The organism is uncultured Maribacter sp. (genome assembly GCF_947496775.1).
GTDB lineage: Bacteria > Bacteroidota > Bacteroidia > Flavobacteriales > Flavobacteriaceae > Maribacter_B.
This window is the reverse complement of sequence record NZ_CANMDU010000008.1, coordinates 1-57,671: the sequence shown is the minus strand read 5'-3', so window position 1 is coordinate 57,671 and position 57,671 is coordinate 1. Positions and strand designations below refer to the sequence as shown.

44 protein-coding genes and 1 pseudogene (1 of these 45 running past the window's edge) are annotated in these 57,671 nt (G+C 33.1%); 23 read left to right on the top strand and 22 right to left on the bottom strand.

The window, feature by feature from the left end; genetic code table 11:
• The 4 genes in view from Q0856_RS13085 to Q0856_RS13070 are tightly spaced (at most 54 nt apart) and all read left to right on the top strand, a layout consistent with a single transcriptional unit that may run on beyond the window.
• A protein-coding gene (locus Q0856_RS13085) for an aminotransferase class I/II-fold pyridoxal phosphate-dependent enzyme (RefSeq protein ID WP_298505712.1) crosses the window boundary here: on the top strand, positions 1–164 show its end. Its footprint begins 967 nt before the window's first position; the window shows 164 of its 1,131 coding nt (coding positions 968–1,131); its start codon lies off the left edge, out of view; the stop codon is at positions 162–164.
• A complete protein-coding gene (locus Q0856_RS13080) occupies positions 161–2,098 on the top strand; it encodes a nucleoside-diphosphate sugar epimerase/dehydratase (RefSeq protein WP_298505709.1) in 1,938 nt (645 codons plus the stop codon). Before Q0856_RS13085 ends, Q0856_RS13080 begins: the two co-directional genes overlap by 4 nt.
• Positions 2,099–2,141: 43 nt before the next feature.
• A complete protein-coding gene (locus Q0856_RS13075) occupies positions 2,142–2,918 on the top strand; it encodes a polysaccharide biosynthesis/export family protein (protein ID WP_298505706.1) in 777 nt (258 codons plus the stop codon).
• A gap of 54 nt (positions 2,919–2,972) precedes the next feature.
• A complete protein-coding gene (locus Q0856_RS13070) occupies positions 2,973–5,348 on the top strand; it encodes a tyrosine-protein kinase (RefSeq protein WP_298505703.1) in 2,376 nt (791 codons plus the stop codon).
• Positions 5,349–5,427: 79 nt separating this feature from the next.
• Here Q0856_RS13070 and Q0856_RS13065 read toward each other — a convergent pair whose 3' ends face one another.
• A complete protein-coding gene (locus Q0856_RS13065; RefSeq protein ID WP_298505700.1) occupies positions 5,428–6,168 on the bottom strand; it encodes a CpsB/CapC family capsule biosynthesis tyrosine phosphatase in 741 nt (246 codons plus the stop codon).
• Between the two features lie 59 nt (positions 6,169–6,227).
• Positions 6,228–6,806 carry an alkylphosphonate utilization protein gene (locus Q0856_RS13060; protein ID WP_298505697.1) on the bottom strand — a complete coding sequence of 193 codons (579 nt, stop codon included), beginning with the start codon at positions 6,804–6,806 and terminating at the stop codon, positions 6,228–6,230.
• A gap of 191 nt (positions 6,807–6,997) precedes the next feature.
• Between Q0856_RS13060 and Q0856_RS13055 the strand changes: the two genes are divergently transcribed.
• Both Q0856_RS13055 and Q0856_RS13050 read left to right on the top strand, forming a co-directional pair.
• Positions 6,998–7,390, top strand: coding sequence for a pyruvate kinase (locus Q0856_RS13055; RefSeq protein WP_298479701.1), 393 nt, complete (start codon positions 6,998–7,000; stop codon positions 7,388–7,390).
• Between the two features lie 34 nt (positions 7,391–7,424).
• The gene (locus Q0856_RS13050) at positions 7,425–8,489 is read left to right on the top strand and encodes a lactonase family protein (RefSeq protein ID WP_298505695.1); all 1,065 of its coding nucleotides are present in this window, start codon (positions 7,425–7,427) and stop codon (positions 8,487–8,489) included.
• 2 nt (positions 8,490–8,491) lie between these two features.
• Here the strand turns inward: Q0856_RS13050 and Q0856_RS13045 are convergent, their stop codons facing one another.
• From Q0856_RS13045 to Q0856_RS13010, 8 genes are all read right to left on the bottom strand, one after another.
• Positions 8,492–10,978, bottom strand: a complete 2,487-nt coding sequence (locus Q0856_RS13045; RefSeq protein WP_298505694.1) for a glycoside hydrolase family 2 TIM barrel-domain containing protein — start codon at positions 10,976–10,978, stop codon at positions 8,492–8,494.
• Between the two features lie 204 nt (positions 10,979–11,182).
• Positions 11,183–12,742, bottom strand: coding sequence for an alpha-L-fucosidase (locus tag Q0856_RS13040; protein ID WP_298505692.1), 1,560 nt, complete (start codon positions 12,740–12,742; stop codon positions 11,183–11,185).
• Positions 12,743–12,754: 12 nt separating this feature from the next.
• Positions 12,755–13,210, bottom strand: coding sequence for a MaoC/PaaZ C-terminal domain-containing protein (locus Q0856_RS13035; RefSeq protein ID WP_298505690.1), 456 nt, complete (start codon positions 13,208–13,210; stop codon positions 12,755–12,757).
• Between the two features lie 9 nt (positions 13,211–13,219).
• The gene (locus Q0856_RS13030) at positions 13,220–14,290 is read right to left on the bottom strand and encodes a Gfo/Idh/MocA family oxidoreductase (RefSeq protein WP_298505689.1); all 1,071 of its coding nucleotides are present in this window, start codon (positions 14,288–14,290) and stop codon (positions 13,220–13,222) included.
• A gap of 117 nt (positions 14,291–14,407) precedes the next feature.
• A complete protein-coding gene (locus tag Q0856_RS13025; RefSeq protein ID WP_298479721.1) occupies positions 14,408–15,550 on the bottom strand; it encodes a CaiB/BaiF CoA-transferase family protein in 1,143 nt (380 codons plus the stop codon).
• Positions 15,551–15,569: 19 nt separating this feature from the next.
• Complete coding sequence (locus Q0856_RS13020; RefSeq protein WP_298505687.1) at positions 15,570–16,712, bottom strand: CoA transferase; 1,143 nt, start codon at positions 16,710–16,712, stop codon at positions 15,570–15,572.
• Between the two features lie 2 nt (positions 16,713–16,714).
• Positions 16,715–17,872, bottom strand: a complete 1,158-nt coding sequence (locus tag Q0856_RS13015) for an extracellular solute-binding protein (RefSeq protein ID WP_298505685.1) — start codon at positions 17,870–17,872, stop codon at positions 16,715–16,717.
• A gap of 16 nt (positions 17,873–17,888) precedes the next feature.
• The gene (locus Q0856_RS13010) at positions 17,889–18,965 is read right to left on the bottom strand and encodes an L-rhamnose/proton symporter RhaT (protein ID WP_298505684.1); all 1,077 of its coding nucleotides are present in this window, start codon (positions 18,963–18,965) and stop codon (positions 17,889–17,891) included.
• A gap of 95 nt (positions 18,966–19,060) precedes the next feature.
• On the opposite strand from Q0856_RS13010, the gene Q0856_RS13005 reads away from it, so the two are divergent.
• Entirely contained in the window at positions 19,061–19,831 is a 771-nt protein-coding gene (locus tag Q0856_RS13005) for an IclR family transcriptional regulator (RefSeq protein WP_298479734.1), read from the top strand.
• Here Q0856_RS13005 and Q0856_RS13000 read toward each other — a convergent pair.
• The 4 genes from Q0856_RS13000 to Q0856_RS12985 form a co-directional block, all read right to left on the bottom strand.
• The gene (locus Q0856_RS13000; RefSeq protein ID WP_298505680.1) at positions 19,828–20,511 is read right to left on the bottom strand and encodes an SCO family protein; all 684 of its coding nucleotides are present in this window, start codon (positions 20,509–20,511) and stop codon (positions 19,828–19,830) included. The two genes, Q0856_RS13005 and Q0856_RS13000, sit on opposite strands and share 4 nt — an antisense overlap.
• 6 nt (positions 20,512–20,517) lie before the next feature.
• Positions 20,518–22,248, bottom strand: coding sequence for a hypothetical protein (locus tag Q0856_RS12995; protein WP_298505678.1), 1,731 nt, complete (start codon positions 22,246–22,248; stop codon positions 20,518–20,520).
• 9 nt (positions 22,249–22,257) lie between these two features.
• On the bottom strand, positions 22,258–23,934 hold the full coding sequence (locus Q0856_RS12990) for a hypothetical protein (RefSeq protein ID WP_298505675.1): 1,677 nt from the start codon (positions 23,932–23,934) through the stop codon (positions 22,258–22,260).
• A 284-nt stretch (positions 23,935–24,218) separates the two neighbouring features.
• On the bottom strand, positions 24,219–24,578 hold the full coding sequence (locus Q0856_RS12985) for a hypothetical protein (RefSeq protein WP_298479748.1): 360 nt from the start codon (positions 24,576–24,578) through the stop codon (positions 24,219–24,221).
• A gap of 179 nt (positions 24,579–24,757) precedes the next feature.
• Here Q0856_RS12985 and Q0856_RS12980 point away from each other — a divergent pair, with 179 nt between their 5' ends.
• The gene (locus Q0856_RS12980) at positions 24,758–25,663 is read left to right on the top strand and encodes a family 16 glycosylhydrolase (protein ID WP_298505673.1); all 906 of its coding nucleotides are present in this window, start codon (positions 24,758–24,760) and stop codon (positions 25,661–25,663) included.
• Positions 25,664–25,822: 159 nt separating this feature from the next.
• Here the strand turns inward: Q0856_RS12980 and Q0856_RS12975 are convergent, their stop codons facing one another.
• On the bottom strand, positions 25,823–27,739 hold the full coding sequence (locus tag Q0856_RS12975; protein WP_298505671.1) for a histidine kinase dimerization/phosphoacceptor domain -containing protein: 1,917 nt from the start codon (positions 27,737–27,739) through the stop codon (positions 25,823–25,825).
• Positions 27,740–27,834: 95 nt separating this feature from the next.
• Positions 27,835–28,566: a response regulator gene (locus tag Q0856_RS12970; RefSeq protein ID WP_298479754.1), complete on the bottom strand. Its 732-nt coding sequence runs from the start codon at positions 28,564–28,566 to the stop codon at positions 27,835–27,837.
• Positions 28,567–29,354: 788 nt separating this feature from the next.
• Between Q0856_RS12970 and Q0856_RS12965 the strand changes: the two genes are divergently transcribed.
• The 4 genes from Q0856_RS12965 (at position 29,355) to Q0856_RS12950 (ending at position 43,235) form a co-directional block, all read left to right on the top strand.
• A complete protein-coding gene (locus Q0856_RS12965) occupies positions 29,355–38,972 on the top strand; it encodes a gliding motility-associated C-terminal domain-containing protein (protein ID WP_298505669.1) in 9,618 nt (3,205 codons plus the stop codon).
• Between the two features lie 28 nt (positions 38,973–39,000).
• Complete coding sequence (locus tag Q0856_RS12960) at positions 39,001–39,921, top strand: type IX secretion system membrane protein PorP/SprF (RefSeq protein WP_298505667.1); 921 nt, start codon at positions 39,001–39,003, stop codon at positions 39,919–39,921.
• An 11-nt stretch (positions 39,922–39,932) separates the two neighbouring features.
• Entirely contained in the window at positions 39,933–41,867 is a 1,935-nt protein-coding gene (locus Q0856_RS12955; RefSeq protein ID WP_298505664.1) for an OmpA family protein, read from the top strand.
• Between the two features lie 285 nt (positions 41,868–42,152).
• Positions 42,153–43,235, top strand: a complete 1,083-nt coding sequence (locus tag Q0856_RS12950) for a DUF6340 family protein (protein ID WP_298505661.1) — start codon at positions 42,153–42,155, stop codon at positions 43,233–43,235.
• A gap of 155 nt (positions 43,236–43,390) precedes the next feature.
• Here Q0856_RS12950 and Q0856_RS12945 read toward each other — a convergent pair whose 3' ends face one another.
• Genes Q0856_RS12945 through Q0856_RS12935 form a run of 3 tightly spaced genes read right to left on the bottom strand, consistent with a single transcriptional unit; the run spans position 43,391 to position 45,252 of the window.
• Complete coding sequence (locus Q0856_RS12945; protein ID WP_298505658.1) at positions 43,391–44,287, bottom strand: DUF5777 family beta-barrel protein; 897 nt, start codon at positions 44,285–44,287, stop codon at positions 43,391–43,393.
• Positions 44,277–44,825, bottom strand: a complete 549-nt coding sequence (locus Q0856_RS12940) for a YceI family protein (RefSeq protein ID WP_298479777.1) — start codon at positions 44,823–44,825, stop codon at positions 44,277–44,279. The genes Q0856_RS12945 and Q0856_RS12940 overlap by 11 nt, the downstream gene beginning before the upstream one ends.
• Complete coding sequence (locus Q0856_RS12935) at positions 44,818–45,252, bottom strand: hypothetical protein (protein ID WP_298505654.1); 435 nt, start codon at positions 45,250–45,252, stop codon at positions 44,818–44,820. The genes Q0856_RS12940 and Q0856_RS12935 overlap by 8 nt, the downstream gene beginning before the upstream one ends.
• A 120-nt stretch (positions 45,253–45,372) precedes the next feature.
• Between Q0856_RS12935 and Q0856_RS12930 the strand changes: the two genes are divergently transcribed.
• From Q0856_RS12930 to Q0856_RS12900, 7 genes are all read left to right on the top strand, one after another.
• Positions 45,373–46,470, top strand: a complete 1,098-nt coding sequence (locus tag Q0856_RS12930) for a LytTR family DNA-binding domain-containing protein (protein ID WP_298505651.1) — start codon at positions 45,373–45,375, stop codon at positions 46,468–46,470.
• Between the two features lie 281 nt (positions 46,471–46,751).
• Positions 46,752–48,236, top strand: a complete 1,485-nt coding sequence (locus Q0856_RS12925) for a hypothetical protein (RefSeq protein ID WP_298505648.1) — start codon at positions 46,752–46,754, stop codon at positions 48,234–48,236.
• 167 nt (positions 48,237–48,403) lie between these two features.
• On the top strand, positions 48,404–48,943 hold the full coding sequence (locus tag Q0856_RS12920; protein WP_298505646.1) for a YceI family protein: 540 nt from the start codon (positions 48,404–48,406) through the stop codon (positions 48,941–48,943).
• A 70-nt stretch (positions 48,944–49,013) separates the two neighbouring features.
• Entirely contained in the window at positions 49,014–49,379 is a 366-nt protein-coding gene (locus Q0856_RS12915) for a cytochrome c (protein ID WP_298505643.1), read from the top strand.
• 12 nt (positions 49,380–49,391) lie between these two features.
• Entirely contained in the window at positions 49,392–49,817 is a 426-nt protein-coding gene (locus tag Q0856_RS12910; RefSeq protein WP_298505640.1) for a hypothetical protein, read from the top strand.
• A gap of 63 nt (positions 49,818–49,880) precedes the next feature.
• Positions 49,881–50,774, top strand: coding sequence for a DUF5777 family beta-barrel protein (locus Q0856_RS12905; protein ID WP_298505637.1), 894 nt, complete (start codon positions 49,881–49,883; stop codon positions 50,772–50,774).
• Positions 50,775–50,946: 172 nt separating this feature from the next.
• Positions 50,947–51,276 (top strand): hypothetical protein, encoded by a 330-nt coding sequence (locus Q0856_RS12900; RefSeq protein ID WP_298505635.1) that lies wholly within the window; start codon positions 50,947–50,949, stop codon positions 51,274–51,276.
• A 264-nt stretch (positions 51,277–51,540) separates the two neighbouring features.
• Here Q0856_RS12900 and Q0856_RS12895 read toward each other — a convergent pair whose 3' ends face one another.
• A complete protein-coding gene (locus tag Q0856_RS12895) occupies positions 51,541–52,506 on the bottom strand; it encodes an endonuclease/exonuclease/phosphatase family protein (protein WP_298505632.1) in 966 nt (321 codons plus the stop codon).
• A gap of 242 nt (positions 52,507–52,748) precedes the next feature.
• Here Q0856_RS12895 and Q0856_RS12890 point away from each other — a divergent pair, with 242 nt between their 5' ends.
• Both Q0856_RS12890 and Q0856_RS12885 read left to right on the top strand, forming a co-directional pair.
• A complete protein-coding gene (locus Q0856_RS12890) occupies positions 52,749–53,480 on the top strand; it encodes a DUF6088 family protein (RefSeq protein WP_298505630.1) in 732 nt (243 codons plus the stop codon).
• Entirely contained in the window at positions 53,477–54,454 is a 978-nt protein-coding gene (locus Q0856_RS12885) for a nucleotidyl transferase AbiEii/AbiGii toxin family protein (protein WP_298505628.1), read from the top strand. The genes Q0856_RS12890 and Q0856_RS12885 overlap by 4 nt, the downstream gene beginning before the upstream one ends.
• 104 nt (positions 54,455–54,558) lie before the next feature.
• On the opposite strand, the pseudogene Q0856_RS12880 reads toward Q0856_RS12885, so the two are convergent.
• Both Q0856_RS12880 and mnmE read right to left on the bottom strand, forming a co-directional pair.
• Positions 54,559–54,729 (bottom strand): annotated as a pseudogene (locus Q0856_RS12880) (phage integrase SAM-like domain-containing protein); the annotation flags it as partial.
• Between the two features lie 147 nt (positions 54,730–54,876).
• Entirely contained in the window at positions 54,877–56,280 is a 1,404-nt protein-coding gene (gene mnmE / locus Q0856_RS12875; protein ID WP_298505627.1) for a tRNA uridine-5-carboxymethylaminomethyl(34) synthesis GTPase MnmE, read from the bottom strand.
• Between the two features lie 179 nt (positions 56,281–56,459).
• On the opposite strand from mnmE, the gene Q0856_RS12870 reads away from it, so the two are divergent.
• Both Q0856_RS12870 and Q0856_RS12865 read left to right on the top strand, forming a co-directional pair.
• Positions 56,460–57,077, top strand: coding sequence for a hypothetical protein (locus Q0856_RS12870; protein WP_298505624.1), 618 nt, complete (start codon positions 56,460–56,462; stop codon positions 57,075–57,077).
• A 79-nt stretch (positions 57,078–57,156) separates the two neighbouring features.
• The gene (locus tag Q0856_RS12865; RefSeq protein ID WP_298505621.1) at positions 57,157–57,522 is read left to right on the top strand and encodes a DUF4870 domain-containing protein; all 366 of its coding nucleotides are present in this window, start codon (positions 57,157–57,159) and stop codon (positions 57,520–57,522) included.
• Positions 57,523–57,671: the final 149 nt, after the last annotated feature.

Genomic DNA, 57,671 nt, shown 5'->3' with positions numbered 1-57,671 from the left:
GGAAACCAATGCATCTTCAGCCTATTTTTAAGGAGAATCCAAGATATACCGATGGAACTTCAGATGTCCTTTTTCAAAGAGGTCTTTGTTTGCCAAGTGGATCTAATTTAAGTAAAAAGGATTTAACTAAAGTGATTAATGTTATAAAATCCCAAATAGTATGATACAAAACTACTTGAATAATAACATATCAAGATACGCTTCAAAATGGTTGGTTCTGGCTATTGATGTTTTAACAGCTGCCGTTACGTTTTTCTTAGCTTATTGTATACGTTTTAATCTTTCGTTTGATTTTGATGTAGATAAATTATTGGTACAATTACCAGTTGTAGTAGTAGTGTCTATTGTTTCGTTTTTGTTTGTAGGCTCTTATAAAGGAGTGGTCAGACATACCGGAGTTAAAGATGTTTATAATATTTTTAATGCAATATGCCTAGCAAGTATATTAATGATATCCTTGGTGTTGCTAAATAGAGAAGTTGGTTTACTAGAAAATTTTACGATACCCTTAGGTATAATAATAATATTTAGTCTTTTAAGTTTTATTGGTTTAACAGCTTCTAGATTTGTTTTTAAATCTTTGTATTCTAATTTATTAGTGCGAAATTTAAAAGTCTCAAAAAATGTTTTAATCTACGGTGCGGGGGAATCGGGAATATTAACACAAAATGCATTAACTAGTAGTTCTAGAGGTATTACTAGGGTTGTTGGCTATGTAGATGCGGATAACAAAAAATCTGGTAAGCAAATAAATGGTGTTAAAGTATTTAGCGAACATGAGCTTACAGAAGGCTTTATATTAAAGAAGAATATTACAGAAGTAATATTTTCTATTCAAAATATAGACCCCAAAAGATTGAGAATATTAGTAGAAGGGTTAGTCGATTTTCCTGTACAAGTTAAAATTGTTCCTCCTGTAGAGGATTGGATCAATGGAGAATTAAAGGCATCTCAAATTAAGCAAGTACAGATTGAAGATTTACTGGATAGAGCGCCAATTTCAATTAAAAACAGTAAAATAGAGAAGGAGTTAGAAGAAAAAGTAGTCTTAGTTTCTGGTGGAGCTGGTTCTATTGGTAGTGAGATTGTTAGGCAGATATGTAGTTATAATTATAAATCACTTATTGTAATTGATCAGGCGGAATCTGCTTTATATGATCTACAACAAGAATTAAAGCAAAATGGATTTCATAATTTCATTCCGATTGTTAGTGATGTAAGAGATAAAAATAGATTGAATGCTATTTTTGAAGAACACAAGCCAAATATGGTTTTTCATGCAGCTGCATATAAGCACGTTCCTTTAATGGAATATAATTCGTATGAAGCTATAAAAATAAATATTGCAGGAACTAAAACTGTAGCAGATTTGTCCATAGCTCATAAGGTAGATAAATTTGTATTTGTATCCACAGATAAAGCAGTGAACCCAACTAATGTTATGGGAGCTAGTAAGCGTATTGCTGAGATGTATATAAGCTGTATGCAACAACAAAAGAAAACTAAATTTATTACTACTCGTTTTGGAAATGTTTTAGGGTCTAATGGTTCTGTAATTCCCTTATTTAGAAAACAAATTGAAAAAGGTGGGCCATTGACTTTAACCCATAAAGATGTTACCCGTTATTTTATGACCATTCCAGAAGCCTCACAGTTAGTTTTAGAGGCAGGAGCAATGGGTGTAGGTGGCGAAATATTTATTTTTGACATGGGAGAATCTGTTAAGATATTCGACTTGGCAAAAAATATGATTAAGCTATCGGGTCTTAATTACCCAGATGATATTGATATAAAAATTACTGGCTTACGACCTGGAGAAAAATTATATGAAGAATTACTTGCAAATGGAGAAAGCACTCTCCCTACTTATCATAAGAAAATCAAAATAAGTAAAGTAAGAGATTTAGATTATACAGATGTTCGTTCTAAGATAGATGAGCTATGCATTACTAATATGTTTTTTAATGGTAATACTGTTAAGCTAATGAAGAAAATTGTTCCAGAATATGTTTCGAATAATTCTGAATTATGTGAATTAGATGACAAAGAAAATAAGGGAAATATAGATAAAACTACGTTAAAAATTGTACAATCATAAATTTTGATTAATCTTGCAAATTATATAAAAAAAAACATTAATTATGACCATTAAGAATTTCTCATCACCAATTTTGTCATTAACGTTAGTGGCTGCAATGTTTATCAGCTCTTGTGCTTCCAAAAAAGATATTGTTTATTTTCAAAATGCAGGAGATTATGAAACCATTGTTAGCGATAATTCGCATACCAATAAATTTAAGGTTGATGATGTTATAAGTATTCATGTGTCTACACTAGACCCAGAAGCTAGTATGCCATTTAATTTATTTAAAGGAGCAGAAGAAGGAGGTATGACACCGGAACAGGTTGATTATATTATAGATAAAAATGGGGAAATTGATTTTCCAGTTTTAGGGTCTGTTAAATTAGTTGGGTTGTCTCCAGAAGAAACAAAAGCGCATATAAAAGAAAAATTAAGTTTATATCTTAAAAATCCAATCGTTAATATACGTTTAAAGAATTTTTCTGTAACTGTACTTGGAGAAGTAAATAGTCCTGGGACTTATCCGGTAAATGGAGAGCAGATTACAATTTTAGAAGCTTTAGGTTTAGCTAATGATTTAACTATTAAAGGTACGCGTACTAATGTTATGGTTATTCGTGATTTTAATGGAACAAAGGTATATACAAGGGTAGATTTAACTCAAAAAGAGGCATTAAATTCCCCTGTTTATTATTTAACACAAAACGACGTTGTATATGTGGAACCTAATAAATCTGCTGTAACATCTTCTTCTTTGGATAATAGAGCTTCTATTTGGGTGTCTATTGCTTCTGTATTAATTACTTCAACCGTGCTGATTATTACTAGAAATTAAACATTAGAAACAGATGTTTCTTAAGAAAACAATATAAATTATTAAAGACGAATAATGAATTCTCAAGAATTTTCATCGAATACTTTGGATTTAAAAGATTTATTAACTACATATACTAGACATTGGAAATGGTTTATGTATTCGGGTATAATAGCTCTGATATTGGGGTTTTTATTTATTAGATATGCAACGCCAGAGTATGCCACACAAGCAAAAATACAAATAATAGAAGAGAAAGGTTCCGCTTCAGAATTATCAGCATTTAGCGAATTGAGCCTTTTAGGGGGGGGGGCAGAAAATAAGATAGAGGACGAAATAGAAATCCTTAATTCTAGGTCTAATTTTATTCAAGTTGTAAAAGATTTAAGACTAAATATTCAAGTGACCCAATTAGGGAATGTGAAACACACCGAATTGTATCAAAATAGACCATTTAATATTAATTTTATTGCCAATGATTCTGTAATTAATTCATCTAAATTTGAATTTTTTATTGAACTATCCTCCGACACCAATTTTGGTTTTAGCACAAATGTGGATAGCCCAATAAAGGTGTATTCTTTTGGGAAAAATATCCCAACGGAAATTGGGGATATTGTAATTACCCCTAATATTCCTTATTTTAAAGCTCATAAATCCCAAAGGTTAAAAGTAAATGTTAATCCAGCATATAATGTGGCAGAGGTTTATCAAGCAAAAATGTTGATTAATGCAGCTCAAGAGGGATCCAATATTATAAATATTTCTCTAAATGACCCTATTCCTGAAAAAGCAATTGATATAATCAACTCTTTAATTGGTAATTATAATAAAAATGCGGTTGAAGATAAACAATTAATAGCTGATAAAACAGCCAATTTTATTAATGACCGTATTAAAGAAATTTCTGGAAATTTAACTTCAGTAGACCAATCCGCACAGGATTTTAAAACTAGTAAGGGAGTTACCGATATTGCTAGTGAAGCAAATATTGCATTAAATGTTGGTGCGGCTAGTAGACAGGAATTAGAAAATGCCAAGACGCAGTTAAGTATTGCTTCAGGAATGAAAGATTACGTGTCTGGAGAAAGTGGATATGAGGTGTTACCATCTAATGTTGGTTTGTCTGATCCTACTATTGCAAATACTACTGCTAAATATAATGAATTGGTATTAGAAAGAAATAGATTGTTAAAGAGCTCCAATGAACAGAATCCGATTATTGTTAACTTGGACCAACAGTTAAACGGACTTAAAGAAAGTATGAAATCCAGTTTAACAGGGATGGAACGTAATTTAGGGCTGCAGGTGAATAGTTTATCTGGACAAATGTCTAGAATAAATTCGAAAATCTATTCCGCTCCTAAAAATGAAAGACAATTACGCGATATTACAAGACAACAGCAAACAACAGAATCTCTTTATTTATATTTATTGCAAAAAAGAGAAGAATCGCAAATTACTGCCGCATCTAGCGCTCCTCAGTCGAAAGTTATAGATTATGCTTACCAAATGGGAGTTTTACCGATTAGTCCTAAAAAACCGATAATACTATTAGCCTCTTTAATTCTTGGGATGTTAATACCATTTTCAATAATTTATGTTGGTGATTTAATGGATAATAAAATACATAATAAAACGGGACTTGAAAAAATTATTAATGATGTACCGGTATTAGCCGAGCTTCCAAAACTGGGTAAAAAGGATGCATTTTTGGTTACCAATGACGATAGATCGGTATTGAGTGAATCCTTACGAATTTTAAGAACTAATTTGGATTATCTTATTAAATCTAAAAAAGGGGGTAAAAATAATGTGATTTTTGTAACCTCTAGTGTTCCTGGTGAAGGAAAGACTTTTGTGTCCTCTAATTTAACGATGATATTTGCAAACACTAATAAGAAAGTACTATTGATTGGAGCGGATATCAGAAACCCTAAATTATATACGTTTTTTAATAACACAAAAGATGTGGATAAATTAGGCAAGCCTAGTAGAAACAAAGACGCGGGTTTAACGGAGTACTTGTATGATGATACATTATCAGCAAAGGATATAATTAACCCAATGTTGGTGCACACTAATTCTATAGATGTAATTTATTCTGGAAAAATACCACCAAATCCTGCTGAACTTTTAATGAGTGATAGATTAAAAGATTTGATAGCAGAAGCTTCTTTAAAATATGACTATGTTGTCGTGGATACCGCTCCCTTGATGGTAGTAACGGATACATTATTACTGACGGATTACGCAGACCACATAATATACGTAACTAGAGCTGGGGTTACGGAAACAAAAGTTCTTGAATTCCCATTAAAACTTAAGGAAGAAGGAAAGTTGAATGGATTATCTTTCATAGTCAATGATGTAAAAGAAGCTAATTTAGGTTATGGCGGAAAGTATGGCTATGGTTATGGTAAAACCGTTAAAAAATGGTGGAAATTTTAAATAAAATTTAGTTATTATATATAAACATAAAAAAACACCTTAGCTAAGGTGTTTTTTTATGTTTATATAATTTCGTTTTTTAATAGAAACTTTGAATTGTAGTATCAATAATTGGTAATACTTTATCTAATTGTTTTTTTGTTAGCTTTATTTCTTTTAAGCTATTTAATTGGCGTATATTATGTACGTCTGTTCCAACAAAATCTAATAAGCCTTCATTTAATAATTTGTTAGCCATTTGTTGAACATCTTTACCATAATAGTTACTTAGAGAAAGCAAATTTAATTGGAACATAATACCTTTGCTTTTATATTTCTCGTACTTTCCAAATTTAGAATGTAAATACACATAACGCTCTGGATGAGCAAGAATTGGAAAAAAACGCCTTTCTGCAATTTTTTGTATGGCATTCTCAAAATTGATAGAAGCTTGTAAATATGACATTTCTACCAATAAATAATTTTTTAAAATAGGGATTACCTCTCCTTTTTCTAAAATTACTTCAAAATTAGCATCAATCATATGTTCTGCAGCGGCAGTGATAGTGACATTATTTAATTTTTCACCTTTAAGTTGTTTATTTAACTTGTTTAAAGACTTGGTTACTGTTTTTAAATTATTTGGATAGTAATTATCCATTATATGTGGCGTTGCTATAAAATTGGTAACACCAAATTCCGAAAATTCTTTGATAAGTTTTATAGATTCTTCTACAGTTTTTGCACCATCATCAATCCCAGGCAAAATATGGTTATGAATATCTATAAAACCATTTAAGTGGTCTATTAAAAAAGTTTTCTTTTGGAAAAAACTAAACATATAAATCTATTATCAGAGGTTTATAATATGTAACGGGCGCATTAAAAAGATATTACAACTTATATTTTTTTTACATATTTAGTAATTATTACTATTTGTATGCCATCAACTTTTCCTTCAATGTATTCTGCGTTTTCATGATCTAAAGAGACTCTGCGTACAGCTGTACCTCTTTTAGCTACCATACTAGACCCTTTTACGGGTAAATCTTTTATTAGAACAACGCTATCTCCTACGTTAATTATAACACCATTACTATCTCTGTGAATTATCTTGTCTTCTGGATCATCTCCTTCACCCGTTGCCTGAGCCCATTTTAGTTCTTCTTCTTCAAGATACAGCATATCTAATAAATCTTGTGTCCAGCCTTCTTTTCTTAATCTCGAGAGCATGCGCCATGCAATTACTTTAACAGCAATTTGTTCACTCCACATACTATCATTTAAGCATCTCCAATGATTTGCATTTGTTTCTTTAGGGTTTTCTATTTGATCTATACAAGTTTTACAGGCGTATATAGATTCTGTAATACTTCCTGGACCCTTAGGGGTAACTTCGTATACCTGTAGGGCTTCAACCGCCTTACATAATTCACACGAATTGCCAGATCTTTTTTTTAATTCCCTTTCTAATGACATAGGTGTTATTTAGATTGCAAAAATGCATATATTTTAATTAAGAAGGGCTTTATTATATTAAAAAGAAAATAAACAACGGGTGCAAAAACTAATTTGGGAAGAAGTATAGTAATATTGTTTATAAATTTTATTGGCCGATTGGGAATAGTATAGTCTAAGATTTTATTTTTGATTGCTTTTAAAAAAAAATAATGAAAATATTAGAAATAGGGGATAAGGTGTACAATGTAAAGCGTGATGGTTTTGAAGATTTAGCTAGATATTCCTTTTCTGTAGTAGTTAAAACTACTAAAACTTTGGCTATCTTAAAAAATGGAGTTCGTTTAAAAAATGATCCGAAAATTTCTTATATCATGGATGATGTTGGTTATTCTGTTTATAGGGATTATGCAACGCATTGGCATTTAGTTTCTTTAAATGCTATTAGGCAAGCCCAGATAGAAAATGAAAAAATAAAAGCAGTCGATTGGTTTCAGGATAAAATTTTTACTAATAAAGAAAAACAAATCATTTATAAACAGTTCTTGGAGTTAAATTTATTGGGTAATGTTGAAGCCAAGAAAATAGAAATAGAAAATTTGTAATTCTTTTCTAAATTATTGGGGTAAAGATTAATTTATGAAGTACGTTTTTTATTTAGGCTCCTATACGGAAATGATTACACCTGCCTTTGGAGGAACCGGAGAAGGAATTTATGTGTTGTCTTTTGATGAAGTTAAATTAAAAATAGAATTACTGCATATTGTTGGAATAGCAAATCCTGCATATATTGTCATTAGTAGCGATAACAAGTTTTTGTATACAATAACGGAGATTGTAAAGACGAAAAAGCCAAAATTAAAATCATTTGCAATTAAGGATGATTATTCTTTAGATTTTATCTGTGAACAAGAAATTTTTGGGGGACTACCTTGCCACCTTAGTTGTACAGATAATTTTGTTTTTGTGGCTTGCTATGAAACTGGAGATATTCATAGTTATAAAATAGAAGGAGGCGGAATAATTTCAGAGGCAGCTCATACTTTTAGACATAATGGTAGTAGTATAAATAAAACAAGGCAAGAAGGTCCGCATGCACACCAAATAGCAATACACCCGAACGGTGTTAGCATTTATGTTCCAGATTTAGGGATAGATACAATTAAAGCATACAAAATCGCAGATAAACAAATAGTCAAAGATTATCTATCCGATATAGTTTTACCCAAAGGTAATGGCCCTCGACACATGGTTTTTAATAAAAAAGGAACTTCTGGTTATGTAATGAATGAGTTAAATGGTGATGTGTGTATCATAAAAAATAATAAAAATAGATGGGAGCATATAGCATCCTATCCTTCTTTACCATCTTCATTTAAGGGTATTCCGAGTGGTTCGGCTATAAGATTGCATCCTAATGGAAACTACTTATATGTAGCGAATAGAACTATTGATGCTATAACCATTTTTAAAATAGAAGAGGATTATTTAACTCTTTTGGGTTATCAAAAAGTAAAAGGAAAAACTCTTCGAGAGTTTAATATTAGTAAGGATGGAAAATGGTTGTTTGCTTGTCTCCAAGATTCTAATGAGCTAGTTGTTTATAGTATAGATTCTAGTAGTGGTGTGCTAAAAGAAAAACTTAGAAATACAGAGGTAAAATCACCTGTTTGTATAGTTTTTTTGAATAGGAATTATTTATGAGGTTATTTTTCAGATGTAATTGTAATTTTTGCTAGGTTTAACCCTTTGGAAGTTGCTTCGATGTGTATTTTTCCAGAATTTTCATTGGATTTTATAACAAGTAAACATAGACCATTAAAAGCTTTTCTGTTATTTGCCTGAAAAGATGCTAAAGACGTTTGATCTCCATTGCCAACGGCTGCGATAGAACCCTCTCCCGTAACTTTAAATTCTACTAAATTATTTGCGCGGGGACATAGGTTACCGTCTTTATCTGTAATACTTACTGTAATAAAAGAAAGATCCTCTCCATTTGCTGTTATTTTTTGTCTATCTGCTTTTAAATTAATTTTATTAGGAGCACCTGCTGTTTTAACAATATCAGTAGCTACTTTTCTCCCCTTTTCGTAGGCTATAACTTTTAATTCTCCTTCCGTATATGGAACATTCCATGATAATCTGTATTTAGATTTATACATTCCTTTTTCAAATCCATGATATTCAGCGGGAATTTCAGTTAAATCTTTACCCTTTATCTTTTTTCCGTAAGATTTTCCGTTTACAAATAATTCGGCTTCATCTCCATTGGTATAAGCAAAGACTGGTATTTTTTTGTTTTCCATGCCTTTCCAATTCCAATGGGGGAGAACATGAACCATAGGTTCTTTTGTCCACTGACTTTGGTATAAATAATAGCGGTCTTTTGGGAAACCACATAAATCTACAGGAGCAAAATAAGAAGATTTAGAAGGCCAATCGTCGTTCCAGTAGCCATTGGTGGAATTATCTCTGCCACCATATGGCGTTGGTTCCCCAAGGTAATCAAATCCTGTCCAAATGAACTCCCCTAAGGATTTTGGTTCTTTTGCTTGAGCATCAAATTCAGCATCCGGTAAATATGCCCAAGACGGACCTACAATAGCATCATAACTACTAACATGATTGGTTTCGTGTTTTTCCTTATACGTAATAGGTAAATGATAAACACCTCTGCTACTTGTCATAGAAGAAGTTTCAGAACCGTAAATTATCATATTTGGATTTTCTTCTAAAATTTCGCCATAATTTTCTGGCCAATAATTCATGCCTACGATATCAATTTGTTGCGCTAGCTTATTAGTAAAAGGCGCAGGGAAGTAGTTAAATCCTGCCGTAGTTGGTCTTGTGTTATCTTCATCGTGGCAAATGTCATTTAAGTGTTTTGTTAATTTCCAGCCGTCTTTTTTACTTTGTTCAAGTATTTCATTACCTATACTCCACATAATTACGGAAGGATGGTTTCTATCTCTCTTAATCATATCTCTTAAATCCTTTTCATGCCATTTATCAAAGTATTTACTATATCCGTTTGGAACTTTCCCCATTTTCCATTCGTCAAAAGCTTCTACAATAACTACAATTCCTAGTTCATCACATGCTTTTAAAATCTCGGGAGATGGAGGGTTATGACTTGTACGGAGGGCGTTTACACCCATACTTTGCATAATTTCCATTTGTCTTTGTTTTGCTCTAAAATTTATAGCCGTACCTAGAGCTCCTTGATCATGGTGCATACAAACACCGTTTAGTTCAACAGGCTTGTTATTAAGTAAAAACCCTTTTTCTTTATCAAATTCTATAGTTCTTATTCCAAATGTTGTTTCGTATTGATCTATAGTAGTGTTATCTTTAATGATGGATGTAATAGCTGTATATAATATAGGGGAATCAATACTCCATAATTTCGGATTTTCTACATTTAGTATTATATCTTCCGTCTTATCCGTATGATTAGAAACAGATACATTTTTATTGTTTATAGCTATAATGTTTCCTTTGTTGTCTTTAATTTCTGTTTTTAAAGAAACAGTCGCATCTTCTGAAGTGTTTTTAATGGATGTTTTAATGTTTACTTGTGCATTTTCGGAAGAAACTTCGGGAGTGGTGATATAAGTACCGTATTGAGGAATGTAAATTGGATTATTTATTTTTAAGCGAACATTTCTGTAGATGCCTGCTCCAGAATACCATCTTGCAGCTAGGTCTTCAGGAGTAAGTTGTACAGAAATTACATTGTCCTCTCCATAGTTAATATTTTTAGTAATATCGAATTCAAAACCGATGTATCCATAGGGTCTTTCACCAATGTATTCATCATTTACCCAAACCTTAGCATTATTCATTGCGCCATCAAACTCTACAGATATTTGTTTTCCTTTTAATTTCTTATCTATAGTAAAGTGTTTTCTATACCAGGCTTCGCCATGAACAGGAAGTCCGCCTGTTCTGGCATTATATTTTTTGTCAAAAGGACCTTCAATGGCCCAGTCGTGCGGGAGGTTAAGTTTTAGCCAATTGGTATCATCTATACTAATTTTATTTCCTTGCATGTCTCCTTTAGAAAATAACCAATCTTTATTAAAACTTAGGTCTTTGATAAAATCTTCTGTTTCTGTTTTTCTGGAGCAAGATGCAAGTAAAAATAGAAGGGTAAAGGTTAAGGTTATATGATAAATTCTAGAGAAATTCATAGTAGATATTTTAATTTTTATCTTTTATTTATTAAAGTTACTTTATAAAATATCTTGCTAAAAATATTAAAGCTTAAAAGATGCTAGATTACTCATTTGTTGTAGATAAAAGAACAAACAGTGTATTTTTAAGGGGGTTAAAATGAAATTCAACTAAAAAGGGTAATGGATTGTATTACCCTTTTTTGAAATACATAATTTTTTTTAATTTATTCTAAAACAAAAGGCATGTTTCCCTGTTTTTTTTGGTAAAACTATATGTAATCCATCTTCTTTTTCATGAAACTTTAGGTCTCCTTCATTTCCTAGCATTTGAATAGAAGTAATTCGGTTTTTATTTAATGTATTTCCTTTTTTTAAGGACTTTATTACCAGCTCTTCTTCTTGAGGCCAATCTAGTACGGTAGCATATAAAACATTTCCCTTGGTTGTAAACCTTATATCTTTTGATGTATTATCGGCATTTTTTTGCTCGCTTAAATGTCCTTCTACTACTTTAGCATCTCCTTCGCCATATATTTCAAAAGTTCGTGTCCCATAAATGGCCTCTCCATTGACTTTTAACCATTGCCCCATTTCTAGCAACCGTTCTTTTACAGGTTCCGGAATGGTTCCGTCTGCTCTAGGGGTAATATTTAGTAGTACGGCTCCATTTTTACTTACTACATCTACTAGAAAGTCTATTAATCGGTTAGTAGATTTATATTTTGGATTACTAATATGAGACCAAGCGTTCCAATCTATAGAATCATCTGTTAACCAAGGGAAGTCTTTTTTTTCGCTCATTCTGGCTCTTTCTAAATCATAAATAGCAGAACCTTTTGCAAAATCATAAAATTTATAAGTAGAGACAACCTCCTGCTTGTTCTTATCAGCATAATTGTAATAATACTCTAAAAATTCTTTTCTGTGTTCTTCACTAATTACATCCATTTTATTATCAAACCATACTAAATCTGGATTGTATTTATCAATGATTTCTTTTAATCTGTTTAACCACTCATCATTGAAATCTTTATCCGCTACCGGATAATAACTTTGATCGCCATTATCTAACTGATGTTTACTTTTTGGCATTTTGTTATCCCCTTTTTTTAACTTAGGTCCATATAAACCTGCATATTCTGGTTTGGATGCATCAGTGGTTTCATCCCAAGTTGGGTACCATCCAAATAACCAATGACGATGGAATGTTGCAATAAATTTCATGTCACGTTTACGAATTTCTTTAGATAATTCTCCCATAACATCCCTTTTAGGTCCCATGTCTTTAGAATCCCATTTTGTTAAATCGCTATCCCACATGGCGAAACCATCAGCATGTTCGGATACTGGACCGGCAAATTTTGCTCCAGCTTTTTGAAATAAATCTGCCCACTCGGCTGCATCAAATTTCTCCGCTTTAAACATGGGAATAAAATCTTTGTAACCAAATTTATCTAACGGACCATACTTTTTTACATGATAATCATGAATTTTATGCGCTTTCCCTTTTTTAGCCTCTGGGTTGTCTTTATTTACGTACATCCAATGCGCATACCATTCTGTTTCATAAGCAGGAACGGAATATGGACCCCAATGACAATAAATACCAAATTTGGCATCTAAAAACCAATCAGGTGTCTTGTGTTTTTTTAGAGACTCCCAATTTCTGGTATATTTTACAGAATCTTTTTGGGGAGTATTCTTTTTGGTTTCCTTTTTCTGATTAGTTCCACAAGAAACTAGGGCTGTTGTAAGTAATCCTATTATAAAAAATTTCATATTTTTTTAATTTTATAATTTTGTATATGCTCTCTTTTTAGCTAATAGAATATGATCACAGACCAATACAAGTTCATTTTTTTGATTAAAAATTTCTACATGCTCATTAACTTGACCTAGTTCTGGTTTTTTAGACTCTTTTTTCTCGCTAATGGTAACCACAACTCTTATAGTATCTCCTATATAAACTGGTTTAATAAATCGTAAACGGTCATAGCCTTTAGAAAAAGCTTCTGGATTTATTTCGGTAGCCGTCATTCCAATCCCAACACTAAAGGTTAAAGTGCCATGCGCAATACGTTGCTTAAACGGCTGTTCTTTACACCATTCAGTATCCATATGGTGAGGAAAATAATCTCCCGTATGCCCGGCATGAACTACAAAATCTGTTTCCGTTATTGTTCTTCCTAAAGTTTCTCTTTTACTGTTTAGGGTATAGTCTTCAAAAAATCTAGATAGTATATGCATATTGCATTTTTAAATATTATAATTAGGTTTTGCGCCTCCTTCATTGTTTGATTGGTATGCTGCTTCTACAACCGCCATTGAATGTACTACATCTTCTACGCTAGTAGGAAGTTCTTTAGTAGAACCTTCTACATAACACATTAATGAAGCCATGGTGCCAACAAAAGCATCTGGAAACCAGGAACCCTCTAATTCTACTTCTATCCATTTTGGGTCTTCATCTTCTTTTAGAATGCAGTACTGAAATAAATCTGGTTTTCCTTTGGGATAATCTAGTAATAAGCCAATTCGCGATTTAATTGCACCTTTAGTGCCTTCCCATTTTATAAAACTCTCTTGGTTTTTTTCTCCGAAATTATGATCATGATTGGTGTTGATAATTGCGCGGATGGTATCATTATAATCCATAATTGTGGTAGTTCGTGTGGAAGACATTGTCTTTCCAGGATTACGGAGTGTTTTTGAGTACACTTTACCGGGGTTACCTAAAAATGAACGAATTAAATCTATATAATGAATACTGTGTTGTTGTATCTCTAAACGAGGATGATTAACTACGTTTGGAAAATATTCCCAAGGCGTATGGGTTGTTAGTCTTACTTCAAAATCATATAATTCACCAATCAACCCTTTGTTTATGAGGTATTTAGAAGCCATAACATAGGGGGCATACCTCATTTGGCAATTTACAGCTGCTTTAAACTCTTTTCTGCGACATACTTTTAAAATTTCTAATGTTTGCTCATAATTATCCCCCATAGGTTTCTGAATAAGCACAGCAGCTTTATTCGGCAATAATTCTAATGTTTCGACAAATTGGCTAGGCATTAAAGTAAGGTCGTAAATCGCATTATTCGGGGCAGCAGCGACCATTTCTTTAACATTATTATAAACATTAGGAATGGTATATAAGTTTGCCAAATTTGTAGCACGTTGTTTTGTTCTATTGGTGATGCCTTTAACAAGAAAGCCAGCATTTTTGTAAGCGGGTAGGTGGGCATCTTTGACGATGCCACCTGCTCCGATAATGTAGATGGGATGTTTTTCTTGCGGTAATTTTGGCTTATAGATTAATTCCATTAGTATGAATTTTCTATGTTGTAAACTTTATCCTGAGCTATATTCGATAGTACTTCTATATCTTTGGGTGTATGGCAATTACCGATTAAAAAGCATCAAATTCGCATAGGACTATTTTTAGGATATTAGTTCTTTGATAATACTGTTTGTATGCTCTCCTAGAGCTGGAGAACCTATGGTTGATGTTAAGTAAGTACCGTCAATTTTAATAGGACATCTTGTTGTTTCATAAGAAAACCCATCTCCCATGGTTACTTTCTGAATCATATCTAGCACTTTAAAACCATCGTGTTCAAATAATTCATCCCAGTACATGATTTTAGCACACCAAACATCTGCAGGTTCAAGAATTGACAACCATTTTTCCGCTGTATCTGTGGCTAAATGGTTGGCTATTATTTTTTTAATTTCATCTCGTTTGGTAAACCAGCTTTCTACTTCCGTATATGTTAATAGTTTTTCACATCCGATTAGTTCTCCAATAAAAGGTATAGCACCCATTGCAAGTGCTAAATATCCTGTTTTGGTTTTGTATACACCGTAAGGAGCGCCTAAATAGGCATGGGCACTATTACTCTCGGGTCTTGTTGTTGGTTGGCCTCCATCATGGTAAAAAGTTGTTATGGACTCAAATTGAAAATCTATAATAGATTCTAGCATACTAACAGAAACCTTGGTTCCTTTTCCTGTTTTAGCCTTTTTAATTAAAGCCGCTAAAATACCTTGTACCAAATGCGAGCCAGATAAAATATCTGCAATTGCTAATCCAACGGGAACTGGACCATCTTTTCCTTTTCCGTTTATCCATGTTAATCCAGAAATAGATTGTAATAACAAGTCCTGACCAGGTTTTCCTTTCCAAGGACCTTCAGTTCCATATCCAGAAATTTCACCATAAATAATATTTGGATTTATTTTTTGAATAGTTTCATAATCAAACCCTAAACGTTCTATTACTCCTGGTCTAAAATTATGAACCAAGATATCTGCTTTTTCAACCAGTTTAAGAACCCTTTGTTTGTCTGTTTCGTTTTTTAAATCAGCTTGAAAACTCTCTTTGTTTCTATTGATAGCCCTAAAAACGGAAGATTCTCCATTTAAGATGACATTAGAAACATATAATTGCCGACAAATATCACCTGTTAGAGGTCTTTCTACTTTAATGACTCTTGCGCCCATATCTGCTAATCTTAATGTTGCAGAGGGTGCTGATAAAAATTGACTTAAATCTATAATTAGAATATCTTCTAAAGGTTTCATATTTCTTTACTTTATAGATTTATAAATTAAATTCTTTCATTATATCTTCGGTATGTTGCCCAACTCTTGGAGCGGGTTTGGAAGCAAAGATTCTTTCGTCATCTAGACGAATAGGGCACCTAGTGGTATGTACTTTTTCTCCAGAAAGTAAAGGTAATTTTTGGTCCATTCCTAAAACATGATACCCTTCATGATTTAACAACTTTTTATAATCATAAACATCGGAACACCAAATTCCTTTTGGCTCCAAGAGATCTAACCATTCTTGCGTATTTTTTTCAATTAAGAATTCTCTTAAAATATCCATGATTTCATCTCGTTTAGTAAACCAAGAATCAGAATTGGTGTAATAAGCTAAAGCATCGCATTTTAGAATTTTTCCTAATTCTAATAAGGAACCCATGGCCAGAGAAATATATCCGTCTTTTGTTTTGTAAACTCCGTATGGAGCACCTAAATAGGCGTGTGCAGAACCTTGTTTAGCTCTTTGAGGTTTTTGATTTCCGTCATTTAAATACGTAGTAATTACTTCAAATTGAAAATCTAAGGTAGACTCTAATAAACTAACTTCAACTAGGGCACCTTTGCCTGTTTTACTTCTTTTTATTAAACTTGCTAAAACTCCATGCACTAAATGAGTACCGGTAATAATATCCGAAATTGCAGCACCAACAGGAACGGGGTCATCTTCTTTGTTACCTGTTAAATTTGCAAAACCCGACATGGATTGTACTAATAAATCTTGTCCAGGTTTTTTTACCCAAGCTCCAGTAGTGCCATAGCCAGTTACAGTAGCATAAACCATTTTCGGATTTATAGATTGCACTTCATTATAATCTAAGCCAATCTTTTCCATTACCCCCGGACGAAAGTTATGGGTCATTACATCTGCCTTTTTAATGAGTTTTTTTACTCTTTTTAAGTCTTCTGGGTCTTTTAAATTAGCGGTATAGGATTCTTTATTTCTGTTTGCGGTATGAAAAACCAAACTACTTCCATCTAAGAATAAATTTTTTAAAGCTATTCGTCTTCCGGCTTCTCCAGTATTTGGTCTTTCTATTTTTATAACTCTTGCTCCCAAATCTGCCATTCTAAGTCCAGCGGATGGGCCTGCCATAAATTGTGCAAATTCTAAAACTAAGATTCCTTCTAATGGTTTCATGCTTATATATTTAATGATTTTAAATATAACTCATTCAATTGTTGTAATAGTTTTTTTTCATCTCCTCCGTGCATTAAATACTCTCGGATGGGAGAACCAGCTCTATCTTGAAAATACATATGTCCGTTATATCTAGGGCGTAAAAAAGCTCTGTCTAAAGTTGGCAATGTGTTTTTGAAAAAATTTTCTGAAACTTCATTTGTATGTTCGTTTAGCCAAGCTTTTCTATGTCCAGGTTGCCCACCATTATCAAAAAATATAGTTTTTTGGCACTCTTCAGAACCAACGTACTCTACATATTTTATGGCAGTTTCTAGTTCTTTGGTTTGCGCGGAAATAGCTAAACCTGTACCGCCAAGGGTAGAAACAGCTTTTCCAAAACCTTTAATATCTATCATGTCATGAAAATGTAATGGTTTACGAGCATATCCTCTTCGGCTATAATTTGTATAGCCATACGCCCAAGGACAATATGCATATTTATCTGTTTGTGTCATGGCTTCATAGACTTGAATGGGATTCCAATTAAAAATTTGAGAATCCATTTCTACCACTAGCTCTCTAAGCATTTGTAATGCTTTAATTCCTATTTCTTCACTTACTACATGTTCTTTAGAGGAACAAACGTCTTCTCCCATAGTACAACACATCATGTAAAAATTCATCAATGTATCCTGTGGAATACCAGGCATAACTACAAGTCCTTGTTTTGCCAATGCTAGCAAATCGGCGTATGTTTCGGGAAGTTTTATTTTCTTTTTTTTCAAAATATCTGGTCTGCTAGAGGCAACAGGTGTTGCAGCATCTACTGCTAGGGCAAATTGATGTCCGTTAGAAGAATAACTCTCATGAGAACGGCCGACCGTATTTTCAGCTAAGTCATTTATAAATGCCTTGGGAAGATGCTTTTCTAAAGGTAAAATTACTTTTGTTTTACCTGCAAAACCAGCCCAAGGGTGGTCTATGATTAATAAATCGAATCTTTTGGCTAATTCGTTAATAGGCTCATCAGCGAATGCTTGCAGAGAACGTTTTTCCCATGTAATATCTATATTAGGATGTAACTCTGAAAATCGTTGCGCAGTTGCTACCATCGAAGTAAAACCTCTACTGTGGTTCCAAGTTATACCTTTTAATTGAATTCTTTTTTGACTCATCATTGTAAATTGAAAAATATTAATGTTCCTGTATACTTGTAGCTCCTAACATGCTACCATATGTCATAATAACAAAGGAAAAAATAAGGGTTATCAGTGCTACTAATAGGGTGATGTAAGTTCTTCTACTCACTTGTTTCCATTCTTTCATTACTATTCCTATAATATAGCTGAAGAATATTAACATAGACATATGTATAACCCAACTAGCAAATTTGTATGCTCCCATTTTTACGTGGGCTATACCATAAAAGAAAAATTGACCATACCATAGGGCACCACTTACAATAGATAGAAAAAAATTTAGTAGTAACTTTTTACTTCCTACACCCTTAACGTCTACTATTTCTTTAAGAGAACCACTCTTTATGCCGGCTATTAAAAACCAAATAAAATTGGTAGCGAAAGCGCCACCTGTAGATAGAATTAGATTTGCATTGCCTTGAAAATCTCCTGCGCCATTTTGTCCCGCAATTTCTGCTATAGGAGCACCTACTTCTAAAGAGATTCCAAAAACAGCGGAAAGAACACCTGCAATTATAGTTAGTGTTAACCCTTTTTTCATGTTAAAAGTTAGGGACTCTGATTCTTCCTTGTTTTTATGTTTTAGGTCGTTTTCTTTTCTGTATCCTGCAATACCACAGATTATAATGCCTACTAGGGCTATAAACATTCCTAGAAAGATAACATTACCACCTGGCTCGTTAAATTTATGTATTAATTCTCCGTGCATTAAAAGAGGGACAATAGTTCCTAAAATAGCAGAAATTCCTATAGATATGGTATAGGTTAATGAATAACCTATATGGCGTATTGCAAAACCAAAACACATGCCTCCAAAACCATAAATAGCACCGAGTATTGTAGCATTTAGTATAACCGAAGAAGGAGAGGCTCTAAATACCTCTATTAAATTAGGAACGGTTAAAAAGCCAATAACTAATGGGAAAATAAACCAAGCAAAGGTCGCTTGTACAATCCAATAAGAATTCCAAGACCACTGTTTTACTTTTTGAAAGGGTACATAACAGGTGGAAGCAGCAACACCGCCAATGGCATGGATTATAGTACCTGAAAATGGATTAGACGGAATCATGAATTTTTATTTATATACAAATATCATTTTTATATATAAAATTTCAAAATATATCTAAACCTTTTTTCTATGCGGTTTTTATGTTACTTTTGATTATGGCAGAAACACAACCGACTAAATATAATGCCCCAGCATTGGATAAAGGGTTAGATATTATGGAGTACCTTTCTAAAGTTGGTATTCCAATGTCTCAGGCAGAAATTGCAAGCGGAATTAATAGGACTCCGAGTGAAATTTATCGTATGTTAGTCTGTTTAGAAGAGAGAGGGTATTTATCTCGAGGAAGCAATGCAGGAAAGTATAGATTGTCATTAAAAATGTATAGTTTATCCCATACTCATACTCCATTCGATGAGTTAAAAAGAGTGGCTCAGTATCCAATGCAAGCTTTAACAGAAATTACAAGACAGTCTTGTCATTTGAGTATTTTGGATAATGAACAATTACTTATTATTTCTCAAAAAAGAAGCCCTGAAGCCGTGTCTTTATCTATTGAGGAAGGAACACATTTTCCACTAACCATGACTACCTCTGGAAAAGTTCTATTATCTATTATGTCGGAGGAAAAAAGAAATGTTATCTTGTCTAGAGATGTGTATTATAAAGAATGGTCTGCAAAAAAACGCAAAGACTTTCATTTAGCAATAGAAAAAGTAAAGGAAGCTGGTTACTCTTCTTCAGATAGTAAATTAACAAGTGGTGTTACAGATGTTGCCGTACCAATAGGGGAGAATGATTCGGATTTAAATAGTGTTTTAGCAATATCCGTTTTTAGTTCTAGTTTAGATTCGGAGATAAAAATGGTAAAAATATTAGAAGCAATAAAGGAAACACAACGGACAATTAACAAATTAATAGGAGGTTAATTTGTACTTTTATGTGCCCTTTTTTGCAAGAGTTTAATATCTGCAATAATTCTTTTTATTTCTTTATCTTTTGTACCATCATATACACCGCGAATTTGTTTTTGTGCGTCTACAAGAATAAAGTTGGGAGTATGTATAAAGTCTTGAAGACCTCCATCTCCTTGTTCTACAACCGCAAAGTAGCTTTTTCTGGCTAAGTTGTAAATGTGTTTTTTGTTTCCTGTTGTAATGTTCCATTTATTTTTAATTGCCCCATGTTCATTTGCATACTCTTTTAACAGAGGTACACTATCTAAAACGGGAGTTACAGATAATGATAAAAGCATAATGTCATCGTCATTGGCGAATATATCTTGTAACTTTTTCATGTTATTAGACATAACTGGGCAAATACTAGGACAGCGAGTAAAAAAGAAATCTGCTACATAAATTTTATTCTCGTAATCCGCCTGAGTGATTTTTTCTCCATTCTGATTGGTAAGTGAAAAATCAGAAACTATATGGTTATTGTTTCTTTGTACTAAGGCATCTACCAATTCTGGATTAAAATCGGAGGGATTGAAAATTGGTAATTCACTATCTTTAGACTCGAATACAACAGAATACATTAAAACTAACACAGCGGTTATGAAAAATGCACCTAGTAAATAAGCGTAGTTTGTTTTTTTGGTTTCGTTCATTACTATTTATAATATAGAAGTTCTAATTTTAATATCTGCATGTTCCCATGCTTTATCAAATTCAATCTTAATGACTGCGGCTTCTTTTGTTTTTCCTTGAGCATTAAGACTATTTTGTAATCCCTTAAGTGACCATCCATTCTGGCGGAGAATATTTAAATCTTCTTTGTATATTTTTTCAGCTTCTTTATACTTTTTCGCTTTTAGTAAAATAGCTCCTAAATTTTGTCTGGTAGGAATATGCCATGCCGCGGGTTCTGTATATGTTAAACCATCTTCGTAAATAACTGCTTGTTCAAGATGGGCAATCGCCTTGGTAATATTTCCTTTTAATGCTTCTAATTCACCCGAAATTACCTCAAATGCGATATTTGCTGAAGAGATGGACGGATTATTCATAGTAGCAATAAGCGTTTTTAACTCCGGGTCTTTTTGTAAGCTGGCAATGGCATTTAGTTCTTCTTGCGCTTCTTTTTCATTTCCTTTTCTAATAAAAGCCATTCCACGAGCATAGTGCCTTATTAAATTAAGGTGTTTGTATTCTGGACGTGGGGCAGGAATTGTTAAAATTTCATTCCATTTTCCAAAACGAGTATAGGCTTGCAAAGGGACAGAGGCAAAATCTTGAAGAAAAGGAAGTTCTAAAAGTTCCCCTACGGGTACTTTTTCAGCTGTTTTTTTAGCAGCATCTATGGCTGTTTTACTGTCCCCTAATAAACTCGCAGAGGACCATAAAAAATGGATGTTATGAGGATAATAGGCAAGAGGATAAAGGCCTTGAGCAAAGCATTGGGAAATATAATCTTCATCGGCTAATATTGCTGCTTGGTTAGATTTTACAGCATCTAAATATCTACCAACCCTAATGTAAATGTGCGAAGGCATATGAACAATGTGTCCTGCTCCGGGCATTATAGATGCTAATTGGTCGGCACTTGGCTCACCTAAATTCGGAAAAGGTAACTCAACCATATGAATATAGTAATGATGCCCTCCTGGGTTTTCTGGTTCAAGCGCTATAGATTTTTCTAAAGCTGCTTTTGCTTTTTTTATGTTTGGAGAAGGATTACCATGCTTATCCCAATAATTCCATGGAACTGTATTCATTACAGATGCTGCATACAATATTTGGATGTTCGCATCATCTGGATATTTTTTTACTACCGTTTCCATTGCTTTCATATAAGCCATATTTAGCTCTGTAATATCTTTGGTTAAATCTTCGCTATAACGAGCAGAAAGGGCTTTGATTAATGCTTGTTCTTTAGGGGTTGCTTTAGGTGCGTATTTTAATGCTTTAACAATGGCTTCATTAATTGTATTTTTTCGTTCATCATCTGGTAATGGGTCATTAATATTGGGACCTAGAGCAAAAGCTTGTCCCCAATAAGGCATTGCCGTTTTAGGTTCTAAACGTGCCGCTTCCATGAAGGAACGATGTCCTTCGGCATGGTTAAATGCATAAGATAACTTTACACCTTGGTCAAAAAAATCTTGTGTACGCTTGTTCTCAACTGTCACCGGAAAATGTAGATTGCCTAAATTTTTAAACAAAGGTGATATTTGTTTGGTACTGTCTATTACCTCTAGCAAAAACTTGGTAGGAGTACATTTCGTAAAACTGAATGAAGCTTTTTGGTAATCAATTTTACTAGCTGATTTTGAGTTTTTGTTTATCAAATGGACTAAGCTTAAAAGTAAAACCCCAGCAATTAATACTCCAGTTTTCGTTTTCATAAGTTTGATTTACGATTTATGAATATATTTTTTAGCCGTCTCTATTTCAGGTCGATTGCTATTAGATTCTTTTGTTAATTCAATTAATTGTTTAAAATATTGCATTGCCTTTTCTTTATCGCCTAACTCTTGAGCCGCTATTGCTGCACTATACAAACCATTTAATCTGTATGGGTGTCTTTTTAAATTTTCTTGATATGCCATCAATGCTTTTTCGTTATTTCCAGATTCTAATAACATATCTGCAAACAATTCTATGGCAGGCAAAACATCTCCTGGTGTTATTGGATGTTTACTAGTGTTTCGTTCAATAATAACTGCTTCCTTCATTAATAGAAGTCCTTTTTTTCTTTCTCCCTTTCTAAAATTGGACCAAGCTCTCACCGTTTTTATCTGAATTTCTACCTGTTTTATTTGAATATTCTTTGAAGGGTCGTTTTGTGCGATTAAATTTTGACGAAGCTTTTTTAAGATGTTAATTTCCTTTTCTACCGCATTGAAATCTTTTAACTGAGCAGCGCCAAAAGCTCTAGCAAAGTGATGTATGGCTTTTTGCCAAGGAAATAGTTCCCAGTCCAAATCTATTTCTGTTAATTCCAAATTTGCAGCTTGTTCCCAATTTCCATTTTCAAGAGCCAAACGAGCAGGTATTGCAGCTACTGGGTATATAGCAGCAGTTATATTAGCAGGGTAAAAAGTTTTTAACTCTTTTATTTTGTTATATTGCTTTTCTGCGTTTACGTTGTCTCCTTTTTGCAAGTAAGCATAAACCAAATAATCTGTTGCATGTAATTCTTCAAAATAAGCTCCAGTTAATGCAGCGGCTTGTGTATAGCACCTTGAACTTTCTGCCGACAATAAATTAGATTGTATAGATTCCTTCCAAATACCTAGTCTCGTGAAAATATGAGATGGCATATGCTGTGCATGAGAAGATGAAGGTGCTATTTTAGCATAACGCCTTGCCGTTTCTAAGCCTTTGTGTGCCAACACAGGGTTGTCGTAATTATGAATAATATAATGTGCAATACCTGGATGATTGGGGTTTTCCGCAAAAATGGTTTCCAGTATTTTCCCTGCTTTACGTTCGTTTGTATATTCTTTACCAACTCTATCTCTAGTAGAATATAAAGCCAAAGTATAAAAAATGGCGGCCTCAATATCTGCTGGATATTTAAGGTATATTTTTTCCATCTCCATTTCAAAACGTTTAGCTCTTGTTTTATGGTCAACCGTTTTCCAGTTGGTGTAAAAAGCATCAATAGCGTTTATATATGCACGTTGTTTTTCATCCATAGACAATTGTTTTGCCACAGCTAAAACATTAGAGCCTTTTATTAAATCTTTTTCTGTGGGAGGAAACCAAGCGGCATGATAAATACTCATGGCAACTCCCCAATATGCCATGGGGCAATTAGGATCAGTATCTATTACTTTTACAAAAGCCTTTTCGGCTTCGGCATATTGAAACGAATGTAAGAGTGCTACAGCAAGATCAAAATTCTCCCTTGTTTCATAACTACAGGATAATGAAAATTTAAGCTCTCCGAACTGCCCATCTCCACACAGTAAAAGATCTCCTCTTACTAGATTTAAGGAGCTTAAATCCGGGATGGGTTTGTTGTCTTTACATCCAATTAAACCTAATAATAGTAGAGCAGTAAAGAAAATCGTTTTTATGTTCATTGCTTTAGAAGTGTTTAATTGATGTCATTTTTTATTGATTAAATTTTAAGATAAAAAACAATAATAATAAGTGTATTTTAATCCTAAATGAGACAAAAAAGCAAATACCTTAAATTAAAAGGGTATTAAAATAATGAGGTAATTTGTTTATTGCTAAGTTATTAAGTAATTGTGTAAGATTTTTGAATCTTGTGTATAGTGGATTGTATTGTGTTCGCTTTACTTAATTTTGTGTGTAAATGGAAATTGTAAGGTTTATTCCTTGGGGTAAGCTATTCTCTATATTAATTTAAACTTTCTTCTTTTTCCGTAATTCTAAAACAGCGTTCTTCTCCTAGAAAGCTAGGATTACCAAATTCTTCGGACCAAAAGCCATCTAAAATATTTGGTGTTAAACATTGGTAAACAACAACCCCTTTATATGTGATATTAGCATCGCCTTTATATTTAAAATTAATTACAAGTATATTATTTTTAAAAAAACCGGTTCCAGATTGTATTTGGGAATTGTTTATCTCCCATTTTGCAATTATTCTACTATTACTATCAATTAATAAAGACAAAACACCTTTATACGTATTTTTTTCTTCGTCTTGATTACTTCCTATTACATTATATTTTCCGACTAGATGTTGGGCAGTCATGTTAAGTAAAAATTTAGGCCTTTTTTGGACATTGCTAACTTTTTAGTAAAGGTATATTTATTTGTTTTTTTTATTATGTTTTTTGTTGAATAAAAACATATGTGGTGTTTTTTGGAACTTTTAAAGGGGTAAAATAGGTATCAGGTATTTACTTTTGATAAAAAGAATTTGCAAAAAAAATGAATGTAGAAAAAGAAATTAATACGTATCAAATTAAGCAAATGAATTGGATTTTGATACTTATCTCTATTGTAAATTGTAACATGATTTTTGCTCAAAGTTCACCAATATTTTTGAAAGGAGAAGACCCGAAACCAGAAAATAAAAAGTGGAAATTGATAAAAAATATGTCCGATGAGTTTGATGGTAAAAAGATTGATGCTAAAAAATGGCAAATCTCAGGACAAGGGTGGATTGGTCGTGCTCCAGGTTTATTTTTAGCAGAAAATGTTAAAGTATCGGATGGGAGTTTACAAATTACAACAACCAAAATGCCAAAAAAAGTAAAAAAACAGGGTAAAGAATTTACTCATGGTGGTGGTTATGTTGGTTCTAGATTTGGGATGACGTATGGTTATTATGAATGTGAAATGAAGGCCAACAAAACATTTATGTCTTCAACTTTTTGGTTAATTAACGAAGGGAAGGGCTTAGAAGGTTGTGATAAAAGAACAACAGAGTTAGATATTCAAGAGTGCGTAGGACAAATTGTAAATAAAGCCGAGTGGATGAAATATTTCGACCAGTCCATGAACTCTAACACTCACAGTAGAAATATTCCGGAAGGATGTAACTATAAAAAAGGAACTAGTAAAGCCGGAGGCCCTGCAGGAGGAAAAGTATATGATGATTTTCATGTATATGGGGTATGGTGGAAAAGCAAAGAGGAAGTATTGTTTTTTCTTGATGGAAAATTGATAAAAAAAGTAGCCCCACCTTCGGATTTTAATATAACAATGTATTTAAGAATGGTGGTAGAGACATACGATTGGAATCCTGTACCGGAAGATGGGGGAATGACCGGAACAAAAGAAGAAAGAACAACAACGTACAATTGGGTACGTTCATGGAAACTAACAGAGTAGTAAAAATGAAAAATAACTATATTGTCTTGTTAGGCTTTATTAAGAAACAAAAAAACATTAGAGTTACTGGAGTATGTAACTACAACTTTAAGTAAAGATGCTAGAATATAGCGTACCGTATTTATCATTAAAAGCAATGAAAGAAACTGTGAAATATAGTTAGTCGACTAATTTTCGTTCCTCGGTATCTTTAATTTTTATTTTAAAGGCGGTTCCGTTATCATTCCGTACTTCTAGAGAGCCATTTAATTGTTTAACTAAACTTCTTATAAGTCTTAAACCAATACTTTTAGCTTTTAGAACATCAATTTTTTTATTAATACCAATTCCATTATCTATAATTTCAAGCGTATATGTGTTACTTTCAGTTTTTTTCATAGAAACGCTTAATGAGGGCGATTTTATACCTGTAAAGGCATATTTATATGCATTAGTAATTATTTCATTGACCATAAGGCCCAATGGTATAGCAGTATCTACATCTAATTCTATATTTTCAGCATTTATTGCGATTTCAACATCTGTTTCTGATTTGTACATAACAGAAATTTCTTGAACTAATTTCTTTAGGTACTCATTAAAATCAATTAAACCTGTTGTATTTTGATATAGTTTTTGATGTATAAAAGCCATTGACTTAAGTCTGTTTTGACCATCATTGGCTAGTTGAAGAGCTTTAATATCTTTAATATCCTTTGATTGTAATTCTAATAAACTAGATACAATTTGAAAATTGTTTTTTACACGATGATGTATTTCCTTAATCATCATTTCTTTTTGATTGACCATTAATCCCATCAATTCATTTTCAGCTTCAATCTCTTTTTGAAATTTAAAATAAATAATAGTTTGCAATACAACAAAAAAGAAAAGCAGCACAGAGTATTTTCCTATAAACATAGTATCGATAATCCCTTTTAAGTGTAAAGTGTCATTGATAATTAATATGGCAATAAACATGATGATTACAAAAATCCATTTATGTAATACGTTTTGGGAAAATAAAAGTCTAATAGCAACATATAACATGTATAGGCCATAGAGTACAGCAACAATATTTAGCGAGAAAGCCGATTTTGTGGACCAGTATGTAGAGGTGACAAGTACGTACGCAATACTAATTAGATATATACATAACGTACTATAAACAAACCACTTTTTTATATATTCAGGAAGTAATTGTCTAAAATATAGGGTAATAAAAATAACACTAGCATGGTATCCTACATACCTACCTTTTTGTAATATGGTAAAAGGAATATCTGCCCACAAATTGTAGATTATTACCTCGTCGATAGATATGATTCTTAATAAAATGGAAAAAGAAAAAAGACCAAGGTATAAAAGAGCTTTCTTTTTTCTGTCTAAAAATAAAACAAGTAAAAGAAATCCCATAAGAATGGCAATGGTCATTGCAACCGACGTTTCTATAAGATTCAGTGTTTTAGTATTTTCGAGCTGGTTATAAGGGGAAATTTTGATTTGACTTGTAATTCCTCCACCTAATGAATGATCATAATTAGAAACAGGTATTACAAGTTCTATATTGCTGTTAGAAGGTAATTTTATTAATAACGGCAGTCCGCTAGGAATAGCTTCATGTTCATTTTTATTTATACTGCCTATTCCACCAGTTTTAATGCCATTAACCCATACTTCACAAGCAGATTTAACTCGAAATGTTTTAATACCCATGACCATATCGGATTTAGGCATTTTTATTTGTAGTACAAAAGTTCCATATCCTTTTTTAGGAATGCCGGCAGATGACCAAGTTTTTCTGGTTTTGACAGCTACTCTAGAACTATCATTTAAAAGGTTAGTATTAAATTTTCCAGACTTATCAAAAGGAAACTGTTGCCAATAAAAGTCGATTTCTCCATTTATAGTATAGGTTGGTTTTTTGTCGAAATTCCAATTCGATATGTCTAAGATTCCATTTTTACTCTCCGGAAGTTTTTCTTCTCCTTCGTTTATTGAAGCTAGAGTAAGAAAAATGGCAGCAGTAATTAATAAGAATAAAAGATTAGAGTATTTGGTAATTACATCATATAATTTTTGGAGACTATTCTTCATGACATTATACAATTCAAAGTTTTTTTATTGGAAAAAATCTTTTGGCTTATTAAAATAAAATTGGATATAATCTAAAAACAAATCGAAGCATGTTTTTATACGAGCATTATTTTTTTTAAGATGTCTTCTTTGAATTTTCTTCCAATGGGTAGGCTATACTCTTTTATTTTAATTGAAGAATTATCTATTTCCTCTAAATACTCAACATTTACAACATATCCTCTATGAATACGAATAAATTTATTACTAAGGCTATCTAAGATATTGTTCAGGCTGCTTCGTAGTACTAGTTCCTCTCCATTTTTTAGAATTATTTCAATATATACATGCGAACTTCTAAAAAATAGTATTTCTTTAAAATTAACTTTAATTAAAGTTCCTTTTTGTTTTAAAAAAAAAGCATCTTTAATAACTAAATGACTGGAGTTATCCTTTTCTATGCGACCTATTTTTTGGGCATAATTATGAATCGAAATTTCAATGGATGAATAAAGTTCATCTTTTGTAAAGGGTTTAATCAAATAGGCAGGCGGAGTGGTCTGTTTAACTTCGTTAATTGTGAGAGCATCGGCATGAGAGGTTAAGAAAATAAAAGGAAAATCGTACGTTTTTTGTATTTCCTTAGCCAAATCGATACCTGTTTTTTTTCCCGATAATTGAATGTCAAGAATAGCAATATCAGGATTCTCTTCTTCTATTCTAGATATGGCTTCAGTAAAATTGATTGCGGGTTCTAAAGGTAGATAGCCTAAGGCTGTTAAGTTATCACATATATTTTCCGCGATAATCATTTCATCTTCGACTACTAAAACTTTAATAGGAACCATATTACTTTTTATAATTAGTATGTTTTGTTTAATCGATAAAGTTATGAAAAACACTCTTGGTGTTTTTATAGAACAACTAGGGTCTACTGGTATTTATCAACAATAGAGAGGTTGTTACCTTGTAATTATTAATATATAAATATGTACAAGGTTCTACTTAAGACTCCATTTAAAACTAGTAATACACCTTTTAATGTCTTTAAAATTACACTTTCTTAATTAGTAATTATTTCGGATATGTTATGGCGTTTGTTTCATTCAGAACAGCATTAAGCACCACAAGAACATATATAAAGGTGTTTAGAACATATTGAGCTAAGTTTAATGTAATTTATTGGGACATTTTGTTTGTATAAAATAATGAAATTAAGACATCTTATTTTTTGTTAGTCATCTAATAATAGTTAGGCCGTAACATTAAGAGTAGTTGTTTTTCTGATTACAATGTTTTCTTCTAAATCTGTTGATAAAAAATAATTGGGTATTCCAAATAGTTAGGAGAAGTTAATCTTATTCCTTAATCAGTTTGAAATGTAATTTGTAGCAACCGTTCATTATTTGTAGGATAATATTTGTTAATAATTTTATCAAATATCTATAAAAACAAATTTCACTTCTTTTTTTAAATGGTGTTCATAGCGAATTAAAGTTGGTTTAGAACATAAAATAGTTGGTTTAGAACATAGTGTATTTTTTGTAAAATAAGAGCCGGAATTCGCTGTTATATTTGCGTTAATCGATGAACTGCTATTTTTTTTAGCTAAAAATAATCAACCAAAATTTAATTTATGACCCTAATTCGAAAACTTAGATTTTTCAAAACTATCCTTTTCTTAGTAATTTTATTTTTTGGAAGCATTCAAATTGCTTCAGCTCAAAATTGTTCCGTAAATGCAGGTATCCCAGAGAATATTTGTGAGAATGATAGTTATACACTTAATGGAAGTTCTTCTGGTCTTGTTGCAAGTGGTCCAATATGGTCACAAATAGCAGGGCCATCTGTTATTATTCAAAATCCTTCGGATTTAAACAGTACAGTTATTGGCATGACTGGAGGAAATACGTACACATTTCGATTAACCGCGACTTGTACGGATACAGCAACACCAGTTACAGATGATGTCGTACTTACCGTACTGCCTATTACAATAGCCAATGCAGGTACGGATGTTGAATCTTGTCCTGATAATAGTGGTTCTATTGTAATAGCAGGTAATACACCTGAGAATTCAGGTGAAGTAGGAATATGGACTATTGTTGGTAGTAACAATGCAGGCGTAACTATAAATTTCCCCAATAACCCAAGTACAACTTTAACTTTAAATGAAAATAGTGCAGGAACTTCAACACTGCGTTGGACAATTACTGGTACTGCAACTGGTGGTGTAACTTGTGAGTCTTTGGATGAAATATCGGTAACCAATTACGGAGGAGTAGATCCAGTAGATGCTGGCCCTGATCAGAATCTAGATAATTGTTATACGGTTACTCAAAACACTAATTTAGAAGGTAGTTTTGGGGGTAATGGTTTAAATGGTCAACAAGGTACATGGTCTTTCGTAAGTGGACCAAGCACCCCAACAATAGCGAATCCCAATAATAACCAAACAGGGGTTTCAAACCTTATTGAAGGTACTTATGTTTTTAGATGGTCAGTTTCGGGCTCATGTGTTAGCGGATCAGATACCGTTAATATAATAGTTGATGAAGCCACACAAGATATAACGCAAGCAAGCATTCAAGGTAGTAATCAAGTATTTTGTGATGCAGGAATTACTCAGACAACCCTAATAGGTAATGTTGCAGAATTTACAGGCGAAACGGTTTTGTGGGAGCAAACAGGAGGACCTACAGCTGGGGTAACTATTACAAATACTACAAGTAGTACTTCACAGGTAACTGGTTTATCTTCTCCTAATTCCTATACATTTAGGTATACTATTACCAATTCAACTACTAATTGTGATAGTTCAGACTCCATAACAGTTGGTTACAATCCAAACCCTATTTCCATATCTGCTAGTGACATTATAGCAAATTGCGATGAACTTAGAGTAGATATTCCTTTTACAACAACAGGAGGCGGATCCAATCAATATAGAATTCTAAGTGGTCCAACGGATTCATCTTTTTCTTTTCCAACTACTTTTCAAAGTTTTAATAATTCTAGCCCGTTAAGCATTTTGTTTGATGAAGAAGGAACATATACTGTTCAGTTAAGAAGAAGACAAGGAGGGCAGGTTTTAACAGCTTGTCAAGAAGCTACAGAAGACATAAACATTACTATTTCCAGAAGTCCTAGTGCAGCTAATGCGGGAACAGACCAAATATTAGGCTGTGGTATAACCTCTACTTCATTAGCAGGTAGTGTGGTTGGTGTAGGTACTTCTATTTGGAGTCAAGTTTCTGGGCCTACCACTGTTACAATAGCGAACCCTTACGATAGAATTACTCCAATAAGTGGACTTATTGAAGGTACTTATATATTTAGATATTACATTCCGGGAGGTCCTAATTGTCCTCCAGCTCAGGATGATGTTGAAGTGTTTGTTTCTGCAACTTCTAATGGTCCATCGAATGCAGGGGCGGATCAAACAGTATGTTTTGGAACGCCTGTGGCTTTAGAGGCAAATATAGCTCCTGAAGGACAGCAAGGAACTTGGATACAGACATCGGGTCCCGATACAGTTACCTTTGCAGATGCAAACAATCCTACTACATTAGTTTCTGGAATAGATACAGCTTCTAGTGTATATACTTTTGAGTGGTCTATTGACAATCCTACAACTTCTTGTGGTGGTCCAGCAATAGATACAGTTACAATTACCACAACAGCGAATCAAGGGCCTTCCGTTTCGAATGCTGGTCCAGATCAATGTTTATCTAGTGGAACTACAAGTGTAAATTTAAATGCTAGTGTTCCTGATGCAGGAGAAACTGGTTTATGGACAGCCTCACCAAATACGGGAATTACTTTTGCAGATGCTACACTATTTAATACTGTTGCTACAATTACTACAGAACAATCCTATATTTTAACTTGGACAATAAGTAGTATAACACCAGGGTGCCAAGATACATCTGATGATTTAGAAATAACAGTAGGAGCCTCAGCAGCAGCTAATGCTGGTTCCGACCAAGAAGGTTGTGCCAATTCGTTTGTTATGGCAGCAACTTCCTCAACAGGAGATGGTTTATGGAGTCAAGTATCCGGTCCCGGTGGATTTACAATAGATGATGAAACTAGCCCAACGGCAGTATTTACTTTTACAATACCGGGTGTTTATGTGTTTGATTGGGCTGTAAATAATGGATCTTGCTCTTCAGATAATGATCAGGTAGAAATTAATGTAGGTATTCCGCCAACAACAGCTACAACGGCAGGGCCTCAAACGGTGTGTAATGGGGATAGTGTAGTATTAACAGGTAATACTTTTAATGCAGATACAGAAAATGGGGTATGGACTATTTTGTCAGGTGCTCCTAATACACCAAATATAACAGATGTAAATGATCCTAATACCAATGTTACAGGTCTAGTAACAGGAACCTATACTTTTAGATGGTCTATCATAGGAAGTGCAATATGTCCTACATCTTTTGCAGACGTAGTAGTAGATGTTTTCTCTCCAGCAAGTGCTGGTTCTGACCAAAACCTTTGTAATGCCACAAATACTTTATTAGAAGCTACATTTGGGTCTACAGGAACTTGGACTCAAGTTTCAGGTCCAGTAGTAACAATAACACAAAACCCAGTAAATAGTAATATTGCTAATGCTGAAATTACTCCTGGTAATACATATGTCTTTGAATTTACAACAGATTATGGGAGTTGTCCAAATCAATCCGATCAAATAACAGTTGTTAATAGTGGACCTCCGTCTGTGAATCCAAATGCAGGAACAGATCAATTTTTATGTCAGGCCGATTTAGTTCCAACTAACTCAACAAATTTATCCGGTAATGCAGCTCCTGTAGATGTAGATACTGCTACTTGGCGTTTTGCATCCCAACCTTCAGGAAGTGTAGCGGTTATTGATAACCCTAATAGCAATACATCTACCTTGTCTAATTTATCTGAACCAGGTATTTATATTTTAGAATGGAATTTTGCTAGCGGAAATTGTAGTGATGTTTCCGATGTGGTTCGTATAGAGGTTTTTGAAGCTCCCTCAACTGCAAATGCAGGTCCAGATCAGACTAACGCTTGTCAGTTAAGTGCACAACTATCTGCAAGTGTACCATCGGTAGGTATCGGTGTGTGGTCTTTTGCAAACCCTTCTGATGATCCTTCAGGTGGCGCAGTAGTTATTGACAGTCCTAACTCTCCAAATACAACCTTATCTAATATTACTACTTTGGGTACGTACACTTTAACTTGGACCGTAACAAGTGGAACTTTTACGAACCCTTCTAATTGTGCACCGTCTATAGATACAGTAGATATTACGTTTACAGATGTTCCTGCTTCAGAAGCTAATGCAGGTCCTGATCAAGAATTATGTAACGTTGCACAGACAAGTTTAAATGCGACTTCTGTAGGTATTGGTAGTGGAACATGGACACAAACAGCAGGAGCGGCTGCTACTATTACAGCGCCAACGAATCCTAATAGTTTAATAAATGATTTGGTACCAGGAACTTATGAATTTACTTGGACAACCAATAATAATTCAAGCGGGTGCTCTTTTACGGACAGTGTAGAAATTATAATATTAGAACAACCAGCTAATGCCAATGCAGGAGTAGATCAATCTGTTCCTCAATTTTCTACGGTAACCCTAGGAGCGGACCCAGCAACAGTTGGTGAAGGTATTTGGTCTCAAGTGTCGGGACCAACAACGGTTTCCTTTACCGATGAAAATAACCCAACAACAACTCTTAGTGGTACTAGTGCCGGAACCTATGAGTTTCAATGGACAGTTAGCAATGGAATTTGTGCAATAACCTCAGATATAGTTGAGGTAAGGATTATTGGGATTGCAGATTTAGAGTTAACAAAAACAGTAACATCTAGTTCTGTGAATATAGGAGATACAGTTACTTTTACCATAGCAGTATTTAATAATGATGCCAATAGTTCTGCAAATGCAACAGGGGTTTCTGTAGAAGATTTTATTCCAAGCGGTTATACTTTTGTTTTAGGTTCAACAAGTGATGATGGTGTATATAACCCGGGTAATTTATCTCTTACATGGAATAATCTTTCCATTGCAGAAGGCGCAACTATAAATTTACAATTTCAGGCAACTGTTAACGCAACTGGTGATTATGTAAATTCTGCAGAAATTATAGCAAGCGATCAGTTAGATTCAGACTCTACGGTCGACAACGATATATCCACAGAAGATGATCAAGATACAGCTTCTATTACCTTGCGTAATGTTGATATAGAACTTACCAAAACAAGTTCAGCAACTTCTGGTAATATAGACGATGTTGTGAATTTTACTATAGCTGTTTTTAATAATGATGCAGTAGAAACAGGAAATGCTTCTGGAGTTCAAGTAGTAGATCAATTACCAAATGGTTTTGATTTAGTAGGTGGCTCGGTAAGTAATGGAGGTAACTTTAATTTTGGAAACAATACAATCACGTGGAATAACCTATCTATAGCAAATGGGTCTACAACAAACCTTACTTACCAAGCAAGAGTTAATAATAATAGGAATTATACAAATATTGCAGAAGTAACTTCTATGGATCAGAATGATCCAGACAGTACACCAAATAATGACGATGGTGATCAAAGTGAAGATGAAGAAGATAGTACCGTATTTACTTTAGAGGAGGCAGATTTAAGTCTTATTAAGGATATTAGTGCTAGTTCTAGTGCTACTCCAAATATTGGAGATACAGTTACTTTTGAAATAACAGTAACCAATGATGGACCCAATATTGCTGAGAATGTAGTGGTGATGGATTTGGTTCCGTCTGGATATACTATTGGTACAATTAATAATGGAGGTACATCTGGTGGTAATTTTATTACTTGGGATATTTCATCATTACCCGTGGGAGCAGGAAATGCAGTAACGGTATCTTTTGATGCTATTGTTAATGCTACAGGTGATTATAAAAATACAGCAGAAATTCTTTTTAGTGACCAGTTCGATACCGATAGTGAGCCAGGCAATGAAGATGGGGATCAAAGTGAAGATGATGAAGATGCTTTTACCGTGATTCCGCAACGAATAGATTTAGAACTAGAAGTATCGGTTAACAATACTACACCAAATGTTGGGGATACAGTAACTTTTACAGTAGATGTTACGAACCAAGGACCAAATCCTGCTTCTGGCGTTAATATTGAAAATATAGTGCCAGTGGGTTATTCTACCATAAGTGCTATAAGTAATAGTGGCGTAGCAACTGGAAATGTAATTAATTGGTCTGGTTTATCCCTTTCCGTAGGAGGTTCTACATCACTTACTTTTAATGCTGTTGTTGTAGCACCTATAGGTACATCAGATGAATATAGAGATATTGCTCAAGTAATTGCTGCTAATCAATATGATATTGATAGTACACCAAATAATGATGATGGTGACCAAAGTGAAGATGAAGAGGATAACGTTTCTGTTATACCACCAATTTCTGATTTAAGTTTAGTGAAAACAGCAGATATAACCAATCCTAATGTTGGAGACACCGTATTATTTACACTAACAATTACAAATGCTGGGCCAAGTATAGCTACTGGCGTAGCGGTTAGAGATGTTGTTCCTACTGGTTTCAGTTTAGTTACTGTAAACGGAGGTACGGCTACAAGTAATATTGCTAATTGGACAGGGTTAACAATTGCAGCAAATAATGGGGTACAAGTAGTAACATATACAGCAAACGTAAATGCACCGACAGGAACAGTTAATGAATATCTTAATAAGGCAGAAATAGTTGCTGCTGATCAATTTGATCCAGATAGTGATGTATCTACTGATGATAGCGTAGATGAAGATGGCGATGGCGATGGCGATGATGATGACGAAGATGAATTAGAAATTCTGCCTAAACAAGCGGATCTTTCATTAACTAAAATAGTAGTAGATAATGATCTTACTCCAATAGTTGGGTCAGAGATAACTTTTGAAGTTACTGTTTTTAATGATGGTCCTAGTGATGCAACAGGTGTTGTAGTAGAAGATTTACTTCCGTCGGGATATGATTTTATCCTTTTTAGTTCCACTTCTGGTACGTACAACGAAACTACAGGAGTATGGACAGTCGGTAATGTAATTGCAGGAGGGACACAAACCTTGTTGGTAGATGTATTAGTTAATGGAACAGGGATTTACACCAATGTGGCAGAAGTAACAGCCTCCGATGTATTTGATGCAGATTCTACACCAAATAATAATATTTTAGCAGAAGATGATCAAGACAACGCAATAGTAAGTCCTATTCAAAGTACGGATCTTTCAGTAACTAATACTGTAGATAATAGTACTCCAGATGTTAATACAAATGTAACATTTACTGTTACTGTAGCTAATGAGGGTCCAAGTGACGCTACAAATGTAGTTGTTCGTAATTTATTACCATCCGGATACACATATGTATCTAATGATTTAGGAGTAAGTTATAATGCAGTTACAGGCGACTGGTCCGTTGGGACATTAGCTTCTGGTACTATCGAAATATTGAATATGGAAGCCACTGTAAATACCACAGGAAATTATACAAGTATTGCCGAGGTTACAGCTTCTGATCAATTGGATATTGATTCTACTCCTAATAACGATATTCTTGCGGAAGATGATCAAGACGATGCAGTAACTATACCAAGAGCATTGGTAGATGTTTCTGTAACAAATACAGCTAGTACATTAACACCAACTGTTGGTCAACAAATAGATTTTACTATCACAGTAACCAATGATGGACCAAGTGATGCTACTACAATTGTAGTTACAAATCTTTTACCATCTGGTTATGACTTTGTAAACGCAACTCCATCCATAGGAACTTATGAGCCATTAAATGGTTCATGGACTATAGGAAATCTTCCAACAGGTATTACCCAGACATTGGTTTTAACGGCAGATGTAAGAATTACTGGTACATATACTAATACAGCGGAGTTAACAGATTTAGAGGAGTTTGATATTGATTCAGAACCTGCAAATAACGATGATACAGAAGATGATCAGGCTACAGTAAATCCAATACCGGTAGCACAATCAGATTTGTCTTTAGAAAAATTAGTGGATAATAACGCGCCATTTGTGGGTGAAACTGTAGAGTTTACTATAAACCTAAGCAATGAAGGATTAAATAATGCTACTGGAGTAGTGGTAACAGACCTATTGCCATCTGGCTATACATTTGTTTCTCATACAGCTACCGTAGGGGATTATAATGAGGCTACAGGTATTTGGAGTTTAAACAATATTATTTTTACGAATACTATAGAGACATTAAGCATTTTTGCCACTGTTAATGCTGCAGGGAATTATACAAATGTAGCAGAAGTTACTTTGAGTGATAATGTAGATGTAGATTCCACTCCAAATAATGGTGTTTTAACAGAAGATGATCAGGACGAAGTAACTACGAATCCAATTGCTTTGGCAGATTTATCAATTGTGCAAACAGTAGATAATCAATTTCCAGATGTTTCTGATACTGTAATCTTTACCTTGACTTTAACTAATGAAGGACCAAGTGATGCAACTAATGTTGTTGTATCGGATGTACTAGAAACAGGTTATACATACGTATCTGATGATAGTGGTGGAATTTATAATAGTACAAGCGGATTATGGAATGTTGGTAATTTATTAAATGGAGAGACGGTAACATTAAATATTACTGCAAGTATAAATACCAGCGGTAGTTATATTAATGTTGCAGAGGTAACGGGTGTAGCGGAACAAGATCCAGATTCTTCACCAAATAATAATGTTATTGCTGAAGATGATCAAGCAGAAGCAGTAACCTACCCAAGAGTAATTACAGATATTTCGGTTCTAAATACTGTAGATAACTTGAATCCTTCTGTAGGAGATCAAATTGTCTTTACTATAACAGTAACTAATGATGGTCCTAGTGATGCAACCGGAGTTATTATTGAAGATATTATAGCTTCTGGCTATAATTTTGAAAACGCTGTGGCTTCCTTAGGAAGTTATACAGAAGGTATCGGCTCATGGGATGTAGGAACGTTATCCAATGGTAGTACAGAAACATTAGATATTACCGTAACTGTTCTGCCAAATGGAGAATATGCAAATATAGCGGAGCTTATTGCTTTAGATACGTTTGATCCAGATTCTTCTCCGGATAACAACTTAAATTCAGAAGATGATCAAGATACAGTAAATCCGATTCCATCTGGTTTAGCAGATTTGTCTATTACCAATGTTGTAAACAATGTGGAGCCTAATATTGGTGATATTGTAGAGTTTACTGTAAACCTTACTAATAGTGGCGATAGTGATGCAACAGGCGTTGAGGTTACAAACCTACTACCAGAAGGCTATACATATGCATCGCACGTAACGACAATAGGTATTTATGATGAGGTAAGTGGTTTATGGAGTACAAATGGTACTATTCCAAACGGAACTACAGAAACCTTAATAATACTTGCCACCGTAAATACGCCTCAAGGTTTAGCAGATGAATATTTAAGTGAAGCAGAGGTTACTGCAAGCAATCAGACAGATCCAGATAGTGATTCTAGTTCAGATATTAATGAAGATGATTATGCAGACGGTTTAGAGGATGATGATGAGGCTAGTGCCTTTGTAGTACCGCAAGTAACAGATATTGCTGTAACTATATCCGTATCTAATGAAACACCTAGAATAGGTAAAGAAGTAACATTTACCATTGTAGCGGAAAATGTAAGTGCCATGTTAGCAACAAATATTGGTGTTGAAAATATACTTCCTACTGGGTATAGATTTATTTCAGCACAGGCATCTAATGGATTTTTCGATACAGTTGAAGGATTTTGGTCCATAGCTACTTTAACAGCACAATCTTCTGAAACTTTAGAAATTGTTGTTGAGGTATTAGAACCAAATGATTACATAAATACGGTATCACTTTCGTACGTGGATCAAATAGATATTAATGAAGCAAACAATAGAGATCAAGCTTTTGTAACTCCAAGTTGTTTACATGTCTTTAATGAGTTTTCACCAAATGGCGATGGTGTTAATGATGTATTTAAAATAGAATGCATCACACGTTATCCCAACAATTCATTGAAAATATATAACCGATGGGGAAATATTGTCTTTGAGCAAAATGGTTATGATAATACATGGCAAGGGATTTCTAATGGTAGAGCTACAGTTAGCACGGATGAAGCACTTCCAGTAGGTACTTACTATTATGTATTGGACTTGGGAGAAGGTTCAGAACCAATACAAGACTGGTTATACATTAATAGATAAAAATTAACTACTACATAATAATATACCAATGAAAAATTATTTAAAATATATCATAATAGCAATTATCATCCTAAGTGGTTATTCTGGGTTTTCGCAACAAGACCCTCAGTTTACGCAATATATGTATAACACTATGGGGGTTAATCCTGCTTATACTGGTTCTAGAGGGCATTTATCTATCTTGGGTATGTATCGTTCTCAGTGGGTAGGTGTTAATGGTTCGCCAGAAACACAAGTATTAGCAATTGATACGCCTGTAGGGAATAATGTTGGTCTAGGCCTTGTCATTGTAAATGATAAATTGGGCCCTGCCAATGAAACTTTTTTAGACGGAAATTTCTCATATACTCTTCGTTTAAATAGGGAAAATAGAAAGTTATCATTTGGGCTTAAAGCGGGTGGTCGTCTTTTTAATGTAGATTTTACTAAAGGAAGTTATGAAAATCCAGACACTGCTTTTCAAACCAATATCAATAATAAATTTTTGCCAACTATAGGAGCAGGAGTTTATTATCATACAGGAAAAAGTTATTTAGGTTTGGCTGTTCCAAATTTCTTTGCCGAGGAGCATTACGATTCTGAAGAATTGCAAATAGCAACCGAAAGATTACATTATTTTATCATAGGAGGAACAGTATTCGATATTACTCCCGATGTAAAGTTAAAACCTGCTTTTTTCTTTAAATGGGTACCTGGTGCTCCAGTTATTGCAGACGTTTCTGCTAATGCAATGATAAAAGAGAAATTTACTTTGGGTCTTGCATATCGTTGGGACGATTCTTTCTCGGCGCTTCTAGGGTTACAAATTTCGCCAAACCTTAGTCTAGGTTATGCTTATGATTTTACCACCACTGACCTTAAAAATTATAACTATGGAACCCATGAAGTTTTCCTTCGTTATGAATTCAAATCTTTACAAAGAAAACTTAAATCTCCTAGATTTTACTAATATTATATTCCATGAAAAAATACATTTTTTACATAGTCCTATTTGCTTCTTTTGTTGCAGTTGGGCAAGATAAGTATAGCAACGCTGATAAAAGTTTTGAATCTCTTTGGTATTTAGAAGCGGCTAAACAATATGAAAGAATTATTGCTAATGGTGATCATTCCCAAAAAGTACTTCAAAAGGTTGGAGACGCTTACTATTTTAATACAGATATGGAGAATGCCAGTAAATGGTATGAAGAGCTTTTTTCTCGTTATGAAGATGTAGTGGAACCTAAATATAAGTTTCGATACATTCATGCTTTGCAAGGAATTGGAAAATATAGCTTAGTTAAAGCTTTAATGAAAGTAAATGAAGAGGAACTAAAAGCTTCGAACTTTAATGTAGAGCAGCTTAAAAATAATGATGAAGAATTAGATAAACTATTAAAAAGGCAGCCTCAGTTTTATGTTTCTAATTTGTCTATTAATACAAAAGTAGCCGATTTTGGAACCGCTTTTTATAAAAATAAAATTGTATTTGCATCTAGTAGAGATTCTTCAAAAATTAAGACTAGACTGTATAAATGGAATAATCAATCGTATTTAAATCTCTTTATGGCAGATACAGTTTTTCAAGGCACCGATTTAAAAAACGTTATTGCCTTTTCAAAAAATATCAATACAAAGTATCATGAAGCAGTAGTAGCTTTTAATACGGCAGGTGATGAGGTATATTTTACTCGAAATAATTTTACAGATGAGATTTTAAAAAGAGATTCTGACGGTATGAATCATTTAAAATTATACCATGCAGTGTTGGAAAATAACGAATGGGTAAACATTAAAGAAGTTCCGTTTAATAGTGAAAACTATTCCGTTGGTCAGCCGGCTTTAAGTCCAGATGGTAAAAAATTATATTTTGTTTCTGATATGCCTGGAAGTATAGGTGCCACAGATATTTTTGTAGTAGATGTTTTAGGGGGTAATTCTTTTTCAGAACCAAAAAACTTGGGCCCAGAAATTAATACAAGTGGCCGCGAAATGTTTCCACACCTAACGGAAAATAAAATTTATTTTTCTTCGGATGGGCATTTAGGATTTGGAGGTTTAGATGTATTTGAAAGTAGTTATAAAACGGCTTTTTCAAAACCGATTAATTTAGGTGTTCCTTTAAATAGTAAAAAGGATGATTTTGGATATATAGTTAATGAGGCAACTCAGAGAGGTTATGTTTCATCTAATAGAGATGGGGGAGTAGGTGATGATGACATTTATTCGTTTAATCGCATAAACGTAAAATGTGTACAAAAGGTAAAAGGTTCGGTGGTTAATGTAGATAATGGAATTCCAGAAGATGCAGTAACAGTACGTTTAATAAAGGAAAACGGCGATGAAATAGCTAAAACAGTAACCAATGTAAATGGAGAATATGTTTTTAATATTCATATAGATTGCGATACAAAATATAGCGTTTCGGTAGAAAAGGAAAATTTCGATGCTGCTACGAAACCATTTATAACTTCTGATATAGTAGATTACGTAAATACTGTTCCTATGGGAATTAAAAAAAGAAGTAGACTTATAGTAGAAGAGAATGGTATTCTTAAAATAAAAATAGGATTAATTTATTTTGATTTAGATAAATCATTTATAAGAAATGATGCTACTATAGAATTAAATAAAATAGTGTTCTTAATGCAAGAATACCCAAATATGGTTATTAAAATTGAATCTCATACAGATTCTAGAAATAATGATGCTTATAATGAAGCCTTATCAGACAGAAGAGCAAAATCTACACGAGATTATATCATCTCCCAAGGAATTTCCTCAAATCGTATTGAAAGTGCTATAGGTTACGGGGAAAAACAGTTGGTGAATAATTGCGATAATACTACTAAATGTAGCGATTCTCAACATGATGTTAATAGACGTTCTGAGTTTATTATAGTTAAACTAAATTAAAGAATAAAATTTCAAAAGATTAAAATGATTAAGACTAGATGATATTATGGTGGGCGGTTTTAGATATTAAAATGCAGGTAGGAATACTTGTAATACAATAGTAGGGGGGGTATATTTTAAAGTAATCTCCAGTTTCCAAGAATTTCTTTTGGGAACTGGAGATTTAGTTTAAATGTAAGTTTTTTTTAGTGCTTAACCCTGCCAAAATATAATAGTAGGCAAGATTAGAAATGCAATAAGTTTACTGGTTATCCGTTTTGAAATATGCATGTTAGTTAAAACAATATGCTTAATCAACTATACTTAACCCAAATACCTATGATAACCTTAAATCGCTTTTTTGCATTTGCAAGTATTGGACTTTTATTAGTTTCTTGTAGTGCTACTCATCAATTAACAATGAGTGCTGTTGATCCAGCCCCAGTACATATAGCTTCAGATGTGCAGCATATAGGAATTATTAATCGTAGTCTTCCGGCAGAAGGTAATAGTGGTATTGATACCATTGATAAAATTTTGTCTGCAGAAGGGAAAAATTTAGATAAAGATGGAGCTGAAGCTGCAATTGCTTCTGTAAAGTCAGAATTACAACGCTTACAACGTTTTGATAAAGTAGCGGTTATTAAAGATATTCCTGAAATTAAAAAAGGATTAGGAGTTTTACCTGCATCTCTTAGTTGGGATCAAGTAGATAAGATTTGTAAAGAAAATGATGTGGATGTTTTATTCTCACTTGCTTTTTACGATACAGATACTAAAGCTTCAGTTAAAGCTACCGAAATGGACCTTCCAAATCCGGTAGGAATAAAAGCAAAAGTCCCAGCGGTTGCTATAACTCTTCGTACACAAATTCAAAATGGTTGGAGAATATATGATCCCGCAACAAAAATTATTTTAGATGAGTATTCGTTCAATAATAATCTTGTTTCTAGCGGTAGTGGAATTAACCCTATGAAAGCTGTAAAAACTATCATGAATCGTAAGGAGAAAGTTGTGGAAACAAGTAGCCATATTGGAGATTATTATGCAAAACGTATTACCCCACGCTCGCGAAGAGTAAAGCGCGATTATTTTGTAAAAGGAACCAATAATTTTGAGATTGCTATGCGTAGAGCGCAAACCGGAAAATGGAACAGTGCTGCAGAGTTATGGGAAAAGGAAGTTTCTAACCCAGATGGTAAAATTGCGGGTCGCGCATGTTATAACATGGCAATTATTAACGAAATAAATGGCGATTTAAATAAAGCCCTAGATTGGGCACAACGTTCGTACTCTGATTATAACATAAAGGAAGCTCTGTCTTATGTTAGAATTTTAAAATATAGAATGTCTCAAAAAAGGAAACTAGACAAGCAGTTAGGAAAATAAAAAGTAATTATATAAAAGTCAGTAGATAGTTACCCAGATTACAAAATTCAAATTTTGTACAAATGTCTGGCTGAGCGAAGTCGAAGTCTATTTAGAATTAAAGAATAGTTCTCGACTCCGCTCGAACTAACAATGGTAATCTTTTAGGCCTTAAACTATAATTTGTTTTTTTTGAAGTGTAATGTGAAAATTGCATTAAAACCAAAAACAAAATTCCCATCCTCGCCATTAAAGTTATTTGGCGTATTTAATATAAAATCATCATCAATCATATTCCAAGTATTTGTCATATGAAATTGTAACATTAAGTAACGTATATCCCAGTTAATACCTAACGCAAATGCTCCATAGGTATCTTTAGATTTTATAGGATTTGCAACATAATAGTATTCAGAGACTAGAGAAACATGATTAGCAACCTTATATCTTCCACTAAAACCAAGGGCAAAATAATTGGAAGGATCTATAGCGGCTACTTTATTTCTATGAATAAAAGTTGGTGCTATTTGCATTGAAAATTTTGGAGTAAACTTACGTGCAATAAGCAGTTGACTAGTAAAAGATAATCGATCATTGAATGAGCTATCTGGACTAGGAGTAGACCTATCTCCATAATAAGAGACGCTTTGGTAATATGCAATGCTGGCAAAAGCCTTGCTGGGTTTTTTACGTTGGCGTAAAAGATTATATTTAAAATAACCATTATAAGCATTATCAAAAGAAGTCCACCCTATACCAGTGGTAAAATTGTTAGTAATACCATACTCCACACCAAAACGGGTTGCAACCCTATCTGTTATAAAACTTTGCGTTCTAGTGTTTGGTACATTCCAATACCTACTTAATGCCATAAGCTGGAGTACACCCTTTTTTCTATTTTCTACAGATTGTCCTATAGCTATTTGCGTTGTTTTAAAGGTAGCTGTTTCGTATTGCGGTGTGTTAGGATATTCTGTATCTAATTTTTCTAATAAATCTTGCGCATTTATAGAAGAATTACAACCAAGTAATACAACAACTATATATAGAAAAAAAGATATTTTATTCTTCATAAGATTCATATTCAAATCTAAATTTTGTTGTTATTATTTTAGCAATATTAGATGCTACTATTGGCGGAATTTTAATGTCAAAATCCTTTACAACTATTTCAAAATCACCTTCTAAAATATACGTATTATTATCTTTAGTAATAATCGTTTTTATTTCAATTTCCTTAGATATATTTCTTATAGTGAGTGTTCCTTTAACGATTCTTGTTTGGCTTTCTACTTGCGAAGAATCAAAATCAAGAATATGACCTTTAAAAGTTGCTTTTGGGTATAAATCAGATTCAATATAACTTTCATTAAAATGCTCATACATTAAAGACTTTTTAAAAATAAAAGCATTCATAAGCATACTTATTGCAATCTCATTGTTAGACACATCAATAATACTTAACACTTGATTGTTTTTTGCTTCTATATTCTCCGCAGTGGTATAAGAAAAAAAAGAAACTTGTCCTTGACGGGCTATGAACTGGTTAGACTTAGTGTTAGAGCCTAATAAAGAAAAAGATATAAAAAGTAGAATAAGTATTCTATTCATTATTTGGAGTGTTTACCAACATACAATTTAAAAATATAACGTCATGAAGGAACCCTTTACAAACACCTTTAATGGTTACTTTTTGGCCTATTTTTAAAGACATTGGTTGTTTTGACTTGGGTAATTGCAAATTACATAATACATTAAAATTGGTATAGTTGCTTTGCAATATTATGGTATTTGTATTATTTATGAAAGTAATTTCTTTAATTATTCCGTATACTTTTACAACCTTACCTTTGTATATAGCAGTTGCTTTTTTTTCATTTTTAATGAAAGAAGCTGTTATTTCTTCTGCACTAATGGTCGTTTTTTCTGTAGCATCCCGAATGTTAACTCTATACGGGTCATTGTATAAATAAATTATATACAAGCTAAGTATTACCACTAAAGTTACTAGAAAATAGCTTGTTTTTTTATGTTTCATTTTTAGTTTATACTAAGAATAGTAATCCATATTAAAAAAATAAGTTAAATTGCTTTTAATGGACAAAAAAAATTGTCGCAATCTTATTAAAACTACTTTGGATTCCATTTTGTTTTTACAATGAAAAAAGATAAACTTTATTTTTTAACTTTCATTTCTATCTCGGTTATTTTTTTGATTATTGCTTCCGTTGGAGTAAAGTACTTCATAAAAGTAAGTGCTAATCAATTGTTAGAATTACAATTGGAGTCCGTAAAGAGAGAGTCTAACGAAATTTCAAAATTACTTTATTACCAATTAGAGAATAAAACAAAGCAACAGGAAGTTGTAGAACAAATACAACAAACAATAGAAAACACGCAAGAAGCTACCTCTTTTGTAAGTGTGTTTAATTGGTCTGGTAAAGCGGTATCGCACCCAGATATTACTAAAGTCGGGCAAAAAGTAAATTCTAATCAAACCCTATTAAATTCTTTAAAGGAAGAAAATAGTTCGGATCGTTTGTATGATTTGTTAATAGAACGGAAGGAATTTAATACGGAAATTATACATATAGCACCAGTTATTAATTCCGATTTAATTGTAGCTGGCCATATAAATATATCGGAACTAAGCTCGGAAATAAGTAAGTTAAAGAAAAGCTTTTATACCATTTTTGTTTTAATGGGTATACTTATAATATTATCTTCCTTTTTTGCAGTTCGTGTTATAGGTAGCTATTACGAAAAGCAATTAGAGGTAAAGAATAATAGCCTAGAAAACGAATTAATAAATCTTTCTAAGTTAAATACGGATCTTGTAGCGTATCAACAAAAAGTAAGCGTAGAAAATAAAGCGGAAACTACCATAGAAGAATCCATACAAGAAGCGGTTCCGGAATCTAGTAAAAAAAGAATTCTTACGTATATAAGGAATGAATTAGTACCTATACATATTAACGAGATAGCATATATTTATACAGAAGACACTATTACCTATGTACATTGTTTTAGTGGAAAAAAATCTACTACTAATGCAAGTTTGGATGATTTATTATCTAGTCTCGATACTTCCTTATTTTTTAGAGCAAACAGACAATTTATAATTAGTATAACCTCTATTCATAAAATTATTAAATACGGAAATAGCCAGCTTAAAATTTTAATTAAAGAGGCAGATGTAGAAATTCTTATTAGTAAAAATAAGGCGTCCGAATTTAGGCAGTGGTTAAATATTTAAGTAAACTACTTTTGGGGTAAACCAATAAGGCATTTATTAGAAACTAATTTTATTTCTAGACAAGCCTTGGGTCATTTAAATCTAGATTTTCGAGTAAAGTCCTTTCCCATTCTATTTCCTTTAATACTCATGTATAAATCTATAGATGTTTTTATAATCCAGCATTATTTCAACCCTTTTTTATTCCTTTTTAAACCCTTTTTTTCCCTTTCGCATACTTTATATTGTATGTAAGCCCTTTGTTTTAAGTTATTTGCTGAACAATCATAAAATAATTTAAAATGAAAAAATTAAAGGTATTAGTATTTGGTTTAATTGGATTGATGTTGAGTTGTAGTAGTGAAGACGACTCTGTTACAGACCCAAAAGACGATAAAGATTTAGAAAACAGTATTTCTATACAACTAACTTCTAACGCTACTTTCGGAAATATTTTAACAGATGAAAACGGGATATCTCTTTATTACTTTTCTAAAGACGTAAAAGGAGATTCTGAATGTGTTGATGGATGCCTTGCTGCTTGGCCACTCTTTTATGAAGAAAATTTAAAATTAGGCGAGGGTTTAGAAACCACAGATTTTGGTGTTATTACAAGAGCAGATGGTGCAATGCAAAATACCTATAAGGGCTGGCCTTTATATTATTTTGCAAGTGATACGGCTGCGGGTGATACAAAAGGAGACGGGGTTGGAGATAACTGGTATATAGCTAAACCAGACTTTTCCTTGATGTATGCGCAAGCAGATATAGATGGTGAAAGTACATTTTATATGACGAATGCTACAGGAAGAACCATATATCTTTTTGCTAATGACACTAAAGACGATAACAATTTTACGAATGAAGATTTTTCTAATGATGGTGCTTGGCCGGTAATAAGCATAGATATAAGTCATATACCAAGTATTTTGGATATAAATGACTTTGGAACTATTGATGTTTTTGGAACAACACAGGTTACTTATAAAGGATGGCCATTATACTATTTTGGGAATGATGTAAATAGGGGAGATGCTAATGGAGTGAGTGATGTTTGGCCAATAGTAAATGTAGATACTCCTAATGCGCCAGAGATGGATCAAGAAGCTTCTGTTAAATTAACATCTAATGCTACTTTTGGAAATATTTTAACAGATGCAAACGGGATATCTCTTTATTACTTTTCTAAAGACGTAAAAGGAGATTCTGAATGTGTTGATGGGTGCCTAGCTGCATGGCCTCTTTTTTATGATGAAAACTTAATCGTAGATGAAGGTTTAGATGCTGCAGATTTTGGTGTTATAACAAGAGAAGATGGGGCAATGCAAAATACCTATAAGGGATGGCCTTTATATTATTTTGCAAATGATACGGCTGCAGGAGAAACGAATGGTGACGGAGTTGGAGATAACTGGTACATAGCTAAACCAGACTATTCCTTAATGTATGCGCAGGCAGATATAGATGGTACAAGTACATTCTATATGACCAATGCCACAGGAAGAACCATATACCTTTATGCTAATGACACCAAAGACGGTAACAATTTTACAAATGAAGATTTTTCTAATGATGGTGCCTGGCCAGTAATAAGTTTAGACATAAGTCACATACCAAGCATTTTGGATATAAATGATTTTGGAACTATTGATGTTTTTGGAACAACACAGGTAACCTATAAAGGATGGCCATTATACTATTTTGGTAATGATGCAGAAAGAGGAGATGTAAACGGTGTAAGCGGTGTTTGGCCACTTGTTAATGTAGATACACCAAGTGCTGAGTAAAAAAAGAAAATATTAACTATTACATAGTATATAGACTATTAAAAAAAGAGGAAGCTAAACATTTTAGATTGTTGCTTCCTCTTTTAAATGAAACAACAACCTAAAGTCTTGCTATTAATATCCATCAAAAACTTATTGTTTACCTAAAAAACTATAATTCAAAAAATATGAAAATCATATATATATTAATCGGTCTTTTTTTAAGCACGCATCTTACTTATGGCCAAAAGTTCTTAACAAAACAAGGGGAAATTTCCTTTTTGTCCGAGACTCCAATTGAAGATATTAAATCCGAAAACCATCAAGTATTAAGTGTTGTGGATGCTAAAGATGGTACCATAGCTATTGCGATATTAATGAAGTCTTTTTCATTTGAAAAATCCCTAATGCAGGAGCATTTTAATGAAAACTATGTAGAATCAGACAAATATCCTAAAGCCACTTTTAAGGGAAAAATAGAAGGTGTAACAGCAGATTATGTAGGAGAAAAAGAAGTGGTAGTAAAAGGAGATATTACTATACACGGCATAACAAAGACTATTAGTATAAACGCAGAATTAGTAAAAACTACAGAGAATATAGCCCTTAGTGGAGTTTTTAAAATAACCATAGCAGATTTTAATATAGAAATTCCTTCAGTAGTTGCAAATAACATTGCAGAAACCATGGATGTTACTTTTCTGTTAGATCATTCTTTGTACCAGTAATTTGTTTAGAAGGCTATTTAATAAAAATAGTCATTGTATAAAATCATGCTTAAACTAAAAAAAATAAAAGATGTATAGAAAATTTCAAAATATTAAAAATATAGGGTTGGTGTTTGTATTTAGTGTTGCTCTTTTTTCTTGTGAAAAAAATGTAGAGGAAGAGGTTACCGATCCTTTAAAAGAAGCCAAAGAAACGTCTTGTGATCCAAATATTTCTTTTTCTCAAAATATAAATCCAATTCTCGTTGCCAATTGTATAGAATGCCATGGAGGAAGTCAGGCTCCTAATTTAAGCACATTTAGTGGTGTAAATGCAAATGCAAGTAGGGTAAAATCGGCAGTAGTAAGTCGCAGAATGCCTCAAGGAGGTTCTTTGAGTAATGCAGAGATAGAGCAAATTAGCTGTTGGGTAGAAAATGGCGCACTGAATAACTAAAAAAAGAAGGTTATGAAGTTTAAAAAAATAAAAATGGGAGTATTTATTTTTCTCCTATTCCTCTTAGGTGCTGTATTTTTTTCTTTATGGCAGTATAACAAACCTCATATAAATGTTGCCGTTTCTAAAGCAGATATATCCCTTTCTGCAGAAAAACTATTTACAGATTTTAGTACAGATGAAGCCGGTTCTAATGCTAAATATCTAGATCAAATAGTAGAGGTTACTGGTCTAGTTTCTAATATAGGAACAGAGAAAGGGCAAACGGTAATTACATTGGGTAAAGGAAATATAATGGGTAGTGTTTTATGTTACCTAGCTCCGGAGCAATTAATGGATAATAACACTTTAAAAAAAGGGCAAAAAATTACCATAAGAGGAATTTGTACCGGATATCTTATGGATGTAATACTTGTAAAGTCTGTATTGGTTAATTAAAAACCTTTACGTAGTAACAAGTTTTTCTTTTTGAATATATAACGAATCTCACAAAAAACTAGAATGAAAAATTTATTTCTTACTGCAATCTTAGTAATGGCTTGCACACAAACATACGCTCAAGACCTTTCTGCTATTTTGGAAAGTAATATGCCAGAAACAGAAAATTATACAACGGCAACTTTTAAAGGCACACGAATACTTAATGGACATTCTATTGAAAACCGAAAAAAAGGGGTTACAGAATTTGTAATATCGCATCGTTTTGGAAGAATTAATTTAGGGTTCGATGAACTTTACGGCTTAGATCAATCTAACATTCGTTTTGCTTTAGAACGCGGAATAACAGATGATTTAATGTTAGGTGTTGGTAGAAGTAGTTTTGAGAAAACTTACGATGGTTTTGTAAAATACAGAATTTTAAAACAAAGAGACACTAAAAACACAATGCCCATATCTTTATCCTTTTTTGGGAGTTTGGCCTATAGAACTATAAAAGATTTTGACCCCGAAAAGGAACCAACCTTTAATCAAAAACTAACCTACGTAGGGCAACTACTAATAGCTAAAAAGTTTAGCCCAGGTTTTTCTATGCAAATAATGCCAAGTTATGTTTATAGAAACTCTGTAAAAATACATAACGACCCTCATGGAATATTTGCTATGGGAATAGGGGGCAGAGCCAAAATAACAAAACGTATGGCGCTAAACGCAGAATATCATTATACAATAAACCCATTACAATCTATTAACGCTAGTAATTCTTTAGCACTAGGCTTAGAAATAGAAACAGGAGGACACGTTTTTCAAATAATCTTATCAAATTCTATTACCATGATCGAGAAAAGTTTTATAACAGAAAGCACAGACGATTTTTTTAAAGGAGATATACACTTAGGGTTTAATATATCTAGAGCTTTCCAAGGTAAAAACAAAAAGAAAAAAAATAAAGAGTAACTGCCTTAGTATAAGCTTAGGAGTATGTAAATTGTAATTATTGTGCAAATAAATGCTTGTAAGTAGGGGGCTAAGGGGAAATTATGGTTAAGAATTTAAGGGTTATCACGTTTTACATTTATATTCTTAACCTCTTTTTTTTAATGTAAATGGTAGCTTAAAATAAATAAAAATGTTTAGAAGAAAATATAAAGTTAAAGGAGAAGATGTAAATGATTATATGGTAATGCAAGACTTTGCATATGTAGTATATGCAATTTCTCTTATTAAAGCCTACGTAATTAAAAATGGCTACTCCAAAAAAGTAGTAGAGGGTATAAAAATGAATATAGAAAATTCTACTAACCAATTAGTTTGTATAAAGAATCTAATGTTTACGCAAGATTTTTTAATGTATTTAGATAGTTTTAATATACATGAGAGCAATAATAGGGTATTGGTAGAAACAAGATTTTTTAATGCTAAAAATGAACTGTGTGCAACTTTAGTTTTAAAGACGTAGAAATACAGTTATGCAATAATCTAAAATTTTAATGCTTTTTGGGTTGTCTCGAAATAAAATTAGTTTCTAATGAATGCCTTGTGGTATTGCCCTGAGTTAGTTTACTTTCCGATACAGTATCTTTTAATCCCCATAAACAATAGGCTAAGAGCCCTCGAGGTGTGTTTTAGGTGTACTACTTTGTTTTCTTATGATAGTACAATAATTTTTTAGATTTTATTAGCAATGAAAATTTAAATAGTTCAATAAGTTTATGGAAAATGGTTAAAGTTTAAATTCTGCCCAAAGGGGGTAGTGGTCAGAGATTAAATAGGACAAACTTCGTTTTGATATTTTTCTATTAGATAAGGCGTGCGTGACAAAATCATAATTTCCACCATTAATAAACTCCATCGATAAGTCTGGTGTTTTACCATTATTATTAAACCATGCAATCTGGTCATAATATTTAGTGGTATTAAAAATCGACCTTGTTACCTCTTTGTTTTGTAATTGTGGAGGAACATAGAGACCTTCCGATAAAAAAGTATCGTCTAATAAATCTCCTCGCTTATCAATATTAAAATCACCCAAAGCAATAAGGTTTTGGTCATAAACATTTATACTACTTGCCCAATCAGAAAGCCATTCGGCTATTCCTTTTAATTCTTTAATTCTATCTTTTGATTTCTTCCCATACTTTATATGTAGAGTCACTAAAATAAAGGTCTTGTCATTTGATTTAAAACTAACAGCATATGGTGTTCTTACGAATTGCTCATCTAGTGCAGACTCATTTCCAATTTTCTTTGTCCATTCGTTAGGTATTACTAATTCACATGCAAGTCCAGAGAGTTGAACTCTACGTGTGTCAAATAAGTAAGCCATCCGTTCTCCATTGCCTGAGCTTCCCTTGCTTACATCAGTAAGAATTAAAGACCAATTGCTTCCTAAAAGTTTTAAGGTGTCTCTTAAAGCTCTGATATTAGCTTTTACTTCTTGTATGGCAATCACATCAAAACGTTTAATGATTTCTGCGATGCACAATATTGAATGTAAATCTCTTTTAGGGCTATCATCATCGTTAGATTCCCATTTGCGCGTAAGATTTCCGAAAGCCCTAATGTTCCAAGTACCAATCAATAGGTTTTTATCTACCTTTCTTGCAGGTAATTTCTCGTCAAGGTCTTTTACTAATTGTTTAACGTTAATTTGAATCTCTTCTGGTGGAGTATCGAATATTGATGTCATGGTATGAAATTACTAAATTTAGTTAATTGTCAAGTTCGTTGTGCGAAAAAATTGATATGCTGAATGTTTGGTTACGTATTGTAAAGGGAGATGGGGTGGGTGTTATTACTTGCGGAAGATTACTCCGCAAGTAATAACACCCGGTAAAGCAATACAAATAAAGTTGTTATATTTTATAAAAATGTCCAGTTTATTATCTAATAAACTGGACATTTTTAATATATTTGTAAAAATATTTTTCAATGAAAACCTCTGATTATATTGAATATAAGATAAATAAACTCCCAAAGGGGTATGTGTTTACCTATATGGATTTTATGAATAAGGTGAGTGGAAGGGAAGCTGTCATCAAACATCTGAATAGAATGGCTGCTTCTGGAAAAATCAATAAACTATCTAAGGGTAAGTACTTTAAGCCACAAGAAACGGTATTTGGTTCTTTGTTTCCAGACCAACGTCAAATTGTAAAAGATTTGTTGGAAGAAAACGGAAAGCTTCTTGGTTATATCACAGGGTACAGTATTTATAATACATTAGGTCTTACCACACAAGTTAGTAGTGTAATACAAATTGGCAAGCGAGAAATAAGACCATCATTTAAAAGAGGTCGTTTTAGAATTGCATTTATCAAACAAAAGAATACGATTAACAAAGAAAATATTCCATTATTACGATTGTTAGATGCTATACGTTATATCAAAAAAATACCTGATACTACTATAGATAAAAGCTGTATCCGTCTAATGGCGTTATTACGTGAGTTGAAAGTTGATGAACAAAATAAACTCATAAAACTAGCCTTCAAATATTCGCCGGTGACTAGGGCTTTATTGGGAGCAATGTTAAGAGAGGTCGGCTGTAATTTAGAAGCAGAGTTAAGAGACCTTCAAGATACTTTAAACCCTATAACGGTTTATAATCTTAATATTTCTGAAGATGTATTATCGAATGCCAATTACTGGAATATCAAATGAAGTTGCACGAAAACAAAGAACTTTTTGAACAAGCAGTAAAAGCTACTGCGGAACGCATGGGTATTTTGGATATTTATATCGAAAAGGACTATTGGGTATGCTATGCCTTAAAACTCATTTATGAAAGTGAAATCAAGGATGAAGCTATATTTAAAGGGGGGACGGCATTATCAAAGTGTTACAAATTTATTGACCGTTTTTCTGAAGATATCGATTTAGTGGTATTACGTAGGGAAGAAGAAACAGGTAATCAGTTAAAGAATAAGCTTAAGAAAATAACAAAGGCAGTAGCAGCACCATTTATAGAAGTCTATATTGAGGGTATTACCAATAAAATGGGAATGATACGAAAGATAGCTTATAACTATCCGAAAACCTTTAAAGGGAATTATGGACAAGTACGAGATGTCATTATCATAGAAGCAACATGGCTAGGCTATTTTGAGCCATATTCTAGTAGGGTATTGAATACTTATATTTATGATATGATGGTTGCGACCAACCAAAAAGGTTTGGCAATGGAATATGATTTATTGCCCTTTAAAGCTCTTGTGTTAGATTCTAGAAGAACACTTTGTGAAAAGATAATGAGCTTGGTACGTTTCTCTCATACAGAAACTCCAATAACAGACTTGAAAGCAAAAATCAGGCATATTTATGATATCCATCAATTAATGAAAGACGAAATGGTTCAGACGTTCTTCAATTCGGAGGATTTTGATACAATGTTATTGAAAGTAGCTGCCGATGACGTGCAAAGCTTTAAAAATAATAACGATTGGTTAAGACATCACCCAAAAGATGCTTTAATTTTCAAAAGCCCAGAAGAAACATGGAATCAACTAAAAGGCACCTACCAAAATGATTTTAAGTTTTTGGCTTATGGTGAATTACCCAATGAAAAAGATGTTTTAAGCACGATTTTAAAAGTAACCGAGCGATTGTATTCGATTATATGGGGTGTTACTCTTTAGATTAGCGTTGGGATTCTTCTTGCTCAAAAGGTTTTGCAGTTTTTTTTATATCAGAATCAAGGTGTTTGTCCTTAAAAGCTTGTCCTAAACACGCTCTAAACTTATTAAAAATAAGTGTATTTTGTATTTTGGGATAGGGGAGTGCCAGATTTCGTTTTTGGCTTAGTGTCTAGATGCTTTTTGTAACCTTTAACAAATGCTTCGTCAACTTCTTCAAAAGATAGATTAGTAGGGCAATAAGCTTCGAAGTGGATTCCTGCAGCATCCCAATTATCATAATTACCTTTACTTTGGTATCTTTCTTCTTTAAGTTTATGATAATATTCTAGAAAATTGGTTTTCTTTTTCTAGTGTTTTTTGTTTTCTGTAAGTTGTTGATAATAAGATTTTAATGGAGTTTGGTAGGAGGTTGATGAGCCTATTTACTTTCCTATGCAAAAGTTGGCAAAAATGTTCCCTAAAAGCTCATCGTTGGTAACTTGCCCTGTAATTTCTCCTAAATGGTAAAGGGCGTCTTTAACATCTATTGCCATAAGGTCGCTAGGGAGTTCTTCGTCTATACCAAACCGTACTTTTTGTATGGCTTCTAGTGCCTTGAGTAAAGAATCGTAATGTCTGGTATTGGTAACAATAGTTTCGTTATTACGTAACGCTCCGGTATTTACAAATTCTAGAAGTTTGTTTTTTAAAGCGTCAACTCCTTCACCAGTTTTTGCAGAAATAGGCAAGAGGTTAGGTATACTAGAGGAAAAATGTTCTATTTCTTTAGAAGAAAGTACGTCTCTTTTATTGGCTATTACAAGTAAGGGCTTTAGAGGGTATTTATTTTTTATTTTTTCAATTTCTATTACTAAACTTTGAATTCCTAACGCTGAACTTTGCACTTCTTTTGCATCTACTAAAAACAAAACTACCTGCGCTTGCTCTATCTTTTCAAAAGTTTTTTTAATACCAATATTCTCTACAACGTCTTTAGTATCTCTAATTCCAGCAGTATCTATAAAACGAAAACCAATACCACCAATAGAAATTTCATCTTCTATAGTATCTCTAGTAGTTCCTGCAATATCGCTTACAATGGCTCTTTCTTCATTTAATAAAGCATTTAAAAGAGTAGATTTACCCACATTGGGTTCCCCAACAATGGCCACAGGAATACCGTTTTTTATTACATTACCAACAGCAAAAGAATCAATCAATCCTTTTAAAACCGTATTAATCTTATTTACCAGGGAAACAAAAGCAGAACGGTCTGCAAATTCTACATCTTCCTCAGCAAAATCTAACTCTAGCTCTATTAAAGAGGCAAAGTTTAATAACTCTTCTCTTAAATTTTTAATTTCATTACTAAAACCACCACGCATTTGTTGCATGGCTATTTGGTGTGATGCTTCGTTTTCGGAAGAAATTAAATCGGCAACGGCTTCGGCCTGACTTAAATCCATCTTTCCATTTAAGAAAGCTCTAAGGGTAAATTCTCCAGCTTCAGCCATTCTACAACCATTTCTTAAAAATAACTGAATTATTTGTTGCTGTATATACGGAGAGCCATGACAAGATATTTCTACCACATTTTCTCCGGTATACGAATTTGGGTTTTTAAATACAGAAACTAGGGCCTGATCTAAGACTCTATCACCATCTACAATATTTCCTAGTAGAATTGTGTGACTTTTTTGTTCTTTTAGTTTCTTATTATATGAAGAGACGAAATGATTTGATGCAATTAAAATGGCATCTGGACCGGAAAGGCGTATTACAGCAATAGCACCTGCACCAGAAGGTGTGGCCAAAGCAATTATAGTATCGTTTGTTGTTGTATGCATTACTGGCAAAAATAAGTAAAATGAGATTAGAAATAGATATATGTATTTGTATACATTATTTACCCCGTATTTAAGATTTAAATGCTCGGAGGTAGTTTACTTTAGAAGACGATTTAGTAGTAATTGAATTATATTCGTATCAGAAAAAAAAGAGCACCATTAACAATTAAAAAATTACAATGAAAAATTTAGCAAAGGGATTCGTATTTTCAGCATTATTAGTAGCAAGTTATTCTCAAGGTCAAGAGACTGTTGTAGAAGAGGTTAAAAGTGAAGCACAAACTAATGCAGCAGCTGCGGTAGAAGGAGCGGTAGAGGCAACGAATGCAAATTCAGCTGAAATAGTAGACCCCGTAGAAGCAGTAATAGAAAAAGTTGAAACAGCTACAGAAGCAGTACCTAATGAAGCAGAAGTACCTAAAGAGGAAATGCTTAAAGAAGAAGTATCTGAAAAGGTAAAGGAAGAAACAGCTGAGGCAGAAGAAAAAGAACGTAAGGAAGCCGAAAAAAGAATAGATAAAGCAGAGAAAAAAGCAAAAAAAGCCGAAAAAGAGATTAAAAAAGCAGAAAAAGAAGCTAAAAAGGCCGAAAAACTAGCAAAAGCTATTTCTGGAAAAAAGAAGGCTATTGCTAAAAACGAAAAGCAAATTAAAAAGTTGCAACAGAAACTGGTAAAGGGTAAGAGTAAAGGAACATTATCTCCAGCCGATATTGCTAAAATAAATGGGAAAATAGATAAGGCTACGAACAACATTGCAAAGAACAAAAACAAGTTGGCTAAACTGCTTAAAAAATAATACTATAATTATTTTTTGTAACAAATTGATTGATTAGGCGTCGTATAGATAGTTATTCATCTTAAAATCAATCAAAAAAATGGAAATCATAAATCAAAACGTAGCGGTTAGAGAAGATAACCAGTTACTTGTTATAACTCACCTTTCTCAATATTTGGATTATGTTACAGGTTTTGGAGGCTTAATTGTTCCACTTATTCTGTGGCTTTCGAATAGAGATCGCGTTGTGGGTATGAATGCACATGGAAAATCAGTAATTAATCTTCAGTTAAGTTTAATACTGTATATCATAATTGGTATTCCGTCTATATTACTATTAGGTCTCGGAATATTCATTTTAATTTTTGCCGGTTTATTAGGCTTTATTATGCCCATTGTTAATGCAGTTAGGGCAAGTAGAGGAGAGGCACCTAGTAATTTTGGAGCAATACCTTTTATTTCTTAATTAAATTTAGTGTGGTAAAAAAAAGACCGTTTCCTTAAAAAGTAACGGTCTTTTTTATTATTTATAGTGTCCCGTCCTAAAATAAGTTGACACAAATTCAACTTATTTATGAAGTATTCAGAGAAACCAAGGAAGAAGCGGAGTCAACG

Bases quoted from the DNA above. Each gene is read 5' to 3' on its own strand.
- Q0856_RS13070 (WP_298505703.1), top strand. From the start codon at position 2,973: ATGAATTCTCAAGAATTTTCATCGAATACTTTGGATTTAAAAGATTTA.
- Q0856_RS12935 (WP_298505654.1), bottom strand. From the start codon at position 45,252: ATGAAACATAAAAAAACAAGCTATTTTCTAGTAACTTTAGTGGTAATA.
- Q0856_RS12940 (WP_298479777.1), bottom strand. From the start codon at position 44,825: ATGAATAGAATACTTATTCTACTTTTTATATCTTTTTCTTTATTAGGC.
- Q0856_RS13000 (WP_298505680.1), bottom strand. From the start codon at position 20,511: ATGAACGAAACCAAAAAAACAAACTACGCTTATTTACTAGGTGCATTT.
- Q0856_RS12930 (WP_298505651.1), top strand. From the start codon at position 45,373: ATGAAAAAAGATAAACTTTATTTTTTAACTTTCATTTCTATCTCGGTT.
- Q0856_RS13045 (WP_298505694.1), bottom strand. From the start codon at position 10,978: ATGAATTTCTCTAGAATTTATCATATAACCTTAACCTTTACCCTTCTA.
- Q0856_RS13075 (WP_298505706.1), top strand. From the start codon at position 2,142: ATGACCATTAAGAATTTCTCATCACCAATTTTGTCATTAACGTTAGTG.
- Q0856_RS12950 (WP_298505661.1), top strand. From the start codon at position 42,153: ATGCTTAATCAACTATACTTAACCCAAATACCTATGATAACCTTAAAT.
- Q0856_RS13020 (WP_298505687.1), bottom strand. From the start codon at position 16,712: ATGAAACCATTAGAAGGAATCTTAGTTTTAGAATTTGCACAATTTATG.
- Q0856_RS12965 (WP_298505669.1), top strand. From the start codon at position 29,355: ATGACCCTAATTCGAAAACTTAGATTTTTCAAAACTATCCTTTTCTTA.
- Q0856_RS12970 (WP_298479754.1), bottom strand. From the start codon at position 28,566: ATGGTTCCTATTAAAGTTTTAGTAGTCGAAGATGAAATGATTATCGCG.
- Q0856_RS12885 (WP_298505628.1), top strand. From the start codon at position 53,477: ATGAAGTTGCACGAAAACAAAGAACTTTTTGAACAAGCAGTAAAAGCT.
- Q0856_RS12920 (WP_298505646.1), top strand. From the start codon at position 48,404: ATGAAAATCATATATATATTAATCGGTCTTTTTTTAAGCACGCATCTT.
- Q0856_RS12910 (WP_298505640.1), top strand. From the start codon at position 49,392: ATGAAGTTTAAAAAAATAAAAATGGGAGTATTTATTTTTCTCCTATTC.
- Q0856_RS13005 (WP_298479734.1), top strand. From the start codon at position 19,061: ATGGCAGAAACACAACCGACTAAATATAATGCCCCAGCATTGGATAAA.
- mnmE (WP_298505627.1), bottom strand. From the start codon at position 56,280: ATGCATACAACAACAAACGATACTATAATTGCTTTGGCCACACCTTCT.
- Q0856_RS13055 (WP_298479701.1), top strand. From the start codon at position 6,998: ATGAAAATATTAGAAATAGGGGATAAGGTGTACAATGTAAAGCGTGAT.
- Q0856_RS12975 (WP_298505671.1), bottom strand. From the start codon at position 27,739: ATGAAGAATAGTCTCCAAAAATTATATGATGTAATTACCAAATACTCT.
- Q0856_RS13035 (WP_298505690.1), bottom strand. From the start codon at position 13,210: ATGCATATACTATCTAGATTTTTTGAAGACTATACCCTAAACAGTAAA.
- Q0856_RS12895 (WP_298505632.1), bottom strand. From the start codon at position 52,506: ATGACATCAATATTCGATACTCCACCAGAAGAGATTCAAATTAACGTT.
- Q0856_RS12960 (WP_298505667.1), top strand. From the start codon at position 39,001: ATGAAAAATTATTTAAAATATATCATAATAGCAATTATCATCCTAAGT.
- Q0856_RS12865 (WP_298505621.1), top strand. From the start codon at position 57,157: ATGGAAATCATAAATCAAAACGTAGCGGTTAGAGAAGATAACCAGTTA.
- Q0856_RS12995 (WP_298505678.1), bottom strand. From the start codon at position 22,248: ATGAAAACGAAAACTGGAGTATTAATTGCTGGGGTTTTACTTTTAAGC.
- Q0856_RS12985 (WP_298479748.1), bottom strand. From the start codon at position 24,578: ATGACTGCCCAACATCTAGTCGGAAAATATAATGTAATAGGAAGTAAT.
- Q0856_RS13050 (WP_298505695.1), top strand. From the start codon at position 7,425: ATGAAGTACGTTTTTTATTTAGGCTCCTATACGGAAATGATTACACCT.
- Q0856_RS12900 (WP_298505635.1), top strand. From the start codon at position 50,947: ATGTTTAGAAGAAAATATAAAGTTAAAGGAGAAGATGTAAATGATTAT.
- Q0856_RS13010 (WP_298505684.1), bottom strand. From the start codon at position 18,965: ATGATTCCGTCTAATCCATTTTCAGGTACTATAATCCATGCCATTGGC.
- Q0856_RS12905 (WP_298505637.1), top strand. From the start codon at position 49,881: ATGAAAAATTTATTTCTTACTGCAATCTTAGTAATGGCTTGCACACAA.
- Q0856_RS12945 (WP_298505658.1), bottom strand. From the start codon at position 44,287: ATGAAGAATAAAATATCTTTTTTTCTATATATAGTTGTTGTATTACTT.
- Q0856_RS12890 (WP_298505630.1), top strand. From the start codon at position 52,749: ATGAAAACCTCTGATTATATTGAATATAAGATAAATAAACTCCCAAAG.
- Q0856_RS13065 (WP_298505700.1), bottom strand. From the start codon at position 6,168: ATGTTTAGTTTTTTCCAAAAGAAAACTTTTTTAATAGACCACTTAAAT.
- Q0856_RS12980 (WP_298505673.1), top strand. From the start codon at position 24,758: ATGAATGTAGAAAAAGAAATTAATACGTATCAAATTAAGCAAATGAAT.
- Q0856_RS13030 (WP_298505689.1), bottom strand. From the start codon at position 14,290: ATGGAATTAATCTATAAGCCAAAATTACCGCAAGAAAAACATCCCATC.
- Q0856_RS12870 (WP_298505624.1), top strand. From the start codon at position 56,460: ATGAAAAATTTAGCAAAGGGATTCGTATTTTCAGCATTATTAGTAGCA.
- Q0856_RS13080 (WP_298505709.1), top strand. From the start codon at position 161: ATGATACAAAACTACTTGAATAATAACATATCAAGATACGCTTCAAAA.
- Q0856_RS12955 (WP_298505664.1), top strand. From the start codon at position 39,933: ATGAAAAAATACATTTTTTACATAGTCCTATTTGCTTCTTTTGTTGCA.
- Q0856_RS13025 (WP_298479721.1), bottom strand. From the start codon at position 15,550: ATGAAACCTTTAGAAGATATTCTAATTATAGATTTAAGTCAATTTTTA.
- Q0856_RS13015 (WP_298505685.1), bottom strand. From the start codon at position 17,872: ATGATGAGTCAAAAAAGAATTCAATTAAAAGGTATAACTTGGAACCAC.
- Q0856_RS13040 (WP_298505692.1), bottom strand. From the start codon at position 12,742: ATGAAATTTTTTATAATAGGATTACTTACAACAGCCCTAGTTTCTTGT.
- Q0856_RS12990 (WP_298505675.1), bottom strand. From the start codon at position 23,934: ATGAACATAAAAACGATTTTCTTTACTGCTCTACTATTATTAGGTTTA.
- Q0856_RS12915 (WP_298505643.1), top strand. From the start codon at position 49,014: ATGTATAGAAAATTTCAAAATATTAAAAATATAGGGTTGGTGTTTGTA.
- Q0856_RS12925 (WP_298505648.1), top strand. From the start codon at position 46,752: ATGAAAAAATTAAAGGTATTAGTATTTGGTTTAATTGGATTGATGTTG.
- Q0856_RS13060 (WP_298505697.1), bottom strand. From the start codon at position 6,806: ATGTCATTAGAAAGGGAATTAAAAAAAAGATCTGGCAATTCGTGTGAA.